The organism is Actinomadura sp. KC345 (genome assembly GCF_004348515.1).
In the GTDB taxonomy this organism is placed as follows: domain Bacteria; phylum Actinomycetota; class Actinomycetes; order Streptosporangiales; family Streptosporangiaceae; genus Spirillospora.
Genome location: NZ_SMKH01000025.1, coordinates 1 through 45,765, shown reverse-complemented (window position 1 = coordinate 45,765; position 45,765 = coordinate 1). Strand labels below are relative to the sequence as shown.

The 45,765-nt window shown below is 72.3% G+C and carries 47 protein-coding genes, 1 pseudogene and 1 riboswitch; of the genes and pseudogenes, 31 read left to right on the top strand and 17 right to left on the bottom strand.

What is annotated here, in order from left to right:
• The 6 genes from E1281_RS06865 to whiA all read left to right on the top strand — a co-directional run.
• Nucleotides 1–298, top strand: a 298-nt coding sequence (locus tag E1281_RS06865; RefSeq protein WP_131876298.1) for a Rieske (2Fe-2S) protein, incomplete at its 5' end; no start/stop codon positions are given.
• Nucleotides 299–402: 104 nt separating this feature from the next.
• Nucleotides 403–897: a Rieske (2Fe-2S) protein gene (locus E1281_RS06860; RefSeq protein ID WP_131876297.1), complete on the top strand. Its 495-nt coding sequence runs from the start codon at nt 403–405 to the stop codon at nt 895–897.
• 148 nt (nt 898–1,045) lie between these two features.
• A complete protein-coding gene (gene uvrC, locus E1281_RS06855) occupies nt 1,046–3,061 on the top strand; it encodes an excinuclease ABC subunit UvrC (RefSeq protein ID WP_131876296.1) in 2,016 nt (671 codons plus the stop codon).
• Complete coding sequence (rapZ, locus tag E1281_RS06850) at nt 3,058–3,936, top strand: RNase adapter RapZ (protein WP_131876295.1); 879 nt, start codon at nt 3,058–3,060, stop codon at nt 3,934–3,936. Before uvrC ends, rapZ begins: the two co-directional genes overlap by 4 nt.
• Nucleotides 3,937–3,963: 27 nt before the next feature.
• Nucleotides 3,964–4,944 carry a uridine diphosphate-N-acetylglucosamine-binding protein YvcK gene (yvcK, locus tag E1281_RS06845; protein WP_131876294.1) on the top strand — a complete coding sequence of 327 codons (981 nt, stop codon included), beginning with the start codon at nt 3,964–3,966 and terminating at the stop codon, nt 4,942–4,944.
• Between the two features lie 62 nt (nt 4,945–5,006).
• Nucleotides 5,007–5,987, top strand: a complete 981-nt coding sequence (whiA, locus tag E1281_RS06840) for a DNA-binding protein WhiA (protein ID WP_131876293.1) — start codon at nt 5,007–5,009, stop codon at nt 5,985–5,987.
• A gap of 4 nt (nt 5,988–5,991) precedes the next feature.
• Here whiA and E1281_RS06835 read toward each other — a convergent pair whose 3' ends face one another.
• From E1281_RS06835 to E1281_RS06825, 3 genes are read right to left on the bottom strand one after another with little or no spacing between them, the layout of a single operon-like run.
• Nucleotides 5,992–7,200, bottom strand: coding sequence for a hypothetical protein (locus E1281_RS06835; protein WP_131876292.1), 1,209 nt, complete (start codon nt 7,198–7,200; stop codon nt 5,992–5,994).
• On the bottom strand, nt 7,190–8,479 hold the full coding sequence (locus tag E1281_RS06830) for a hypothetical protein (RefSeq protein ID WP_131876291.1): 1,290 nt from the start codon (nt 8,477–8,479) through the stop codon (nt 7,190–7,192). Before E1281_RS06830 ends, E1281_RS06835 begins: the two co-directional genes overlap by 11 nt.
• Nucleotides 8,476–9,288, bottom strand: a complete 813-nt coding sequence (locus tag E1281_RS06825) for a hypothetical protein (protein ID WP_131876290.1) — start codon at nt 9,286–9,288, stop codon at nt 8,476–8,478. Before E1281_RS06825 ends, E1281_RS06830 begins: the two co-directional genes overlap by 4 nt.
• 226 nt (nt 9,289–9,514) lie before the next feature.
• On the opposite strand from E1281_RS06825, the gene gap reads away from it, so the two are divergent.
• The 6 genes from gap to E1281_RS06795 all read left to right on the top strand — a co-directional run bounded on the left by gap (nt 9,515) and on the right by E1281_RS06795 (nt 14,259).
• A complete protein-coding gene (gene gap / locus E1281_RS06820; RefSeq protein ID WP_131876289.1) occupies nt 9,515–10,519 on the top strand; it encodes a type I glyceraldehyde-3-phosphate dehydrogenase in 1,005 nt (334 codons plus the stop codon).
• Between the two features lie 136 nt (nt 10,520–10,655).
• Complete coding sequence (locus E1281_RS06815; protein ID WP_131876288.1) at nt 10,656–11,843, top strand: phosphoglycerate kinase; 1,188 nt, start codon at nt 10,656–10,658, stop codon at nt 11,841–11,843.
• A 3-nt stretch (nt 11,844–11,846) separates the two neighbouring features.
• Nucleotides 11,847–12,656 (top strand): triose-phosphate isomerase, encoded by an 810-nt coding sequence (gene tpiA, locus E1281_RS06810; RefSeq protein WP_131876287.1) that lies wholly within the window; start codon nt 11,847–11,849, stop codon nt 12,654–12,656.
• A gap of 138 nt (nt 12,657–12,794) precedes the next feature.
• Nucleotides 12,795–13,037 (top strand): preprotein translocase subunit SecG, encoded by a 243-nt coding sequence (secG, locus tag E1281_RS06805; RefSeq protein ID WP_131876286.1) that lies wholly within the window; start codon nt 12,795–12,797, stop codon nt 13,035–13,037.
• Between the two features lie 81 nt (nt 13,038–13,118).
• A complete protein-coding gene (locus E1281_RS06800; protein ID WP_131876285.1) occupies nt 13,119–13,490 on the top strand; it encodes an RNA polymerase-binding protein RbpA in 372 nt (123 codons plus the stop codon).
• A 277-nt stretch (nt 13,491–13,767) separates the two neighbouring features.
• Nucleotides 13,768–14,259, top strand: coding sequence for an Lrp/AsnC family transcriptional regulator (locus E1281_RS06795; RefSeq protein ID WP_131876284.1), 492 nt, complete (start codon nt 13,768–13,770; stop codon nt 14,257–14,259).
• A 612-nt stretch (nt 14,260–14,871) separates the two neighbouring features.
• Here the strand turns inward: E1281_RS06795 and E1281_RS41725 are convergent.
• Nucleotides 14,872–15,171, bottom strand: a complete 300-nt coding sequence (locus E1281_RS41725; protein ID WP_243716667.1) for a hypothetical protein — start codon at nt 15,169–15,171, stop codon at nt 14,872–14,874.
• A gap of 102 nt (nt 15,172–15,273) precedes the next feature.
• A riboswitch (ZMP/ZTP riboswitch) is annotated at nt 15,274–15,360 on the top strand.
• A 53-nt stretch (nt 15,361–15,413) separates the two neighbouring features.
• On the opposite strand from E1281_RS41725, the gene glyA reads away from it, so the two are divergent.
• Nucleotides 15,414–16,685 carry a serine hydroxymethyltransferase gene (gene glyA / locus E1281_RS06785; RefSeq protein ID WP_131876282.1) on the top strand — a complete coding sequence of 424 codons (1,272 nt, stop codon included), beginning with the start codon at nt 15,414–15,416 and terminating at the stop codon, nt 16,683–16,685.
• On the opposite strand, the gene E1281_RS06780 is transcribed toward glyA, so the two are convergent.
• Nucleotides 16,682–17,470, bottom strand: a complete 789-nt coding sequence (locus E1281_RS06780; protein WP_131876281.1) for a class I SAM-dependent methyltransferase — start codon at nt 17,468–17,470, stop codon at nt 16,682–16,684. The genes glyA and E1281_RS06780 overlap by 4 nt on opposite strands.
• Nucleotides 17,471–17,593: 123 nt before the next feature.
• Between E1281_RS06780 and E1281_RS06775 the strand changes: the two genes are divergently transcribed.
• The gene (locus tag E1281_RS06775) at nt 17,594–18,265 is read left to right on the top strand and encodes a carboxymuconolactone decarboxylase family protein (RefSeq protein WP_131876280.1); all 672 of its coding nucleotides are present in this window, start codon (nt 17,594–17,596) and stop codon (nt 18,263–18,265) included.
• On the top strand, nt 18,258–18,845 hold the full coding sequence (locus E1281_RS06770) for a GNAT family protein (protein ID WP_131876279.1): 588 nt from the start codon (nt 18,258–18,260) through the stop codon (nt 18,843–18,845). Before E1281_RS06775 ends, E1281_RS06770 begins: the two co-directional genes overlap by 8 nt.
• Nucleotides 18,846–18,896: 51 nt before the next feature.
• Here E1281_RS06770 and E1281_RS06765 read toward each other — a convergent pair whose 3' ends face one another.
• From E1281_RS06765 to E1281_RS06755, 3 genes are all read right to left on the bottom strand, one after another.
• A complete protein-coding gene (locus tag E1281_RS06765; protein WP_243716665.1) occupies nt 18,897–19,661 on the bottom strand; it encodes an amino acid racemase in 765 nt (254 codons plus the stop codon).
• Nucleotides 19,662–19,757: 96 nt separating this feature from the next.
• Entirely contained in the window at nt 19,758–21,182 is a 1,425-nt protein-coding gene (locus E1281_RS06760) for an MmgE/PrpD family protein (protein WP_243716663.1), read from the bottom strand.
• Nucleotides 21,179–21,997 (bottom strand): cyclase family protein, encoded by an 819-nt coding sequence (locus E1281_RS06755; RefSeq protein WP_131876278.1) that lies wholly within the window; start codon nt 21,995–21,997, stop codon nt 21,179–21,181. Before E1281_RS06755 ends, E1281_RS06760 begins: the two co-directional genes overlap by 4 nt.
• A 161-nt stretch (nt 21,998–22,158) precedes the next feature.
• Between E1281_RS06755 and E1281_RS06750 the strand changes: the two genes are divergently transcribed.
• The gene (locus tag E1281_RS06750; protein ID WP_131876277.1) at nt 22,159–23,400 is read left to right on the top strand and encodes an RNA-guided endonuclease TnpB family protein; all 1,242 of its coding nucleotides are present in this window, start codon (nt 22,159–22,161) and stop codon (nt 23,398–23,400) included.
• Here the strand turns inward: E1281_RS06750 and E1281_RS06745 are convergent.
• Nucleotides 23,381–24,277, bottom strand: coding sequence for a CoA ester lyase (locus E1281_RS06745; RefSeq protein ID WP_131876276.1), 897 nt, complete (start codon nt 24,275–24,277; stop codon nt 23,381–23,383). The genes E1281_RS06750 and E1281_RS06745 overlap by 20 nt on opposite strands.
• Nucleotides 24,274–25,461 (bottom strand): CoA transferase, encoded by a 1,188-nt coding sequence (locus E1281_RS06740; protein ID WP_131876275.1) that lies wholly within the window; start codon nt 25,459–25,461, stop codon nt 24,274–24,276. The genes E1281_RS06745 and E1281_RS06740 overlap by 4 nt, the downstream gene beginning before the upstream one ends.
• Nucleotides 25,462–25,724: 263 nt before the next feature.
• On the opposite strand from E1281_RS06740, the gene E1281_RS06735 reads away from it, so the two are divergent.
• The 9 genes from E1281_RS06735 to E1281_RS06695 all read left to right on the top strand — a co-directional run bounded on the left by E1281_RS06735 (nt 25,725) and on the right by E1281_RS06695 (nt 34,915).
• Nucleotides 25,725–26,975, top strand: a complete 1,251-nt coding sequence (locus E1281_RS06735; RefSeq protein WP_131876274.1) for an ABC transporter substrate-binding protein — start codon at nt 25,725–25,727, stop codon at nt 26,973–26,975.
• A gap of 14 nt (nt 26,976–26,989) precedes the next feature.
• Nucleotides 26,990–28,012, top strand: a complete 1,023-nt coding sequence (locus E1281_RS06730; RefSeq protein ID WP_131876302.1) for a branched-chain amino acid ABC transporter permease — start codon at nt 26,990–26,992, stop codon at nt 28,010–28,012.
• On the top strand, nt 28,009–29,064 hold the full coding sequence (locus tag E1281_RS06725) for a branched-chain amino acid ABC transporter permease (RefSeq protein ID WP_131876273.1): 1,056 nt from the start codon (nt 28,009–28,011) through the stop codon (nt 29,062–29,064). Before E1281_RS06730 ends, E1281_RS06725 begins: the two co-directional genes overlap by 4 nt.
• Nucleotides 29,061–29,795 carry an ABC transporter ATP-binding protein gene (locus E1281_RS06720; protein WP_207943148.1) on the top strand — a complete coding sequence of 245 codons (735 nt, stop codon included), beginning with the start codon at nt 29,061–29,063 and terminating at the stop codon, nt 29,793–29,795. Before E1281_RS06725 ends, E1281_RS06720 begins: the two co-directional genes overlap by 4 nt.
• Before the next feature lie 16 nt (nt 29,796–29,811).
• Complete coding sequence (locus tag E1281_RS06715) at nt 29,812–30,513, top strand: ABC transporter ATP-binding protein (RefSeq protein WP_131876301.1); 702 nt, start codon at nt 29,812–29,814, stop codon at nt 30,511–30,513.
• Entirely contained in the window at nt 30,510–31,910 is a 1,401-nt protein-coding gene (locus tag E1281_RS06710; RefSeq protein ID WP_207943147.1) for an MmgE/PrpD family protein, read from the top strand. The genes E1281_RS06715 and E1281_RS06710 overlap by 4 nt, the downstream gene beginning before the upstream one ends.
• On the top strand, nt 31,910–32,545 hold the full coding sequence (locus tag E1281_RS06705; protein ID WP_131876271.1) for an aspartate/glutamate racemase family protein: 636 nt from the start codon (nt 31,910–31,912) through the stop codon (nt 32,543–32,545). The genes E1281_RS06710 and E1281_RS06705 overlap by 1 nt, the downstream gene beginning before the upstream one ends.
• Before the next feature lie 77 nt (nt 32,546–32,622).
• Nucleotides 32,623–34,092, top strand: coding sequence for a dihydroorotase family protein (locus E1281_RS06700; RefSeq protein WP_131876270.1), 1,470 nt, complete (start codon nt 32,623–32,625; stop codon nt 34,090–34,092).
• Between the two features lie 16 nt (nt 34,093–34,108).
• Nucleotides 34,109–34,915: an IclR family transcriptional regulator gene (locus tag E1281_RS06695; RefSeq protein WP_207943146.1), complete on the top strand. Its 807-nt coding sequence runs from the start codon at nt 34,109–34,111 to the stop codon at nt 34,913–34,915.
• Between the two features lie 40 nt (nt 34,916–34,955).
• On the opposite strand, the gene E1281_RS06690 is transcribed toward E1281_RS06695, so the two are convergent.
• The 5 genes from E1281_RS06690 to E1281_RS06670 form a co-directional block, all read right to left on the bottom strand.
• Nucleotides 34,956–37,079 carry an MMPL family transporter gene (locus E1281_RS06690; protein ID WP_131876269.1) on the bottom strand — a complete coding sequence of 708 codons (2,124 nt, stop codon included), beginning with the start codon at nt 37,077–37,079 and terminating at the stop codon, nt 34,956–34,958.
• A 5-nt stretch (nt 37,080–37,084) separates the two neighbouring features.
• Nucleotides 37,085–37,318, bottom strand: coding sequence for a hypothetical protein (locus tag E1281_RS06685; RefSeq protein ID WP_131876268.1), 234 nt, complete (start codon nt 37,316–37,318; stop codon nt 37,085–37,087).
• Nucleotides 37,319–37,407: 89 nt separating this feature from the next.
• Nucleotides 37,408–38,094 carry a response regulator transcription factor gene (locus tag E1281_RS06680; protein WP_131876267.1) on the bottom strand — a complete coding sequence of 229 codons (687 nt, stop codon included), beginning with the start codon at nt 38,092–38,094 and terminating at the stop codon, nt 37,408–37,410.
• Nucleotides 38,091–39,206, bottom strand: coding sequence for a sensor histidine kinase (locus tag E1281_RS06675; RefSeq protein ID WP_131876266.1), 1,116 nt, complete (start codon nt 39,204–39,206; stop codon nt 38,091–38,093). The genes E1281_RS06680 and E1281_RS06675 overlap by 4 nt, the downstream gene beginning before the upstream one ends.
• 122 nt (nt 39,207–39,328) lie before the next feature.
• Nucleotides 39,329–39,760 (bottom strand): ATP-binding protein, encoded by a 432-nt coding sequence (locus E1281_RS06670; RefSeq protein WP_165958809.1) that lies wholly within the window; start codon nt 39,758–39,760, stop codon nt 39,329–39,331.
• A 186-nt stretch (nt 39,761–39,946) separates the two neighbouring features.
• Here E1281_RS06670 and E1281_RS06665 point away from each other — a divergent pair, with 186 nt between their 5' ends.
• From E1281_RS06665 to E1281_RS06655, 3 genes are all read left to right on the top strand, one after another.
• Nucleotides 39,947–40,807 carry a helix-turn-helix transcriptional regulator gene (locus E1281_RS06665; protein ID WP_131876264.1) on the top strand — a complete coding sequence of 287 codons (861 nt, stop codon included), beginning with the start codon at nt 39,947–39,949 and terminating at the stop codon, nt 40,805–40,807.
• A complete protein-coding gene (locus E1281_RS06660; RefSeq protein ID WP_131876263.1) occupies nt 40,804–41,013 on the top strand; it encodes a DUF397 domain-containing protein in 210 nt (69 codons plus the stop codon). The genes E1281_RS06665 and E1281_RS06660 overlap by 4 nt, the downstream gene beginning before the upstream one ends.
• A 70-nt stretch (nt 41,014–41,083) precedes the next feature.
• Nucleotides 41,084–41,455: a VOC family protein gene (locus tag E1281_RS06655; RefSeq protein ID WP_131876262.1), complete on the top strand. Its 372-nt coding sequence runs from the start codon at nt 41,084–41,086 to the stop codon at nt 41,453–41,455.
• A gap of 20 nt (nt 41,456–41,475) precedes the next feature.
• Here the strand turns inward: E1281_RS06655 and E1281_RS06650 are convergent, their stop codons facing one another.
• The gene (locus E1281_RS06650; protein ID WP_131876261.1) at nt 41,476–41,877 is read right to left on the bottom strand and encodes a DUF3592 domain-containing protein; all 402 of its coding nucleotides are present in this window, start codon (nt 41,875–41,877) and stop codon (nt 41,476–41,478) included.
• Between the two features lie 107 nt (nt 41,878–41,984).
• Between E1281_RS06650 and E1281_RS06645 the strand changes: the two genes are divergently transcribed.
• The 3 genes from E1281_RS06645 to E1281_RS06635 all read left to right on the top strand — a co-directional run bounded on the left by E1281_RS06645 (nt 41,985) and on the right by E1281_RS06635 (nt 45,491).
• Nucleotides 41,985–42,449 (top strand): Rrf2 family transcriptional regulator, encoded by a 465-nt coding sequence (locus tag E1281_RS06645; RefSeq protein ID WP_347813271.1) that lies wholly within the window; start codon nt 41,985–41,987, stop codon nt 42,447–42,449.
• 98 nt (nt 42,450–42,547) lie between these two features.
• Nucleotides 42,548–44,023, top strand: coding sequence for an MFS transporter (locus tag E1281_RS06640; RefSeq protein WP_131876259.1), 1,476 nt, complete (start codon nt 42,548–42,550; stop codon nt 44,021–44,023).
• A gap of 106 nt (nt 44,024–44,129) precedes the next feature.
• Nucleotides 44,130–45,491, top strand: coding sequence for a VWA domain-containing protein (locus E1281_RS06635; RefSeq protein WP_131876258.1), 1,362 nt, complete (start codon nt 44,130–44,132; stop codon nt 45,489–45,491).
• Between the two features lie 78 nt (nt 45,492–45,569).
• On the opposite strand, the pseudogene E1281_RS40010 reads toward E1281_RS06635, so the two are convergent.
• Nucleotides 45,570–45,765, bottom strand: a pseudogene (locus E1281_RS40010) (hypothetical protein); the annotation flags it as partial.

Genomic DNA, 45,765 nt, shown 5'->3' with positions numbered 1-45,765 from the left:
GGATCTCAAGGGGCAGGAGATCGCGAAGGCCGCCGACATCCCCGTCGGCGGCGGGAAGGTGTACGGCGACGACAAGGTCGTGGTGACCCAGCCGAGCGAGGGCGTGTTCAAGGCGTTCACGGCGGTCTGCCCGCATCAGGGCTGCACGGTCGGCAGCGTGCGGAACGGGCTGATCAACTGCGCCTGCCACGGCAGCGAGTTCAAGGTCGCGGACGGCTCGGTGCAGAAGGGCCCCGCGGAGGAGCCGCTGCGGGAGTACCCCGTCCAGGTCCGCAACGGCGGCATCGTCGTCACCTGAGCACGGTCACCCGGCGAATTGGTTCTGGTTTGAACCATCGCGGTCGCGCATCCGTGCTCCCTGGTGACACACAGGAACCGAATGAGGTCACCGGAGGGGTGCACATGCCACAGGAGTCCGAGACGCGGGTGGACGAAGCGGAGCAGGCGCCGGGGGACACGCCGGCCGGGGGCAACACCCGCCGGGGCGTCCTCCTCGGTGCGGGGCTCGCGGGCATCGCCGGGCTGGCGGCGGCGTGCGGCGGGTCCGACGACGGCGGTGACACCGGCGGCTCCGGCGGCGGGGACTCCGGCGGCGGAGGCGCCGGCGCAGGCGGGGCCCTCGCGTCCGCCAGTGAGATCCCGGTCGGCGGCGGCAGGGTCTTCGAGGACGCGAAGGTCGTGGTGTGCCAGCCGGCGCAGGGCGAGTTCAAGGCGTACTCCGCGGCGTGCACGCACAAGGGGTGCAGCGTCGACTCGGTGTCGGGAGGCATGATCAACTGCCCCTGCCACGGCAGCAAGTTCAAGATCGCCGACGGGTCGGTGGCGAGCCCGCCGGCGGACAAGCCCCTGGAGGAGAGGCAGATCACCGTCCAGGGCGACCAGATCATGCTCGCCTGAGCGTCCCGGTGCACGGCGGGCCGTCCCGGTCCGGGGCGGCCCGCCGGTCCGGGCGGGAACGGTGCTCGCGGACGTGGAGATCTCCGTCACCCCGGGACGGGACGCGCGGGCGCGCGGCGTGTCGGTACGGCCCACTAGGCTTCTGAGCGTGGCAGATCCGGCGACCTACCGACCCGCACCGGGCTCCATACCGGAGTCCCCCGGGGTGTACCGATTCCGCGACGAGCACGGCCGGGTCATCTACGTTGGCAAGGCCAAGAGCCTGCGCCAGCGCCTGAACTCCTACTTCGCCGACTTCGCCGCCCTGCACCCCCGCACGCAGACGATGGTGCAGACCGCCGCCCGGGTCGACTGGACCGTCGTCGGCACCGAGGTCGAGGCGCTCCAGCTCGAATACTCCTGGATCAAGGAGTTCGACCCGCGGTTCAACGTCCGCTACCGCGACGACAAGTCCTATCCGTATCTGGCCGTCACCCTGAACGAGGAGTTCCCGAGGGTGATGGTGATGCGCGGTGCCAAGCGCAAGGGCGTGCGCTACTTCGGGCCGTACTCCCACGCGTGGGCGATCCGGGAGACGGTCGACCAGCTGCTGCGCGTGTTCCCGGTCCGGACGTGCAGCGCCGGCGTGTTCAAGCGGCAGCACCAGCTCGACCGGCCCTGCCTGCTCGGCTACATCGGCAAGTGCTCGGCGCCGTGCGTCGGCCGCGTCTCCCCGGAGGAGCACCGCCTCCTCGCCGAGGACTTCTGCGACTTCATGGCGGGCCACACCACCCGCTTCACCAGGCGCCTCGAACGCGACATGCGCGAGGCCGCCGCGTCCCAGGAGTACGAGCGCGCCGCCCGGCTCCGCGACGACATCCGCGCCCTGGAACGCGCCCTGGAGAAGCAGACGGTCGTCCTCGCCGACTCCACCGACTGCGACATGATCGCCTTCGCCGAGGACGAGCTGGAGGCGGCCGTCCAGGTCTTCTACGTGCGCGGCGGGCGCATCCGCGGGCAGCGCGGCTGGGTGGTCGACAAGGTGGAGGACGTCACCACCTCCGACCTGGTCGAGCACTTCCTCATCCAGATCTACAGCGAGAGCGAGTCGGTGCCGCGCGAGGTGCTCGTCCCCGCGCTGCCGCCGGACGAGGACGCCATGGCCGAGCTGCTGTCCGAGCAGCGCGGCGGGCCCGTCCGGGTGCGCGTCCCGCAGCGCGGCGACAAGAAGTCCCTGCTGGAGACCGTCGCCCGCAACGCGCACGAGGCGCTCAAGCAGCACAAGACGCGCCGCGCGTCCGACCTGACCACCCGCAGCCGGGCGCTGCAGGAGATCCAGGAATCGCTGGAACTGGACGACGCGCCCCTGCGCATCGAGTGCTACGACGTCTCCAACCTGCAGGGCACGAACGTGGTCGCGTCCATGGTCGTGTTCGAGGACGGCCTCGCCCGCAAGAGCGAGTACCGCCGGTTCACGATCAAGGCCGTCGAGGGGCAGGACGACGTCCGCTCCATCCACGAGGTCATCACCCGCAGGTTCAAGCGCTACCTCGCCGAGAGCGAGAAGATGGGCGAGCTCGATCACTTGGGCGACCCCGACGAGGATGGCGCCCACCAGCCGATCGACCCGGAGACCGGCAGGCCGCGCAAGTTCGCCTACCCGCCCAACCTGGTGATCGTCGACGGCGGGCCGCCGCAGGCGGCCGCCGCGCAGCGGGCGCTGAACGAGCTGGGCGTCGACGACATCGCGGTCTGCGGGATCGCCAAGCGGCTGGAGGAGCTGTGGCTGCCCGGCGAGGACGACCCGGTGATCCTGCCGCGCAACAGCGAGGGCATGTTCCTCGTGCAGCGGGTCCGCGACGAGGCGCACCGCTTCGCCGTCACCTTCCACCGGCAGCGGCGGTCCAGGTCCATGACGGTGAGCGAACTCGATAACGTTCCGGGTCTGGGCCCGGCGCGCCGCGCGGCGCTGCTGAAACACTTCGGCTCGGTGAAGCGGCTGAAGGACGCGACGCCCGAGCAGGTCGCCGAGGTCCCGGGGATCGGCATGCGCAGCGCCGAGGGAATCGTCGCGGCGCTGCACGGCGCCGCCGCCCCGCCCGGGAACTCCGGCGGGGACTCCCGGGACCGGGACGGCGGCGCGGGCACGGGCGGAGACGGGGAGCACAGGGGGAGACGGCCATGACCACTGAGACGAAGATTCCGGACATCGTGATAGTCACCGGCATGTCCGGGGCGGGCCGCAGCACCGCGGCCAAGTCCCTGGAGGACCTCGACTGGTTCGTGGTCGACAACCTGCCGCCCGGGCTGCTGGCGACGATGGCCGACCTCGGCGGCCGGGTGAAGGACGCCGTCCCCCGCATCGCCGTCGTCGTCGACGTCCGCAGCCGCGCCTTCACCGAGGACCTGCACTCCTCGATCGCCGAGCTGGAGGCGCGGGGCGTCCACCCGCGCGTGGTGTTCCTGGAGGCCGGCGACGACGACCTCGTGCGCCGCTTCGAGAGCGTCCGGCGCCCCCACCCGCTGCAGGACGACGGGCGCCTCGTCGACGGCATCGCGCGGGAGCGCGAGCTGGTCCGCGAGGTCCGCGCCGAGGCCGACCTGGTGATCGACACCAGCGGGCTCAACGTGCACGAGCTGCGCAACAAGATCATCGGTTTCTTCGGCAACGACACCGGCGAGTCGAGCCTGCGCGCGACCGTCGTGTCGTTCGGCTACAAGTACGGCCTGCCCGTCGACGCCGACCTCGTCGTCGACTGCCGGTTCCTGCCGAACCCGCACTGGGTGCCCGAGCTGAGGCCGAAGACGGGCCGCGACACCGCGGTCCGCGACTACGTCCTCGGCCAGCCCGGCGCCAAGGAGTTCCTGGACGCCTACGCCGAGGTCCTGCGGCTTCTCGCCGGCGGGTACGAGCGCGAGGGCAAGCACTACGTGACCCTCGCCGTGGGATGTACCGGCGGCAAACACCGTAGTGTGGCCATGGCGGAGCAGATCGCCGCCCGGCTGCGGGACGAGGGCATCGAGGTCCAGGTCGCCCACCGTGACCTCGGCCGCGAGTGATCCCCGGACGAGGAGAGTAACGGCACGGTGAAGCCCCACGGCCCGAAGGTCGTCGCGCTCGGCGGCGGCCACGGCCTCTACGCCTCGCTGTCGGCCCTGCGCCGCGTCACCGACCGGCTGACCGCGATCGTCACCGTCGCCGACGACGGCGGATCGAGCGGGCGGCTCCGCCGTGAGCTGGGCGTGCTCCCGCCCGGCGACCTGCGCATGGCGCTGGCCGCCCTGTGCGGTGACGACGAGTGGGGGCAGACCTGGCGGGACGTGGTGCAGCACCGCTTCGGCAGCGAGGGCGACCTGCGCGGCCACGCCGTCGGCAACCTCCTCATCGTCGCCCTGTGGGAACTGCTCGGCGAGGTGGCGCCGGACGCCGCGGGCGGGCCGGGCTCCACCGTCGCCGGCCTCGACTGGGTCGGCCGGCTCCTCGGCGCGCACGGCCGGGTCCTGCCGATGGCCGCCGTCCCGATGGACATCGTCGCCGAGGTCCGCGGCGCCGACCCGTCCCGCCCCGACGAGGTCACCCACGTCAAAGGGCAGGTCGCGTGCGCCCGGACGCCCGGCAGCGTCCTCGGGGTGTCCCTCGTCCCCGCCGATCCGCCCGCGTGCCCCGAGGCCCTGGCCGCCGTCGAGGACGCCGACTGGATCGTGTTCGGCCCCGGCTCCTGGTTCACGAGCGTCCTGCCCCACCTCAAGGTGCCCGCGCTGGCCCGCGCCCTCACCTCCTCCCGCGCCCGCCGCGTGGTCGCGTTGAACCTCGCGCCGCAGCCCGGCGAGACCGACGACTTCTCCCCCCAGACCCACCTGGAGGTCCTGCGCGCCCACGCGCCCGGCCTCAGCGTGGACGTCGTCCTCGCGGACGGCGGTGTGGTGGACGATCCCGCGGCCCTCGACAAGGCCGTCCAGGAGATCGGCGGGCGCCTCGTCCTCGCCGACGTCGCCGCCGACGACGGCTCGCCGCGTCATGAACCCGCCCGTCTGGCCCAAGCCTTCGTACAGATATTCACCGACTGACGACCCGCGGGGCCGGGATCGGCCAGACTGCTGGGAGTCCGATAGGGGGAGGGGTTCATCAGATGGCGATGACCGGTGTGGTCAAGGACGAGCTGAGCAGGCTCACGGTCATGAAGCCGTGCTGCCGCAAGGCCGAGGTCTCGACGCTGCTGCGCTTCGCGGGGGGTCTGCACCTGGTCAGCGGGCGGATCGTGATCGAGGCCGAAATCGACACCGGCGTCGCGGCACGGCGCCTGATCAAGGACATCGCGGAGGTGTTCGGGCACACCTCCGAGGTCGTCGTGCTCGCCCCGAGCGGCCTGCGCAAGGGCAACCGCTACGTCGTCCGCGTCTTCCGCGACGGCGAGTCGCTCGCCCGGCAGACCGGCCTCATCGACAACAACGGCCGGCCCGTCCGCGGCCTGCCCCGGCACGTCGTCGCGGGCGCGGCATGCGATGCCGAGTCCGCCTGGCGCGGCGCGTTCCTGGCGCACGGCTCGCTCACCGAGCCCGGCCGGTCCATGTCCCTTGAGGTGACCTGCCCCGGCCCCGAGGCGGCGCTCGCCCTGGTCGGCGCCGCCCGGCGCCTCAAGATCCATGCCAAGGCGCGCGAGGTCCGCGGGGTGGACCGCGTCGTCGTCCGCGACGGCGACGCCATCAGCGCGCTGCTCACCCGCCTCGGCGCCCACGACAGCGTCCTCGCCTGGGAGGAGCGCCGCATGCGCCGCGAGGTCCGCGCCACCGCCAACCGGCTGGCCAACTTCGACGACGCCAACCTGCGCCGCTCGGCCCGCGCGGCCGTCGCCGCCGGCGCCCGCGTCGCCCGCGCCCTGGAGATCCTCGGCGAGGACGCGCCCGAGCACCTCGTCAGCGCGGGCCGCCTCCGGCTGGAGCACAAGCAGGCGTCCCTGGAGGAGCTCGGCCAGCTCTCCGACCCGCCGCTCACCAAGGACGCCATCGCCGGCCGCATCCGCCGCCTCCTCGCCATGGCCGACAAGCGCGCCGGGGACCAGGGCATCCCCGGCACCGACGCCAACCTGACCGCCGACATGCTCGCGCCGTAACGGTTCAGTCGGTCCTGTTCAGATCGCCTCTCAGCACCCTGTGGATCAGGTCGTCGCGGAGCTGGCCGTAGCCGGTCTCGGCCCAGACGCTCTCGGACGGGTCGGCCTCGTAGTAGGGGACGTCGCGGCCGTCGCGGTGGTCCAGGAGGACGTCCGGGGTCTGCTTCCGGCGCGTCGTGCGGGCGCAGGCGCGGCACGTCTGGATGTGCAGGCGCTTGCGGGAGCCGATGGGGCGCCAGTCGAGCTTGGTCGTGGCGTCCCCGTGCAGGGGGTTGAAGAAGCACAGGGGCATCGGGGGGATCTCCGGCTTGCCCTTCGCGACCGCCTGGGCCGAGGCGAGGGCGTCGCGGCCCTGGTCCAGCAGGACGAGGACGCCGGCGAGGTCGGGGACGCCGCGGGCCGAGTCCAGGGTCTTGCCCGCGGCCTGGTAGGCGTCCAGGGCCCGGGTCGTCAGGGTGCGGGCCCGCTCGTCCGCGGTGGGGGTGCTGCTCTCGTCGAGGAGTTCACCGAACGCGATGACCTCGCGGGAGGCCTGCTCGCGGAGCTGGTCCTCGCTGGCCCGGCTCGCGGTGGCGAACACCGTCCGGGGCATCAGGAGGCCGTCGCCCTCGCGGCTGACGGCCGCCATGCGGCGGCGCCGCCACAGCACGAGGCCCGCGACACCGGCCGCGGCGACACCGGCGGCGCCCAGGGGGAGAGCGAGGCCGCCGCCGTCGTCGTCCGGCGCGGCCCCGCCGTCCCTCTCACGGATCCGCTCGACCCGCCTGCTCAGCTCTTCGGAGACGCGCTTGTACTCCCGGGTGCCCGTCCCCGAGACGATCAAGTCGGCGATGCGGGACAGGCGGACGGCCAGCGGCGCGCCGTCCATGGCGCGGTCGAACCTGACGGCGCGGGCGGCGTCGGCGGCCTGGTACTCGCCGCCCCACTCGTGGGCGGCCAGGTCCTGGACGTCGTCGTCGAAGGTGATGAAGATGCCGTCGCGGCCCAGCCGGTCGTGGACGACGGTCGCCAGCTGCTCGCCGCCGGTCCAGATGCCGCCCTCGACCAGCGGGACCAGCACGACGAAGACGGGCGCCGGAACCTTCTCGAACTTGGCGATGAGCCTGCGCCGCTCCGCGCGGGGGAGCGCGGACTCCAGCGACGGGTCGACGTGGATCGGGGAGCGGCGGAGCGCGGCGGCCAGCCGCTCGCCGGGGGACGGTTCAGTCAACACCGAGATACCTCATCACACGGGGAAGGAACTTCGTGCCGGCGGCGCCCCACGCCTCGTCCCGCCACACGCCGGGGACCGCGGTGTGGGGGCGGCGGCCGCCCGGCCCGGGGACCCGGAGGAGGTTCGCGACGGTCAGCCCGCCTCGCTTGTCGAGCTCCCCGCAGGCCGCGCAGAGGGGACACGGCCTGGGCAGGCGGCCGTCGACCTTCGGGACGTGCCTGCGCACGGTGGACTCGCCGTGCAGCGGGTTCACCACGCAGGGCGGGGGAGGCGACGCGGTGTCCCGGAACAGGGCGATGCACCCCTGGCGGGCGAGGACGATCGCGCCGACGAGGTCGATGGCGCGGTTCTCGTCGTCCTTGGCGTCGTCGTAGAGGATCTGGGCGGCGTCGTAGGCGGACACGGCGTAGGGGCGTCCGCCCTCGGCGTCGGCCGTGGCGAGCAGGCGGCGAAGCCGCTCCAGTTCCCTGGCGCCCTGGCGGCGCAACCGGCGCATGCCGGGTTTGGTCCCGGTCCAGTTGTGCCTCAGGACCCTCCGCCTGTCCCGGGGGGCGCCGCGGATTCCCAGCAGGGCGAGGACGCCGAGGCCGAGCCAGTACAGCAGCGGGGCGGCGATCGGCCCGGCCAGGAGAAGACCGGTGAAAAAGGGGGCCTGGATCTCGGGGTCGCTCGCGGTGAAGGTGTTCTCCTCCCCGAACGGCTCCGGGGTGGAGTACAGGGTCGGCATGGTGGGGGACGCCGGAGGAGCCGCGGCGTAGGCGTTCAACCGCTCGGTGATCCGTTCCGCGAGCCCCTCGAACGGACGCTTGGTGTCGGCGGGCTTCCAGCTTCCCGGCCCGTTCTCCTCCTCGTCCAGCATGGAGTACCTGTACCGGCGCGGGACACGGAACGCCTCCGATTCCATGTAGCCGCGCGAATCGACCATCACGTACAGCCCGTCGCGCTTGGCGCGCTCCTGGACGGCGAACAGGAACGGCTCGGCGCGCCCCTGCGACTCCGAGTCGGTCGGGTTCGGGATGACGACGACATAGGCGGGGACGCCGAGCCGCCGTGCGGTCACGCCGATGGCCCGCTCGACCCGGTCGCGCTCGGACTCGTCCAGAGCGTTGCCGACATCGGGGTCGACGAACAGGGGACTCTTCCCGAGGGCGGCCGCGACCCTGTTCACGCGGTCGTCGGCGTGCGGGGGGTCGTCCGCGGCCGCGGCGGCGCCCGGCCACACGGCCAGGGCCGTGAGGACGACGACGCAGAGGAGCGCCTGGACGCCGGCCCGCCTCATCGGCGCCCCTTGTTCTTCGACTTCTTGCCCGCCTGCTTGCCGCCCACCTGCTTGCTGCTCGTCTGCTTGCCCTTCGCCGGTTTCTTCTGCGCAGGTCTCTTCTCGGCCTGCTTCCTCTTGGTCTGCTGCGGGCTCGCCCGGCGGGTGCGGCGGCGGATCAGGAGGGCCAGGAAGGGGACGCCGCTGAGCGCGGCGCCCCCGCCGAACACGCCCCACTCCACGTACGTCGCCCGGCGGTCCGCGGCGTCGTCGGCGTCCAGCCTCTTGCGGACCTCCGACTTCGGCCTGGGGCCCTTCGCGTCGGCGCGTTCCTCCGCCTTGCCCGACAGCGCGATGTCGACGAACCGCGCGACCTGTTCGGGCGCGGGCGCGTCGTAGGGCAGTTCCAGCTGAGTGGCCCGCCAGGCCTGCTCGACCGGCAGGCGCCGGGCGCTGCCGAACTGGCGCACGGCCGCGTCGCCTACGGACGGGGAGAACACGAGGTAGATCCCGTCCTCGCGCATCCGGTCGCGCAGGAGCGCGATGAGGTCCGCGGCGGTGGCGCCACCGCGGCCGAGGTCGGTGGTGGGGGTCACCGCGACGAACGCGGGCACGCCGAGCCGGGCGACGGACGCCTTGATCCGCTCGGCGGCGTCGGGCGGCAGCACGCGCGGGGCGTGGTCGGTGACGTAGACGGGGTTCCGGCGCAGTTCCGCCGCGAGGTGGTCGGCGCGGCTCACCGGTTCGGCACGCTCCAACGCGGCGGCCGGGGTGGTGAGCAGGCACGCGAGCGCCCCCGTCATGATCAGGACAAACCGCGCGCGCCACATGGACCGGGATTGTAGTGATGATCCGCGCGTGCCCGTGAGGCGGACGGAGGCGGACGAATCCCCCGGCCGGGGGAAGGTGGACTCCCCCCGGGAATCCCACGCCGCCGGTGGCAAGCTACCCGCCGGTCATTGGATAGGGTCGAGGGGCAGGGGAGATCCCCGGATCGACCGTAGTTGACAGCCCGGACGACGCCGGGCGCTATCGATGTGCGAGGAGAGCCGTTCCGTGACCATCCGAGTAGGCATCAACGGTTTCGGCCGGATCGGCCGCAACTTCTACCGTGCCGTGAAGGCGTCCGGAGCCGACATCGAGATCGTGGCGGTCAACGACCTGACCGACAACGCCACGCTTGCCCACCTGCTCAAGTACGACAGTATCCTCGGCCGCTTCCCCGAGGACGTGCGCGCCACCGCCGACGAGATCGTCGTCGGCGGCAAGAGCGTCAAGGCGTTCGCCGAGCGCGACCCCGCCGCCCTGAAGTGGAGCGACGTCGGCGCCGACATCGTCGTGGAGTCCACCGGGTTCTTCACCGATGCGACCAAGGCCAGGGTGCACGCCGACAACGGCGCGAAGAAGGTGATCATCTCCGCGCCGGCGAAGAACGAGGACGTCACCGTCGTCCTGGGCGTGAACGAGGACAAGTACGACGCGGCCAACCACACGGTGATCTCCAACGCGTCCTGCACCACGAACTGCGTGGCTCCGCTGGCCAAGGTCCTGAACGACGCCTTCGTCATCGAGAAGGGCCTGATGACGACGATCCACGCCTACACGCAGGACCAGAACCTCCAGGACGGGCCGCACAAGGACCTGCGCCGCGCCCGCGCCGCCGCGCTGAACGTCGTGCCGGCCTCCACCGGCGCCGCCAAGGCCATCGGCCTCGTGATGCCGGAGCTGAACGGCAAGCTGGACGGCTACGCGCTGCGCGTCCCGGTGCCGACGGGCTCCGCCACCGACCTCACCGTCACCGTCTCCCGCGAGGTCACGGCCGAGGAGGTCAACGAGGCGTTCAAGTCCGCGGCCGAGGGCCCGCTGAAGGGCTACCTCACCTACACCGAGGACCCGATCGTCTCCGCCGACATCGTCACCGACCCGTCTTCCTGCATCTTCGACTCCGGACTGACGAAGGTCATCGGCGACCAGGTCAAGGTCGTCGGCTGGTACGACAACGAGTGGGGCTACTCCAACCGCCTCGTGGACCTGGTCAAGCTCGTCGGCTCGCAGCTCTGAGCGCTTCCGGGCGGAGCCCCGGGGGCCTGGGGGTCCGCCCCCGGAGACGACACTGACCTCTGGCTACCGGCGCCGTGGCCGCGCGTGAGGCGCGCGGCCACGGCGCGGCCGTGTACGGAAGGACACCGGACAACCGATGCGCACCATTGACGATCTCGACGTCGCCGGGAAGCGCGTGCTCGTCCGCGCGGACCTGAACGTCCCGCTCCAGGACGGCGCCATCACCGACGACGGGCGGATCCGGGCGAGCCTGCCGACGATCGAGGCGCTGCGGGCCCGGGGCGCCAAGGTCATCGTCTGCGCCCACCTCGGCCGCCCCAAGGGGGAGGTCAAGCCCGAGTTCTCGCTGGCCCCGGTCGCCGAACGGCTCGGTGAGCTGCTCGGCGCGGACGTGGCGGCCGCCCGGGACGTGGTCGGCGACTCGGCCCGCGCCGCCGTGGACGGCCTCGCGGACGGCGGCGTCGCCCTGCTGGAGAACCTGCGCTTCGAGCCGGGCGAGACCAGCAAGGACGACGCCGAGCGCGGCGCGTTCGCCGACCGGCTCGCCGCGCTGGCCGAGTGCTACGTGGGGGACGGGTTCGGCGCCGTCCACCGCGGGCACGCCTCCGTCTACGACGTGCCGGAGCGGCTGCCGCACGCCGCCGGCGGGCTGATCGCCGCCGAGGTCGAGGTGCTGAAGCGGCTCACCCAGGACGTCGAACGCCCCTACGCCGTCGCGCTCGGCGGCTCCAAGGTGTCCGACAAGCTCGGGGTGATCGACAACCTGCTCGGCAAGGCCGACCGCATCCTGATCGGCGGCGGCATGGTGTTCACCTTCCTCAAGGCCCAGGGGCACGAGGTCGGCAAGAGCCTCCTGGAGGAGGACCAGCTCGACACCGTCCGCGAGTACCTGCGGCGGGCCGAAGAGGCCGGTGTGGAGTTCGTGCTCCCCGTCGACATCGTCGCCGCCACCGCATTCGCCGCCGACGCGGAGCACGGCGTGGTCGCCGCCGACGCGATCCCGTCCGACCGGCTCGGCCTGGACATCGGCCCCGAGTCCGGCAAGCTGTTCGCCGCGCGCCTCGCCGACGCCCGCACGGTGTTCTGGAACGGCCCGATGGGCGTGTTCGAGATGGAGCCCTACTCGCACGGCACCCGCGCCGTCGCGCAGGGGCTCCTCGACTCCGGCGCGTTCACCGTCGTCGGCGGCGGCGACTCCGCCGCGGCGGTGCGGCGGCTCGGCTTCGACGAGGCCGCCTTCTCCCACATCTCGACCGGCGGCGGCGCGAGCCTCGAATACCTCGAAGGCAAGACGCTGCCCGGCCTGCAGGCCCTGGAGGACTGACCGATGGCGCCCAAGAACCCTTCCGGCTCGCAGAGCGGACGCAAGCCGCTCATGGCGGGCAACTGGAAGATGAACAACAACCACTTCGACGCGATCAAGCTCGTGCAGAAGATGGCGTTCGCGCTCAAGGACGCCGACCACGACGCCGTCGACATCGCCGTGCTCCCGCCGTTCACCGCGATCCGCTCGGTGCAGACGCTCGTCGACGCCGACAAGCTCGGCATCCAGTACGGCGCGCAGGACGTCTCCGAGCACGCCTCCGGCGCCTACACCGGCGAGATCTCCGCCGCGATGCTCGCCAAGCTGGGATGCGCCTACGCCGCCGTGGGGCACTCCGAGCGCCGCCAGTACCACGCCGAGGACGACGCGGTCGTCAACGCCAAGGCCAAGGCCGCGCTCGCCGCCGACATCACGCCGATCCTGTGCGTGGGCGAGGGCCTGGAGGTCCGCAAGTCCGGCGGACATGTCGCACACGTCCTGGAGCAGGTGGACGGCGGGCTGGAGAAGATCCCCGCGGACCAGGTGCGGCGCACCGTGATCGCCTACGAGCCCGTCTGGGCCATCGGCACCGGCGAGGTCGCCACCCCGCAGGACGCGCAGGAGGTCTGCGCCGCCATCAGGACGCGGCTCGCCGACCTGTACGACGGCGGACTGGCCGACCAGGTGCGTATCCTGTACGGCGGTTCGGTCAAGGGCGACAACGTCGCCAAGCTCATGGCGCAGGACGATGTGGACGGCGCCTTGGTCGGTGGTGCCAGCCTGGACCCGGGAGAGTTCGTCAAAATCTGCCGGTACCGGGATCTCCCCGTCTGATCAAAACTGATCAATTCTGTTTCAACTGGGGGTTCTTGCCGAACCAGCCGATGGTTCGTCGTACCCTTCGTACCTGACGGGTAAACCGCCCGGCCCGACCCGCCGTCCTGAACTACGAAGACAAGGCGCTGAAGAATCGTGATCATCGCAACGTCCATCGTGCTCATCACCTCGAGCTTGCTGATGGTGGTCCTCGTCCTCATGCACAAGGGCAAGGGCGGCGGACTGTCGGACATGTTCGGCGGCGGCATCTCGACGTCCCTGGGCGGATCGTCGGTGGTGGAGCGCAACCTCGACCGCCTGACCGTCGGCGTCGGCGTGATCTGGTTCGCCTCCGTCGTCGTCCTCGGGCTGCTGCTCAAGGGCGACGCCTCGGGCTGAACCGCCCGTCCGGCACATGCGAGCGACGCGCCGTCCCGGCAGGACACGGGAGCGGCGGAAACACTGAGCGAGGAGTACTCCGTGGGTAGTGGCAACGCGATTCGGGGCAGCCGCGTCGGGGCCGGTCCGATGGGAGAGGCAGAGCGCGGCGACGCGGCCCCCCGCGTCTGGGTGACGTTCTACTGCGCCAACCGGCACGAGACCCGCCCCAGCTTCGCGACCGACGTCGCGGTCCCCGAGACCTGGGACTGTCCGCGCTGCGGCTTCCCGGCCGGGCAGGACTCGGAGAACCCTCCGGCCCCGCCGAGGACCGAGCCGTACAAGACGCACCTGGCCTACGTGAAGGAGCGCCGCAGCGACGAGGACGGCGAGGCGATCCTCGAAGAGGCGCTCGCCAAGCTCCGCGAGAAGCGGGCCGCCGTCAAGCAGGCCCTGGAGGCCGCCGGCCGCTGAAGCCGCCGTGTTCGTTTGCAGTTCCCTTGGCGTCGGGCCCTGGGGGCCCTCCTTCGGCGGAAACCACGGTGCGATCGCTGCATCGCTCCGGCTCGCTGCGCGATCAGGTTTCTCGCTTCGCTCGCAACCTGCCTTCGGCGAGTGCTCAGGTTGGTGCCGACTGGGGCGATGGCCGATGTCTCCGCGTCCTTCGAATATTCTTCGGGGTGAGGCACGTCCGGGCGCGCTTTTGCGTGTGGGGTTCGGGGTGTGCCGGTGATCTCGGGGAGGGTGCTCCATGGACGCGGTCGACCAGGCGATCCTGCGGCGGTTGCAGCGGGACGGGCGGCAGACGAACCGGGAACTGGCGGAGGCGGTGGGGATCGCGCCGTCCACCGCGCTGGAGCGGACGCGCGCGTTGCGGGCTCGGGGCGTCATCACCGGGTTCCATGCCGCCGTCGACTTCGAGCGGCTCGAACGCGGGGTGCAGGCGCTGATCTCGATCCGCATCCGGCCGCAGTCGCGGGAGGCGATCGAGTCCGCGCGGGACGGCATGGCCGCCATGCCCGAGGCCGTCGGGGTGTTCGTGGTGACGGGAAACGAGGACCTGCTCGTTCATGTGGCCGTTCCGAGCACCGCTTACCTGCGTGACTTCGTGCTCGACCGGCTGGCGCGGCGCAAAGAGTTCGTGGACGTCCGGACAACGGTCGTCTACGACTACGTCCAGCCGGTGGAGCAGGCCGAACTTCCGGTGCCGGGAAGGCGTGAAGGGCGAACGTCCTACACCTGATCTCGCGTGTGCGTGCCTGTCGGCGAAGGTGTGACGGCATCCCTCTGGCAGTCCGAAGGAACTGCGCTCCGACGCGTTGATCGTCGTATGTTCTCCTAGCTTCGGGCGCATGGATCGACGAAACAACTCGTCCGGCGTCCTGCTGGTGCTCACGGCGGGCGTGCTCTGGGGGACGGTCGGGCCGGCGCAGGTGATGGCCGGGTCGTCCGCGGGACCGGTGGCGATCGGCGGCGCCCGGATCCTCTCCGGCGGGCTCGTCCTCGCCGCGCTGGTGCTCGTGACGAGGCGGCGGGCGTTCCGGACCCTGTCGCGGCGGACGTGGGCGCCGCTCGCGGCCGCCTCCGCGGCGACCGGCACGTTCCAGGCGGCGTTCTTCAGCTCGGTGAACCTCACGGGCGCGGCCGTCGCGACCGCCGTGGTGTTCGGGCTCGCGCCGGTCTCGGCGGGGCTCTGCGAACGGATCGCGCTGGGGTCCCGGCTGACCCGCCGCTGGTGGGCGGGGACGGTGTGCGCGGTCGGCGGCGTCGCGCTGATGACGGTCCCCGGCTCCGCCGTCCACGCCGACCCGGCCGGGATCGCGCTGAGCCTCGCCGGCGGGGCGTGCTTCGGCGTCTACACCGTGTCGGCCAAGATCCTCACCGGTCGCGACGCGGGGATGGCCGCCGGCGTGTCGGTGACCCTGCTCGCCGGGGGAGCGGCGCTGCTGCCGTGGACGCTGGCCGAGCTGCCCGCCCTCGCGCAGCACCGCTCCGCGGCGCTGGTGGCGTGGCTCGGGATCGCCGCCACGGCCGCCGCGTACATGTGCTTCGTCACCGGGCTGGGCCGGGTGACCGCGGCCGCCGCCGGGACGCTCAGCCTCGTCGAGCCGCTCGTGGCCGCCGGACTCGCGATCCTCCTCCTCGGTGAGCGCATGTCGGGTCCGGTCGCGGCCGGGTCGCTGCTCCTGCTGGGCGGCCTGTTCGTCGTCTCGTTCCCCGCGCGGCCGCCCCACGGGCGGCGGAGGGCTCGCTATGATGGCGGCTACGCGACTGGCGCAGTCAAGGTGGAGACGACCACCGGGGAGCGAGAGTAGTCCGCACGCCGCGCGCCTGGGTGTACGGGTCCCCTTCGCCGGGGCGCCCGAAGTCCCGGCGCGAACAGCGCGGAGGCTCACGATGCACGAACCGGCCGTACCCCGTCTGCAGGCCCAGGACCCCGAGATCGCCGGACTGGTGGAGGCCGAGGCGCGCCGCCAGTACGAGAAGCTCCGGCTGATCGCCTCGGAGAACTACGTGTCGCCGGCCGTCCTGGAGGCCACCGGCTCCGTCCTGACCAACAAGTACTCCGAGGGCTACGCGGGCAAGCGGTACTACGAGGGGCAGCAGAACGTCGACCCGATCGAGTTGCTGGCCATCGACCGGGCGAAGGAGCTGTTCGGCGTCGAGCACGCCAACGTCCAGCCCTACTCGGGGTCGCCCGCGAACCTCGCCGTCTACACGGCGTTCCTCGACCCCGGCGACACGGTGATGGGCCTGTCGCTGCCGATGGGCGGGCACCTCACGCACGGCTGGTCGGTGTCGGTCACCGGCAAGTGGTTCACGCCCGTCCGGTACGACGTGCGCGCCGACACCGGCCGCGTCGACATGGACGAGGTCCGCGACCTTGCCCTCAGGGAGCGGCCGAAGCTCATCTGGTGCGGCGGCACCGCGATCCCGCGGACGATCGACTTCCCGGCGTTCGCGGAGATCGCCCGCGAGACCGGCGCGGTGCTGGCCGCCGACATCGCGCACATCGCGGGCCTGGTCGCGGGCGGCGCGCACCCGTCCCCGGCCGGCCACGCCGACGTGATCACCACCACCACCCACAAGACGCTCCGCGGCCCGCGCGGCGCGATGATCATGTCGACGGCCGAGCACGCGAAGGCGATCGACAAGGCGGTCTTCCCCGGCCTGCAGGGCGGTCCGCACGACCACACCACCGCCGCGATCGCCGTCGCGCTCAAGGAGGCCGCGCGGCGGGACTTCTCCGGGTACGCGCGGCGGATCGTCGCGAACGCCGGGGCGCTGGCCGCCGCGCTGCTGGAGCGCGGCTACGACCTGATCTCCGGCGGCACCGACAACCACCTGATCCTGATCGACCTGACGAACAAGGGCGTTGCGGGCAAGCCCGCCGCGAAGGCCCTCGACCGCGCCGGCATCGAGCTGAACCACAACGCGGTCCCGTTCGACCCGCGCAAGCCCTTCGACCCGTCCGGGCTGCGGCTCGGCACCGCCGCGATCACCACCCGCGGGCTGGAGGAGGCGCAGATGCCGCAGGTCGCGGCGTGGATCGACGAGGTCGTCCAAGCCGCCGCCAAGCAGGACGAGACGGTCGTCGAGCGGGTCGCCGGCCAGATCCGCGAGATGCTCGCCGCGTACCCGATGCCGGGCTGGTCGACCACGCCCTAACGGCCGCGCAGGAGGGTGATCATGCGCCAGGCTCCGGGGTCGGTGAGGGCCACCGCGTCCTCGCCGGCCCCGAAGTCGCCGTACTGCGCGACGACCTCCAGCCCGCCGGCCAGGCGGATGACGGCGTCGAGCTCGGTGGCCGTCCAGAACCGGTAGGGGACGACGTCGCGCAGCACCCGCGCGGCGCCGTCCCCGGTGATCGTCATGGTGACGTGGTCGTCGGCGATCTGCGTCACCGGGTCGAGCCGGTCGGTCGGCTCGCCCCAGCGCACGCTGGCGTGGACGCCGTCGCGCTCGACCGTCCAGCCGGTACTGACGGTCGGGTCGTCGCTCAGCCGGTCCCGGGGGTGCGACATCTCGACGACGTACAGGCCGTCCGGGGACAGATGCGCGGCGGCCCGGCGCAGGTGCGCGACGAACGCGTCCACCGTCATCAGATGGGACGTGGAGTCGAGCATGGTCACGATGAGGTCGAAGCGGCGGCCCAGGTCGAACCGGGTCATGTCGTCCTGGACGACCTCCAGCCCCACCCCGTCGCGCCGCGCCTCGCGGGCCGCGTGGGCGCACATCTCCGGATTCAGGTCGAGCGCGGTCGCGGCCGGCCCGCGGCGGGCGAACTCGCGGGCGTGCTCGGCGGGACCGGCGGCCAGCTCCAGCACCGTCCCGGGGCGCCCCGCCGCGCGGTGGGCGGCGCACCAGGCGAGCAGGACGTCCACCTCGGCGGGCACGTCGCGGAACGAGCACGCCAGCTCGTACGCCCAGGGGTCGTCGTAGATGCCGGTCACCCGGCCATCCTGCCAGCGCGCCCGGCCCGCGTGTCACGCGGCGGCCACGTCACCGTGTGCCCGGGGTTCCACATACCGGACGGGGACTTGAGCACTCCCCGCCGACCGCCTAGCGTGCGGTGGGTGATCGACCCCGTGAGCGGTGAGCACGCCGACGACCGGTCCCCGCGCGGTCCGTCCACGACCCGCCTCCCCCTGCTGCCCCCCGGCTCGCTCAGCGACGAGCAGCGGACCGTCTACGAGGCGCTGACCGGCGGCCCGCGCACCGCCGGCCGCACCCCGCCGGTCAACCTGGCCGACGAGTCCGGGCGCCTCCACGGACCGTTCAACGCCATGCTCTACAGCCCGTCCGTGGGCCTGCCGCTGCAGGATCTCGGCGCCGCGCTGCGCTTCCGCACCGCGTTCACCAAGCGCGAGCGGGAGATCGCGACGCTGGTCGTCGCCGCGCACGTCCGGTCCGACTACGAGTGGTACGCGCACGAGCGGATCGGGCGCCGCGCCGGGCTCGGCGATGACGAGATGGACGCGCTGCGCGAGGGCCGCGCCCCGATGCTCGCCGACGTCCGCGAACGCGTCGTCTACGAGGCGACGCGGCAGCTCGTCACCGAGGACGACCTCGGCGACGCCGTGTTCACCGAGGCCGCGGCCACGCTGGGCCGCACCGCCCTCGTCGAGCTGGTCACGCTCGTCGGGTACTACAAGGCGCTGGCGCTCCAGCTGCGCGTGTTCCGGGTGGGCGTCCCGGACGGGGAGGCCCCGCCGCGCTGGCCCGCCGCGGAGGACGGGGATGACTGAGGTCCTGCGCACGGTCCGCCTCGTCCTGCATCCGGTGACCATGCGCGACCACGGCGCGCTGCTGACCCACTGGACGGGACCGCTCGTCCGCCGCCACCTGTTCGCCGACCGGACGATCTCCGCCGGTCAGGTCACCGAGATCATCGGCGCCAGCGAGCGGGACTTCGCCACCGAGGGCTTCGGGCTGTGGGCGCTGCGCCCCGCCCGCTGGACCGCCGGGATCGACGGCGCCGCGCCGGGAGAGCCGCTGATCGGCGTGGCCGGACTCAGCCATCACGACGGGCCGCTCGGGCACGGCGCGGACGTGGAGATCCTCTACAGCCTGGAGCCCGACCGCTGGGGCCAGGGCCTCGCCGCAGAGGCGTCCCGCGCGGTGCTCGACTACGCCTTCGGGGTGGTCGGCGTGCACCGGGTCACCGCGGAGATCGACACGGCGAACCCGGCGTCGGCGGAGCTCGCCCTGCAACTCGGCATGCGCCGCCGGCGCGAGGGACCGGCGGGCCCGGACGGCGCCGCCTGCTACTCGGCGGACCGCTCCCGGTGGATCGGATCCCGCCGCATCGTCGACGCCGTCCTGTAGGCGCGGTCCCGGAGGCGGCCGGGGCCCGGCCCAGGCCAGGGGCCGCTCGTCTCAGCGCCGGTCGAGAGGTCCGCCGCGCCAGGTGGGGGCGGCGGCGCGTCGGGCGGCCACGTCGAAGGCGGCGCGGGCCAGCAGGCGCGTGGAGTCGAGCGTGGGCAGCGGCGAGACGTCCGGCGTCACCAGGAGCGGGATCTCGGTGCACACGAGCGCGACGGCGTCGCAGCCGCGCCCGGCGAGGCGTTCGATGATCCGCACGTACTCCCGGCGCGAGTCCTCGGTGACGATCCCGTTGACCAGCTCGTCGAAGATGATCCTGTGGACGGTCTCCCGGTCCGCCTCGTCCGGGACCTCGGCGGCGATGCCGCGCGCCGCCAGCTCCCTCGGGTAGACCGGCCCGTCCATCGTGTAGCGGGTGCCGAGGACGCCGACCCGCGTCCTCCCGTCGCGGGCGGCTCGGCCGGCGACGACCTGCGCGATGTGCAGGCCGGGCAGCGCCAGGTCGGCGCCGGGCCGTTCGAGCGCCATGTGCGCGGTGTTGTCCGGGCACACGAAGAAGTCCGCGCCCGCCGCCGCGAGCCGCCGGACGCTCTCGGCGAGGGTCCCCCTGATCGGGGCGTGGTCCCCGGCGTCCCACGCGGGCATGCTCCGCGCGAGCGCGATGAGGTCGAGCGTCACGTCCGGGTGGTCGTCGGGGCCCAGTTCGCGGAAGCCCTCCTGGCAGAAGGTCCGGAAGCACAGCGCGGCGCCTTCCGCGCTGTGGGCGAGGATTCCGAGGTGCTGCATGTCTGGCCGCTCCAGGTCCGGTGCAATGATCACCCGTCCAGTATCCGGGTTCGTCGACTTGCGGCGTGTTGTTGTTATGGGATGCCGGATAACAACAACTCGCCGCAAGTCAACGGGTTGCCGGACCGGCTAGGAGAGGAGGGACGTCAGTTCCGACAGGTCGCCGGCCTCGGCCAGGTCGTAGGTGAGGCCGGTGATCCGCTCGGCCTGGGACTCGGTGACGCGGCGGGTGGCGTTCAGGCGGAACTTCGTCGCCAGCTCCTCCGACGACAGCGGGTTCCCGGGGCCGCCCCGGTTGTGGTCCACCCGTTCCTCCAGTTCGGTGCCGTCGCGCATCCGGACGCGCAGGACGGCCGGGAACTGGTGCGGGAAGATCTCGTCGCAGCGGGCGTCGGGCACGCAGCGCACCTTCGCGGCCAGCGCGAGCCGGCCGGGGTCCGCGGCGGCCTCGTCGGTGAAGTCCTCGTGGAAGACGCCGAGGCCGCCGCCGCCCAGGAGCGCCGCCGCGACCGTGTAGGGGCCGGAGAACGCGGCGTGGTAGCCCGACTGGGGACGGATCTTGTCCTCGTGGGGTTCGCCGATCGTGCGCAGGACGGGCGTCGGGGCGCCGAGCTCGATGCTCTCGATGCCGGCCGTGTCCAGCCCGCGTTCGCGCAGCCGGCGCGCGGCGTCGATGCCGGCGTGCGTGAAGTGGTTGCACGGGTACGGCTTGAAGAAGATCCCGGGCAGTTCCCAGTGCTCGCCCAGCCCGGACGTCAGCGCGTCCAGGTCGACCTGGTCGCCGCAGAACGCCTGGAGGAACCCGAAGCGGCCTTCGAGGACGGTGGGCGGGCCGGTGATGCCGGTCCGGGCGAGGCCGGCGGCCGTGACGGCGGCGTGGGCGGCCCAGCCGCAGTGGATGCGCTTGACGGTGCCGCCGGTCCGGTTGGCCTCCAAAATGCCCGAGCCCATGCTGGCGGCGATGCCCATCGCGTCCGCGATGCCGGCGGCGTCCAGGCCGGACAGCAGCGCGGCGGACGCGGCGGCGCCGACCGCTCCGCAGATCGCGGTGGCGTGCTGCCCGCGTTCGAAGAACACCGAGTTGCCGAGCTCGCGGTCGTAGCCCGCCATGCCCAGCCGGACGGTGATCTCGATGCCGACCCCGACCGCGTCGAGCAGCAGGGCTCCGGTGGTGCCGCGGGCCTCCGCCACGGCCAGCGCGGCGGGCACCACGGAGGCCGACGGGTGCAGGACGGACGGCAAATGCGTGTCGTCGAAGTCGAGGGAGTGCGCGAGCGTGCCGTTCAGCAGCGCGGCGCTCGGCTCGGGAAGGCGGGCGCCGGTGCCGATCGCGGTGGCGCGCCCCGCGCCGCCCCACTCGGCGACGAGCTCGCCCACCGCGCGGGCCGGCGGCTCGGCCGTGGCGGCCAGGCTGTTGCCCAGGGCGTCCAGGACCCGGCGGGCGGCGTCGGTGCGCAGCTCGGCGGGCAGCCCGCGCTTCCCGGCGTCCGCGGCCAGGGCCGCGAGGCGCTGAACCGGGGTCATATTGGCGCCGGTCACACTGGCGCCGGTCACGCGGTCACCGCCGCGAGGGGACGGACGGGGGAGCCGGTGCCGCCCTTGATCCGCAGCGGGGCCAGCATGAACACGAACTCGCGGAGCCCGGACTCGGCGAGCGCCTCCAGGTCGAGGTGCTCCAGGATGAAGATCCCCGACTCGACCAGCAGGATCCGGTGGACGGGCAGCACGGCGTGACCGGCGCCCTCCGGGATCTGCTCGTAGGCGGTGGTGTCCGAGCCGGTCGCGACGATCCCCCGGTCGGCGAGCCAGCGCGCGGCGTCCGGGGTGGCGCCCGGCACGCCGGTCTCCTTCCCGAGGTAGGCGGTGGTGTCGCCGAAGTTGCGCGCCCACCCGGTGCGGATCAGCGCGACATCGCCCTCACCCGGTTCGACCCCGGCGCGCTTGGCGGCGAGGTCCAGGTCCTCGGCCGTGACGCCGTAGCCGGGCGGCAGCGTCGCCACGTCGCGCAGGGCCGCCACGTCCAGCAGGACGCCCCGGCAGAGCAGCCCGGGGAGGTTCTCGGCGCCGTGCGCGGTGAACGCGCCGCCGCGCTGCGCGTCGGCGGCGGAGACGCCGCCGTGCAGCTCGCCGTCGTGGCTGACGTGGGACAGCGCGTCGATGTGCGTCCCGACGTGCCCGCCGGTCACGATGATCTCGTTGGCGGCGGAGCCGCCGTCCGGGCGCTCCATGTCGCCGTGCCGCCGGATCAGCGTCATCCGGAACCCGGGATGGTTGGGGGAGCAGGGCATGCCGGTGAAGAACGGCTGTCCCAGCTCGATCAGCCGGACCCCGCCGGCGACGGCCGCGAGCAGCGGGTCTTGGGAGTTCATTGGGATTCCTCCGTGGAAGCCCCCGCCTTCGGGCGGAGGAGGGAACGGGCTCTTGCGGAGCAGGACAGAGAAAGGCGAGCCGTCGCCAGCGCGGATCGCCGTGCGTCACCCTTGTTTCGAAACGCCTGCAGTCTCACCTCCCGGCCGTTAGCTTGTGGGGCATGGCGCGGCAGGTGAAGCGGGCTTTCCGGTACCGCTTCTATCCCACAGGCGAGCAGGCGGCCGAACTGGCCCGGACGTTCGGCTGTGTCCGCCTGGTGTACAACAAGGCGCTGGAGGAACGCACCCGGGCTTGGTATGCCGAGCGGCGCCGGATGTCCTATGTGCAGACCTCGGCCGCACTGACGGCGTGGAAGCAGACCCCGGAGCTGGGGTTTCTGGGTGAGGTGTCGTCGGTGCCGTTGCAGCAGGCGCTGCGGCACCTGCAGACCGCGTTCACCAACTTCTTCGCCCGGCGCGCGAAGTACCCGCGGTTCAAGGCCAGGAAGAAGTCGCGGGAGTCGGCGGAGTACACCGGTTCGGCGTTCCGGTGGCGTGATGGTGAGCTGATGCTGGCCAAGATGTCCGAACCGTTGGCGATCGTGTGGTCTCGGCCGTTGCCCGACGGGGCCGAGCCGTCCACGGTGACCGTCTCCCGGGACGCGGCCGGGCGCTGGTTCTGCTCGATCCTGTGCATTGACACCGTCACCCGCCTGGACCCGGTGGAGCAGGCGGTGGGAGTCGCCGCCGGGTTGAGTTCGCTGGTGACATTGTCGACGGGGGAGAAGATCGCCAATCCCCGGCACGAGCGCCGGGACCGCGAGCGGCTGGCCAGGGCGCAGCGGGGGTTGGCGCGTAAGGTCCCGGGGTCGGCGAACCGGGACAAGGCCAAGGCCCGGGTGGCGCGGATCCATGCCCGCATCGCCGACCGGCGGCGGGACTTCCTGCACAAGTTGTCGACTCGGCTCGTCCACGAGAACCAAGTGGTCGTGATCGAGGACCTGAACGTCCGCAACCTGGTGAAGAACCACAGTCTGGCGCGTGCGGTCTCGGACGCCGCCTGGCGGCAGTTGCGGATGATGCTGGAGTACAAGGCTGGCTGGTACGGCCGTGAACTCGTGGTGATCGACCGGTGGTTCCCCTCCTCCAAGACGTGCTCGGGCTGCGGGACCATCACCGAGAAGTTGCCCCTCTACGTGAGGGTGTGGGAGTGCGGGTGCGGCGCCCGGCACGACCGGGACGTCAACGCCGCTAAGAATGTTCTGGCCGCCGGGCTGGCGGTGTCGGCCTGTGGAGCCGGTGTCAGACCTCAACGGGAGTCCTCCCGGACGGGGCAGTCGGTGTCGAAGCAGGAAACCCACGGGGTGACCCGTGGACTCCCCCGGCCTCGGGCGGGGGAGGAGGTCAAGGGTGGCCTTTTTTGATGTCGTCGCGGTTGGGATGGGCGGTGGCGCCGGTTTCGGCGGCGGCGAGCAGCCAGGCGGCGCGCTCGACGACCGCCTTGTCCACGAACCGGCCGGAGGAGTCGATCCACGCGGCACTGCTCCCTGCTGCGCTGCCGCGTTCGGTCAGCTGGCTCATCAGGTCGCGCGCCCACGCGACGTCCGCCGGATCGGGGACGCACGCCTCGTGGACGACGGGGATCTGCGCGGGGTGGATCACCGAGCGGCCGAAGAATCCGGCCCGCTGCCCCGCGAGGGTGTCGGCGCGCAGGCCGTCCAGGTCGCGGACGGCCGTCCACACGCTCTGCGGCGGCGACGGCAGCCCGGCGGCGCGGGCGGCGACGACGACCCGGGAGCGCGGCCACGCCAGCGCGTCGCCCCCGCGGACGCGCAGGTCGGCGGCCAGGTCGGCCTCGCCGAGCGAGATCCCGGCGACCAGGGGGTGCGCGGTGGCGAGGGCGAGGGCGTTCTCCACGCCGAGCGCCGACTCCACGATGGGCAGCACGGGGACGCCGAGCGCCTCGGCGACGCGGCGCAGCTCGTCCGGGTCCTCGGCCTTGGGGACGCGGACCCCGGCGAGCGTGCCGGGCGCGGAGGCGAGGAGCGCGAGGTCGTCGGCGCCGTCCGGGGTGGCGGGCGCGTTGATCCTGACGTACGCGGTGTGCCCGGCGGCCAGGGTGTTCAGGACGGTCCGCCGGGCATCCTGCTTGCCGGCCGGGGCGACGGCGTCCTCCAGGTCGAGGACCACCCTGTCGGCGCCGGAGGCCAGGGCCTTGCCGATGCGGTCCGGACGGTCGCCGGGTACGTACAGCCACGTCCGCGGGACGGGATCCGGTGGGACGCCGCCGGCCGGGGTCACTTGATCACCTTTTTGGCGCGCAGCTCGGCCAGTTCGGCCTCGCCCACCCCGTACCGGCCGAGGATCTCGGCGGTGTGCGCGCCGAGCGGCGGGCCCGCCGACTCGATCCGGCCCGGCGTCTGCGACAGCCGGAACAGGACGTTCTGCATCTTCACCGGACCCAGCTCGTCGTCCGGGACGGTCGCGACGGAGCCGAGCGCCTCGAACTGCGGGTCGGCCATGACGTCGGCGGCGTCGTAGATGGGGGCGACGGCGGCCTGTGCCTCCTCGAACGCCCTGACGACCTCGTCGCGGTCGCGCTCGGCGATCCAGGAGCCGACGGCCTCGTCCAGCACGTCGGCGTGCCGGGCCCGCTCGGCGCCGGTCGCGAACCACGGCTCGTCGATCAGCTCCGGGCGCCCGACCAGCCGCATGACCCGCTCGGCGATCGACTGGGCGCTGGTGGAGATCGCGACCCAGCTGCCGTCGCGGGTCCGGTAGGTGTTGCGCGGCGCGTTGTTGTGCGAGCGGTTGCCGGTGCGGGCCTGCAGCTCGCCGAGCTGGTCGTAGGTGATGATCTGCGGCCCGAGCAGGGTGAGGATCGGCTCGATGATGGCGAGGTCGATCACCTGGCCCTCGCCGGTGGCCTCCCGGGCGCGCAGCGCCGTCATCACCGCGAACGCGGTGGTCAGCGCGGCGATCCCGTCGGCGAGCCCGAACGGCGGCAGGGTCGGCGGGCCGTCCGGCTCCCCGGTGATCGCGGCGAACCCGCTCATCGCCTCGGCGAGCGTCCCGAAGCCGGGGCGCTTGGAGTAGGGGCCGAACTGCCCGAACCCGGTGACCCGCGCCGTGACCAGCCCCGGGTTGGTCTTCCTCAGCTCGTCCGGGCCGAGGCCCCAGCGCTCCAGCGTGCCCGGACGGAAGTTCTCGATCAGCACGTCGGCGTCGTCGGCGAGCCGGCGGAACAGCTCCTGTCCCTCGGGGGAGCCGAGGTAGAGCGTCATCGCCTTCTTGCCCCGGCCGAGCATCTTCCACCAGAGCCCGACGCCGTCGCGCTGCGCGCCGTGGCTGCGCACCGGATCGCCGTTCGGATGCTCGATCTTGATGACCTCGGCGCCGTAGTCGGCGAGCAGCGTGGCGGCGAGCGGCCCGGCGAAGAGCGTGGCCGCGTCGAGGACGCGGACTCCGGACAGGGCGTCGGTCATGGGCGATACCGCCTTCAGGATGGATGTTCCGCTTAGAGAAACGATAGGAGAAGTCAGGTCCGGGTCGCGCCCGCGTCCCGGACTTTCCAAATTGGCACTGTTTAACGAGTTCCGTCAAGTTTTCGGCCCACCGATTGACGCGTGCCCGGACGGGTGCCACGATGACGACTCAACCTCCAACGTTCCTCTAAGCGGAACGATTGACCGGGGGTGGACGTGGCAGCAGCCGGCGCATCGCCGCCGGCGTAAGGCGGAGGAGACGGATGTCGGCTCGAAGGCTCACCGCCGGGCTCGCCGCCTGCGCGGTCCTGCTGGCCGGGGCGGGCTGCGGCGGCTCGGCGCCGTCCGGCGCGGCCGGGGTGGCGGCCGGACGCGACGAGGGACCGCTCAAGATCGGCGCACTGCATCCGGTCAGCGGCGCCAACGCGGTCGACGGCCAGCAGATGCGCCGCGGCGCCCAGATGGCGGTCGAGGCGATCAACGCCGCGGGAGGCATCAGGTCGCTCGGCGGACGGAAGGTCGAGCTGGCGACCGGGGACACCCAGGGCAAGGCGGAGGTCGGCCAGAGCGAGGCCCAGCGCCTCATCTCCGAGGGGGCCGTGGGCCTCGTCGGCACCTACCAGAGCGCCGTCAGCACCAACGTCGCGGTCGTCGCCGAACGCAACGAGGTGCCGTTCGTGATGGACGTCACCGCGACCGACGCGATCTTCGCGAACGGCTACCGGTACTCCTTCCGGGTCCAGCCGGGCAGCGCCGCCATCTCCGAGGCCGCCGCCCGCTACCTCAAGCAGGTGTCCCAGGAGGCCGGCAAGCCGGTGGCGAAGGTGGCGTTCCTGCACGAGCAGACCGACTTCGGCAGCGGCGCCGCCGAGGCGTTCACCGAGGCGGCGGAGAGGCTCGGGATCGAGGTCGGCCCGAACATCAGCTACGACGCGCTCACCGTGTCCGACCTCACCGCGCAGGTCACCCAGGTGAAGGCGTCCGGCGCGAACGTGCTCGCGGTCGCGGGCTACTACCGCGACAGCCTGCTCGCGGCCAAGGCCGTCAACGCGGTGAAACCCGACCTGGACGCCGTGTGGGGCGTGTCGAACGGCGCCTTCGACCAGCCGAAGTTCGTCGCCGAGGCCGGCGACATCGGCGAGCGGTACTTCAGCACCAACTACCACTACGACGCCCAGAAGCCGGAGACGGCCAAGCTGCGGGCGGAGTACCGGCGGCGCTACGGCGACCCGATGCGCACGGGCGCGGTCCTGTCCTACGACGCGGTCCAAGTGATCGCCCAGGGCGTGGAGCGCGCGGGCTCGACCGACCTGGAGGAGGTGCGCGAGGCGATCGCGTCCTCCCGGGTCGAGCCGCTGACGGTCGGCGCCGGGCCGATCGCCTTCGCCCCCAACGGCGACAACGAGAACGCCCTGCCGATCCTGATGCAGATCCAGGGGAGGCAGGTCAAGCAGGTCTATCCGCCGGATAAGGCCGAATCCAAGCCCAACTACTCGGTGACGTGGCGGCAATGAGCGACATCGGAACCATGACAGATCCCCCCACCCCGCCGCCCGCCGGGCGTCTCGCGCCGCTGCGCGGCGGCGCGGGCGGGACGGTCCTCAAGCGCGCCGCCGTCATCGGCGGCGCGGTGGCGGTCGCGATCGCGGTCGCCCTGGTCCAGTCCGGCAGCGGCCTGGTCGTCTGGCAGTCGGTGGTCACCGGCCTGCTGATGGGCGGGCTGTACGGGCTCGTCGCGATGGGCCTCACGCTGATCTTCGGTGTGCTGGACATCGTCAACTTCGCGCACGGGGCGCTGCTGGCCATCGCGATGTTCATCGCGTTCGGCGTCGTGCAGGCCACCGGGCTGCACCCCTATCTCACGCTGCTCATCGCGGTGCCCGCGCTGTTCCTCATCGGCGCGGTGGTGCACCGGGGCCTGCTGTCCGGATCGGGCGGGGCGTCGCTGGAGAACCAGCTGCTGATCACGCTCGGCCTGGCGCTGCTGCTGGAGAACGGGCTGCTGATGTTCTTCGGCGCCGAGCCCAAGAACGTCGCGCTTCCCGGCGACTTCCAGTTCGACCTGTTCGGCGCGGTCGTGGCGGGCGGGCGGCTGTACGCCTTCGCCGGCGCGCTGCTGATCGGCGCCGCGCTGTTCTGGCTGCTGCGCCGCACCCGGTTCGGGACGGCGATCCGCGCGGTCGCCGCCCACGGGCAGGGCGCCGAACTGGTCGGCGTGAACGTCCGGCGGGTGCACACCGTCACGTTCGGGATCGGGACGGCCTGCGCCGGGGCCGCCGCGGTCCTGGCCGCGCCGCTGGTCACGGTGACGCCGACGCTCGGCGAGCAGTTCAACATCACCGCGTTCGTCGTGGTCGTGCTCGGCGGCATGGGCAACGTCGCCGGCGCGCTCGTCGGCGGGCTCCTCATCGGGCTGGTCGAGCAGCTCACCACCATCTACATGGACGGCCAGAGCTCGCTGCTCGGCGTGTTCATCGTCTTCGTGCTCGTGCTGTTCCTGCGGCCGCAGGGCCTGTTCGGCAGGGCGGCGGGAGAGGGAGGCGGCGCATGACCGGGCTCACCATCACCGGCCGGCAGGGCGCGGGCGCGTCGCGCCGGGCGAAGGCGCCGCCGCTGCGCCCGCAGAACCGGCAGTTCGCGATACTCGCGGTGCTGCTCCTCCTCGCGATCCCGCTGCCGCTGCTCCTGCCGCCCGCGCAGGGCGCGGTCGCGGTCCGCATCCTGATCTTCGCGATGATGGCCATCGGCTGGAACGTGATGAGCGGGTTCGGCGGCATGTTCAGCTTCGGGCACGCCGCGTTCTTCGGCCTCGGCGCGTACACCAGCGCGTACCTGCTGGTGGAGCACGGCGTCTCCCCGTGGATCGGGATGCTCGCCGGGATGGCGGTCGCCGCGGCGGTCGCGGTCGTCATCGGCTACTTCTCGTTCCGCTACAAGCTCAAGGGCGCCTACTTCGCGCTCGCGACGTTCGCCTTCGCGGAGATGCTCCGGCTGATCGTCACGACGACGGAGTTCACCAACAAGGCCGTCGGGTTCACGGTCCCGCTGATCCAGGGCTCGTCGCTCTGGAAGATCCAGTTCGCGGCGGACTCGCCGATGTACTTCTGGATCGCGCTCGGCCTCGCCGGGCTCGCCGCCCTGGTCAGCATCGTGTTCCTGCACTCGCGGACGGGACGCTACGTCACCGCGATCCGCGACGACGAACTCGCCGCGGCCTCGCTCGGCACGCCCGTCATGCGCTACAAGCTGCTCACCGTCGCTCTGTCGGCGGCGATCACCGCGGTCGCCGGGGCCTTCTACACGCAGTACTACCTGTTCGTGAACCCGGACCTGGCGTTCGGGTCGTCGGTATCGATCCAGGCGATCGCGACCGTGGTCATCGGCGGCATCGGCACCATCTGGGGCCCGATCGTCGGCGCGGTCATCCTCGGCGCGCTGTCGGACGTGACCGCCACGCTTCTGCGCACGCCGCCGGACTTCCTGAACTTCCTGCAGGGCCGCAGCGGCCTGGACGTCGCGGTCTACGCGGTCCTGCTCATCCTGATCGTCCGGCTCCTGCCTAAGGGGATCGTCGGCACGATCACCGAGAGGTGGCGCAGATGAGTCTCCTGAGCGTCTCCGGCGTCGGCAAGGGCTTCCGCGGCCTGCGGGCGCTGTCGGACGTCGACTTCCAGGTCGGGCAGGGCGAGATCCTCGGCATCATCGGCCCGAACGGCGCCGGCAAGACCACCCTGTTCAACGTGGTCTCCGGCGCCCTCACCCCCGACACCGGGCGGGTCGTGTTCGGCGACCGGGACGTCACCGGCTCCCCGCCCGACCGGATCGCCCGCGCCGGCATGGTCCGGACGTTCCAGCTCATGCGGCCGTTCGGGAGCATGACCGTCCTGGAGAACGCCGTCCTCGCCGCCCAGCATCGCCGCCGGTCGCCGCGCGACCTCCGCAAGGACTCGATGGACGTGCTGGAGCGCGTCGGGCTCGGCGACTGGGCGTACCACAACGCCACGGAGCTGCCCACGGCCGGGCTGAAGCGCCTGGAACTCGCGCGGGCGCTGGCGATGCGGCCGAAGGTCCTGCTGCTGGACGAGGTGCTCGCCGGCCTCGTGCCCGCCGAACGCGAACCCGTCCTCGACCTTCTCGCCGCCCTGCGCGAGGAGGACGGGACGACGCTGCTGTTCATCGAGCACATCATGGCCGCCGTCATGCGGCTGTCGGACCGGGTCCTCGTCCTGGACCAGGGCAGGGTCCTGGCCTCCGGGTCCGCGGAGGAGGTCACCTCCGACCCGCGGGTGATCGAGGCGTACCTCGGAGAGGAGCCGGCCGATGCCGAAGACTGAGGCGCGGACCGCCGACATGCTGAGGATCGAGAAGCTGTGCTGCGGCTACGGCCGCATGCAGATCCTCCACGACATCGACCTGCGCCTGGGCGAAGGGGAGATCGTCGCGCTCGTCGGCGCGAACGGCGCGGGCAAGACCACGACGCTGCGCGCCGTCTGCGGCCAGCTCCGCCCGATGTCCGGGACCATCACGTTCGCGGGCGCGTCCACGGCCGGGCGCCGCCCGGACCAGCTCGTCCGGGACGGGCTGGTGCACGTCCCCGAGGACCGTGCCCTGTTCGGCACCCTCACCGTCGAGGAGAACCTGCGGATGGGCGCGTGGACCCGCGCCCCCGGCGAGGCCGCGGCGAGCATGCGCGAGGTGTTCGAGCTGTTCCCCGTCCTCGGCGAGCGCCGCGCGCAGGTCGCGCAGACGTTCAGCGGCGGCCAGCAGCAGATGCTCGCGATCGGCCGCGCGCTGATGGCCCGCCCCCGGCTGCTCCTGCTGGACGAGCCGTCCACCGGGCTCGCGCCCAAGCTGACCTGGTCGGTGCTCGACGCGGTCAAGCGGATCCGCGACACCGGCGTCTCGGTGCTGCTCGTCGAGCAGAACGCCAAGCAGGCGCTCGGCATCGCCGACCGCGCCTACGTGCTGGAGAGCGGCTCGACCGTGCTGCACGGGACGGGCGCCGAACTGGCGGGCTCCGCCGAGGTGAGGAAGGCGTACCTGGGGCTGTGACGAACACGGAACGGGAACCGGACGCGGAGTCCGCGCGGCGCGCGGCGACGGCCACCGCCGGTCTGGGGGAGTGGGTCTCCGGCCTGGACGCGGCCGCCGTGCCGCGCGGGGTGCTCGACCGGCTGTCGCTGGTCCTGCTCAACGTCGCCGGCGTCACCGCCGTCGGCGCCGCGCTGGACGAGCAGGCGGCACTGCGGTCGTCCTGGCGGGCTCCGGACGGGCCCGCGCCACTCATCGGCGCCGGCCGCCGCGCCCCGGCGGACGCCGCCGCGTGGCTGAACGCGGCGGCCCTGGTCTGCCTGGAGCTGGACGAGGGCAACAAGTACGCGAAGGGGCACCCGGCGGCGCACGGGTTCCCGGCCGTCCTGGCGCTGGCCGCGGAGCTGGACGCCACCGGCGCCGACACGGCCGCCGCCCTGCTCGCGGCCTACGAGACCGCGTCCAGGTTCGGGCGCGCGTCCCGGCTGCGGCCCGGCGCCCATCCGCACGGGAACTGGGGCGTGGCCGGCGCCGCCGCGGGGTGCGCCCGGCTGCTCGGCCTCGGCCCGCAGGCGACCGCCGCGGCGATCGACACCGGGGCGGGGCTGCCGGTCGCCGGCCACTTCGCCTCCGCCACGGACGGGAACCCGGTGCGGGACGCCTGGATGGGCGCGTCCAACGTCTCCGGCCTGGTGGCCGCCCGGATGGCCGCCGCCGGAGCCGCCCGCAACACCGGGACCGCGGCGCTGTCCCTCGGCGGCCTGCTCGGCGGGTTCGACCCGTCCGAGCTGACCGGCGCCCTCGGCACCCGCTGGGACGTCACCCGCGGATACTTCAAGCGGCACGCCTCCTGCTCGTTCACCCATCCCGCGGCCGACGCGGTGCTCGGCCTCCGCGATGGGCTCGACCCGTCCCGGATCAGCGGGATCGTCGTGGAGACCCACGCGCTCGGCGGCGGGCTGGCCTCGGCGGAGTGGGACGGGCGGCTGTCGGCGATGTTCTCGCAGCCTTTCGTCGTCGCCGCCGCCCTGCTGGAGGGCGAGGTCGGCCCCCGCGTCCTGGAACGCAGGGACGACCCGGCCCTGCGGAGCCTCGCCCGGCGCGTCCGGCTCGTCGTGGCGGACGACCTGACCGCGCGCCTCCCCGACGAGCGCGCCGCCCGGGTGGCCGTCGAGCTGGACGACGGGACCGTCCGCACCCGCGAGGTGCCCAACCCGGTCGGCGACGCCGACCACCACCCCCTGGACGAGCGGGACGTCCTGACCCTGCTGGAGGGATGGCTGCCAGGGCGGGAGGAACTGATCGGCCTGGTCGCCGCCTTCGCTCGCGACCTGCCCGGCCTGGACCGCGTCGGCGAGCGGCTGCGCGGACTCGCCGGTCCCGGCGGTGAGCCGTCCCGGAGAGAGGAGCCGAACTGATGCGCGCCCTGGCGATGACGCCGATCCACCTGCCGCCGGAGGAGATCCGGCGGCGGCAGGCCCGCTACGACCGGCTCGCCCCGCCCGGCCTGGCGGTCGAGCTGCGCGACGTCGGCCCGGCCGCGCCCGGGGCCCTGGACGACGAGCCGTCCATCCGCGCGTCCGAGCGCGAGGTCGCCGCCGCGCTGGACCGGGCGGGCGGCGGCTGGGACGTCGCGTTCCCCGACTGCGTCCTCGACCCGGCCGTCCCCGACGGCCCTGGCCCCGCGGGCGTCCCGGTGAACGGCCTGCTCAAGCTGAGTAGTATGCACCTTGCCGCGAAGAACATCCCGTTCGGTGCGGTGGTGCGGAACGAGGCGATCGGCGCGGAGCTGGGCCGCCGCCTCCGGGCCTACGGGCTGGACGCCTGGGTGGCGGGGGTCGCGGTCATGGACCTGCCCTTCGACGCGATCGCCGACACCGGCGCCTGGAACGCCGCCCTCGGCGAGGCCGTGGACGCGCTCGCCGCCGCCGGAGCCGCCGCCGTGATCAACGGATGCTCCGCCGTGGACGTCGAGGAGTCCCGCCTCAAGGCCCGGGTGGTCGACCCGACCGCCCTCGCCCTGCGGCTGATGCCCATCGGGACGAGCACATGACCGCGGACCGGACCCCATCCTCCCCGGCGCCCCCGCGCGCCGGTGGACCGACCGAACGTGAGATCTGAGGAGACACCATGGCCACGACCGAACTGCTGCTGAAGAACGTGCGGGTGGTCCGCCCCGACGCGCCCGAGGGCAGCGAGCCGGAACTCCTCGACATCGCCGTCGACGACGGCACGATCACCCGTGTCGCCCCCGGCCTCCCCGGGGACGACGCGGCCACGGTGATCGACGGCGGCGGGCGGCTCGCGTTCCCCGGCGTCGTGGACGTCCACCAGCACTGGGGCATCTACAACGAACTCGGCACCGACACCCGCACCGAGAGCCGCGCCGGCGCCCAGGGCGGCGTCACCACGGCGCTGACCTACATGCGCACCGGCCAGTACTACCTGAACAAGGGCGGCCCCTACCGCGAGTTCTTCCCCGAGGTCCTGAGCGCCGCGGAAGGCAAGTCCCACATCGACTACGCGTTCCACCTCGCGCCGATGATGGCCGAGCACATCGACGAGATCCCGTACCTGGTCGAGGAGCACGGCGTCACCTCGTTCAAGATCTTCATGTTCTACGGGAGCCACGGCCTGCACGGGCGCTCGTCGAGCCAGAGCGACTTCCTGATGACGCCGCCCGAGGAGCGCTACGACGTCGCGCACTTCGAGTTCGTCATGCGCGGCGTCCAGCGGGCCCGGGAGCAGCTCGGCGACTACGCGCCGCACATCTCGCTCTCGCTGCACTGCGAGACCGCCGAGATCATGACCGCCTACACCAGGATGGTGGAGCAGGAGGGGACCCTCACCGGCCTGCGCGCCTACAGCGCGTCCCGCCCGCCGCACTCGGAGGGCCTCGCCGTCACCATCGCCTCCTACCTCGCGCACGAGACCGGGCTGCCCAACATCAACCTGCTGCACCTGTCGTCGGAGAAGGCGCTCTCGGCGGCCCTCACCATGGCCGGCGCGTTCCCGCACATCGACTTCCGCCGCGAGGTCACGATCGGCCACCTCCTCGCCGACGTCGACACCGCCCACGGCCTCGGCGGCAAGGTCAACCCGCCGCTGCGCGACCGCGACGACGTCGAGGCGCTCTGGCGGCACGTCCTGGCCGGGGAGGTCGACTGGGTCGTCAGCGACCACGCCTGCTGCCGCGACGAGATGAAGTTCGGCGCCGACCGCGACGACATCTTCCTCGCCAAGTCCGGCTTCGGCGGCGCCGAGTACCTGCTGCCCGGGCTCGTCGGCGAGGGACTCAAGCGGGGGCTGCCGCTCCAGCGCGTCGCCCAGCTCACGTCCTGGAACCCGGCCCGCCGCTACGGCCTGCTCAATAAGGGCACCATCGCCGAGGGCTACGACGCCGACATCGCCCTGGTGGACCCGGACGTCTCGTGGACGGTCCGCGCCGCCGACTCCGAGTCCACCCAGGAGTACACGCCGTTCGAGGGGTTCCCCATGACGGCGCGGGTGACCGACACCTTCGTCCGCGGCCACCGCGTCTTCGCCGACGGCGAGGTCGCCGGGGAGCCGGTCGGCCGGTACCTGCCCCGCGGCCGCTGAACCCTAGGATCGTCCCGTGACCGACCAGCCCGTGATGGACAAGTCCGCCACCGCACAGCCGCCGGCGTCCGCCCAGGGAGGCACCGAGGTCGCCGGGCGGGTCGCGGACGTCCTGCTGCTGTTCGCCGGCGGCCCCGAGTACCTCGGCGTCAGCGCCATCAGCCGCGAACTCGGCATCTCCAAGGCCGTCGTGTACCGGATCCTCCAGTCCCTCGTGTCCCGCGAGGTGCTGGAGGCCGGTCCGGCGGGCTACCGGCTCGGGTCCGCCGCCGTCGCGCTCGGCGTGAGCGCGCTGCGCGGCTTCAACGTCCGCAGCGCCGCCGCGCCCGTCCTGCGCCGCCTGCGGGACGAGACCGGCGAGACGACCACGCTGTCCGGCCTCGTCGGGGACGAGCGCGTCTACCTCGACCAGTTCGAGAGCCCCCACGAGGTCAAGATGACGGTGGAGGTCGGCCGCCGGTTCCCCCTGCACGCGGGCTCGTCGGGCCGGGTGATCCTGGCGTTCCTCCCCGAGGACCGCCGCGAGGCGTTCTTCTCCGGCCCGCTCGCCTCCCTCACCGACCGGACGGTCACCGACACGGGCGAACTCCACGCCCTGCTCGCCGAAACCGCCCGGGAGAGGGTCGCCGTGTCCTTCGGCGAGCGCCAGGCCGACGCCGGTTCGGTCGCCGCGCCCCTGTTCGGCCCGGACGGCGAGGTCCACGGGTCCATCAGCGTCTGCGGACCTCGCCATCGCTTCACCCCCGAGACGGTCGACCGCTACCGCACCCTCGTCCGCGAGGCCGCCGAGGCGATCACCCGCACCTGGGCGACCCACCGCTAGACCACGGCCGCAAGTCGACGAGGTGCCGGCCCGGCCGTCCTCAGCTGGGGCGCTCCAGTTGGACCTTCGGGAGGCGCTTCGCCACGGGTCCGGGGAGCCACCAGGCGTGCCTGCCGAGGAGCTGCATCACCGCGGGGACGATCAGGCAGCGGATCACCACCGCGTCCAGCAGGACCGCGACCGCGAGGCCGAGGCCGAACTGCTGCAGCATCCGGTCGGGGCTCAGGATGAACGCCGCGAACACGACGATCATGATGGCGGCGGCCGCGGTGATGACCTTGCCGGTGGCGGCCAGGCCCTCCCGGACGGCGTGCTCCGGATCCCCGCTGCGCTCCCATTCCTCGTGGATGCGCGAGACGAGGAACACCTCGTAGTCCATCGACAGGCCGAACACGATCGCGAAGATCATCACGGGGATGAACGACTCGATGGGGCCGGGCTGGGCGCCGAAGCGGCCGTCCTGGAAGACCAGCGTGATGGCGCCGAGCGCGGCGGCGATCGACAGCAGGTTGAGCGCCGCGGCCTTGATCGGGATCAGCAGCGAGCGGAACACCACCATCAGCAGCACCGCCGACAGGCCGACGACGACGGCGACGAACAGCGGCATCCGCTCCGAGACCGAGTCGGCGAAGTCCTGGGCCGCGGCCGTGGGCCCGCCGACCAGGTACTCCGTCCCGGTCCGCTCGGACAGGGCCGGAAGGACGTCCTCGCGCAGGTCGTGGACGAGGTCCCCGGTGGCCGCGTCCTGCGGCGCGGTCGCGGGGAACGCGAGGACGGTGGACACCGCGCCGTCCTGCGACCGGAACGGCGGAGTCGTCCCGGCGATGCCCTCCGTCCCTTCCAGGGTCTGCTGGAGCTGCGCGGCCGAGCCCTCGGTGACGACGACCAGGGGGCCGTTGGTGCCGGGGCCGAACCCCTCCGCCATCAGGTCGTAGGCCTGCCGGGAGGTGGACGACGGCGCGTCGTTGCCCGCGTCGGCGAAACCGAGCCGCATGTCGAGCGCCGGCGCGGACAGCGCGAGCAGGGCCGCGACGGCGACGAGCAGCGCGGGAACGGGCCGCCGCTGGACGGCCGCGGCCAGCCGCCGCCAGCCCTCGTCCCTGGAGCGGTCGGCGCGCTTGAGGACCTGCCGCTGGATGCGGCCGCCGAACACCGCGAGGAGCGCGGGCAGCAGCGTCAGGGACGCCGCCATGGTGACCAGCACGGTCAGCGCCACGGCCAGGGCGACCCCCTGGAGCGCCCCCAGGCCGAGGATGATCAGGCCCAGCAGCGCGATGATGACCGTGCAGCCGGCGAAGAAGACCGTCCGGCCGGCCGCGTCCAGCGCGTAGCGGGCCGCGTCCGCGCGGTCCAGGCCGCGCCTGAGCTCGTGCCGGTAGCGGTAGAAGATCAGCAGCGCGTAGTCCACGCCGACGCCCAGCCCGATCAGCATCATGATCGGCGGGGTGAAGTCGGCGACCGTGAACACGTGCGAGGCCAGCGCGATCAGCCCGACCGCGCCGCCGACCGCGAACAGCGCGGTGACCAGCGGGACCGCGGCCGCCACGATCGAGCCGAACAGCAGGATCAGGATGACCAGCGCGGCGAGCATCCCGGCCCCCTCGGCGGCGCCGCCTCCTCCTTCCTGCGCGTTCCGAACGGGGTCACCGCCGAGCTCGACCTGGAGGCTGTCGCCGCCGGCGGCCTGCGCGGTCTCGATGATCCCGGTGACGTGCTCGGAGGGCACGTCCTCGGCCGAGCCGTCGAGCGTGACGGTGGCGTAGCCGATCGTGCCGTCCTCGGAGAGGGACCCCTGGCCGGGCGCCTGGACGTCGGCGACGCTCGGCAGCTCCCTGACCTTGTCCAGCATCCCGTCGACGGCCGCCTGGTCGCCGCTCAGCCCCTGGGCGTCCTTGAGCACGATCTGGACGTTGGCGCCCGCCTGGAGCGAGCCGTGCTCCTCCATCAGGTCGGAGGCGGCCTGGGAATCGGTCCCGGGCAGCGAGAAGTCGTTGTGGTAGGTGGCGCCGACGGCCTGGGAGCCGACCGTGATCCCGGCGACCACCAGCACCCACAGCAGGAGCGCGACCCAGCGGCGGCGCTGCGACCAGCCGGCCAGGCGGCCGAACATGCCCGTGCGGGTGCTTCCCGTGCCCGTGTTCCTGGTGCGCGTGTTCGAGGACATCGCGATCAGCCTCCCTGGCGGTCTGCGCGGCGGGCCCCGATGACGGCGCCGAGCACGGCGCACAGGATCGGCGCGGCGATGAACGCGGCCAGCAGGCCGCCGGTGCCGTCCACGTCGAGGGTGCGGTCGAGGATGAAATGGGAGAAGGCGCCCACCGTCTCGGTGAGGAAGAAGCCCGCGGCTCCCCCCACCAGGAACCCGACGAGGGCGCCGGTGGCCTGCCTGGATGCTCTGCTCATGCGACCAGAGTCGGCGCACGGCCTGCCCCGGGGCATCGGCCTCCGGCCGACACCTGCCGTACGCCCCGGGTTGCGGGACCGCGGCCCGCCTACACCGGGGGTTGCGAGCCGCCGCTCATCCAGGTCGGGTTGACCATGCCGGACTCGTAGGCCAGCACGACCAGCTGCGAGCGGTCCCGGACGTCCAGCTTGGACATGATGCGGCTGACATGGGTCTTGGCCGTGGCCGGGCTGAGGACGAGGCGGGCGGCGATCTCGTCGTTGCTGAGCCCCGCCGCGACCAGCAGCATGACCTCGCGTTCCCGCTCCGTGAGGGCCTTCAGGCGAGGGCCGGGGACCGGCGCGGCGACCCGCCCGGCGAACTCGCCGATCAGGCGGCGGGTGACCGACGGGGTGATCAGCGCGTCCCCCCGCGCCACGACCCGCACCGCGTGGATCAGCTCCTCCGGGTCGGTGTCCTTGAGCAGGAAACCGGAGGCGCCGGCCCGGAGCGCGCCGTAGACGTACTCGTCCAGGTCGAAGGTGGTCAGGATGACGACCCTGACGCCGTCGAGCCGCCGGTCGGCGGTGATCCGCCGGGTCGCCTCCAGCCCGTCCATGCCGGGCATGCGGATGTCCATCAGCGCCACGTCCGGGCGCAGCTCGCGGCACGCGGCGAGGGCCTGCTCGCCGTCCGCGGCCTCGCCCGCCACCGCGATGTCGTCCTCGTCGTCGAGGATGGAGCCGAAGCCCGCGCGCACCAGCCGCTGGTCGTCGGCCAGCAGAACCTTGATCATGAAGCTCCGTTCGGATGGGGGAGGCGGGCCCGGACGAGGAAGCCGCCGTCCGGCCCCGGACCCGCGGTCAGCTCGCCGCCCAGCGCGCGGGCGCGCTCCCGCATCCCGTGGACGCCGGACCCGGCGGCGTCCGGCGCCGCGCCCCGGCCGTCGTCGGAGATTTCGACGACGACCGCCCGCGGCTCCCGCTCGACGCACACGGTGACCGTGGTGGCGGAGGCATGCCGGACGACGTTGGTGAGTGATTCCTGGACGATGCGGTACGTGGCCAGGTCCACGCCGGTGGGCAGCGGCCCGCCGTCGCCCGTGACGCGGGAGCGGACCGTGAGCCCGGCCGCCCGCGCCGACTCGACGAGCTCGCCGATCCGGTCGATACCGGGGGCGGGCGCGGTCGGCGCGCCCTCGTCCTCCTTGCGCAGCACCCCGATCGTCGTGCGCAGGTCGCGCAGCGCGTCCCGGCTTGACTCCTTGATCGCCGCGAGTGCGGCCTCGGCCTGCGCCGGGTCCCGCTTGAACCGGTGCAGCGCCGTCCCGGCCTGGACGTTGATGAGCGAGATGTGGTGCCCGGCCACGTCGTGCAGCTCACGGGCGATGCGCAGCCGCTCCTCACCGGCTGCGCGCTGCTCGGCCTCCTGCAAGAAGACGCGGCGGCTGTGCCGCACCCAGCCCAGCGCCACCATCGCCACGATCCACCCGGTCTGCATGAACAGGGCGACCGAGTTGACGTCCCCGTTGCCCGAGAGCGTCCCGGCTCCCGTCGCGATGACGATCACCGCGGCGACGGCCACGGCGGCCTGGAGCCGCCCCTGGGCCGCGATCATGTACAGCGCGACGATCGGGGCGATCATGAGCGGCCCGTCGAACAGGCTGAGGATGTAGTAGGCGCCCGTCGCCACCACCGCCACGAGCGCCGCCGTGACGGGGAAGCGGCGGCTGAAGTACAGCGCTCCGCACCCGATGACGATCAGCACGGACGTGATGACGGTGGTCGCCCACGGTTCGCTCCCCGGGGCGATCAGCGGCCTGGAGCTGCCGACCGCCACCAGGACCAGGACACCGGTCGCCACGGCCTTGTCCGTCAGCCTGCCGCGCAGCTCCGGCCAACCACCCATGCGATCACCCTAGACGCCGCCCTGGCCTGGCCATACCCGCCTCACGGTGCGACCGGCGCGGGCCTCCCGCAACTTCCGCTGTACCGCCGGACCACCGAGCCGCAACCACGGGTGTAGACGGCTCAGCGCCGCACCCGTCCGGGGAACTCGGCCCACACCGTGGTGCTCGCCCCGTCGGTCCGGTGGCCCCAGCGCGCCGCGAGCGCGTCGACGATCTGCAGGCCGCGCCCGCTCTCGGCGAGCCGCGCGTCCCGCAGCACCGGCCGCGCCCCACCCGCTCCGTCATCGCTGACCTCGGCCCGCAGGACGCCCTCACTCGCCCACAAGGCGATGTGGAACCGCCCGCCCCTACCCGACGCGGTGTGCCTGACGCAGTTGCCGGCGAGTTCGTCCACCACGAGCACCATGTCGTCCAGCAGCTCGTCACCGGGCTCCAGGTGGTTCGGGACGAGCGTGTCCCGGACGAACAGCCGTGCGTGCCGGACCGAACGCTCCACGCCGGGGAGCGTCAGCACGGCGAGAAGCTGCAGCTCACCTGCCTCGCGGGTCGTCATCGTGATTCCTCCTCCGATTGCCACCCGCCAAGGCTGATCGCCCTCCGTCACCACATCAACACCATCCGGAAAGGTGTGAAGTATTCGCTGATCACCCCATCGAGCACCGCGATGGATGGCAGAACGAATATCTCTAACCTTCACCGGATCGAACCGATCAAGTACACAGCGTGACATTCTCGCGGTATGAGATACGAAGACCGGCAGACGTATCGCCGCCGGAAGATCGGGGACGCCCTGAAGAAGTTCCGCGAGGATCTCGGCCTCACCCAGGGCGCCGCGGGCCGTCTCCTCGACCGCTCGCAGGCGTCGCTCAGCGCCTACGAGAACGGTCACCGCGCCATCCGCCCCCGCGACCTCAAGTACATCCTGGACATGTACGAGATCACGGACGAACTCGTCCGCAAGCGACTGCTCTCCCTCGCCGCCCAAGGCCGCCAGGACGGCTGGTGGCACGACTTCTACGAACGCCTGGAACCCGGCGTCGTCGACTTCGCCGCATTAGAAGCCGACGCATCGCATATTCGAATCTTCCAGCCTCTCTTGGTGCACGGCCTCCTTCAGGACGAGGCGTACGCCAGAGCCGTCATCACTGGTTCGGGTAGTGCCCTGCGCAGTCCGAGAGACATCGAAACTGAAGTCAGCTTCCGGCTGCGTCGTCAGTGCCTACATGATCAGGAGAACCCGCCGCGCATTTCCGTCGTGCTCGGTGAGGCGGCACTTCGGCAGCTCACGGGAGGACGGGAGGTCGTCCGGGGCCAATTGCTCAAGCTCCTGGGCATGGCCGACCTACCACACGTATCGCTTCAAGTGCTGTCGTTCTCGGCGGAGAGTCATCCTGGCGGGGACGGCGCCTTCACCATCCTGGGAGTCGGTCCCGATGCATTGTTGGAGGTCGTGACGGTCCACAGCCTCACCCGTAGCTGGTACGTGGACGAGCCATCGGACGTCGACCACTACTGCGAGACGTTCGATCGCTTGCGAGAGATCGCTCTCTCGGAATCAGATTCCCGGAAGCTCATAGAGCGGCTACTGTCCGAGCTATGAGGGAATATGATCTCAACCTCGTCCAGTGGCGGACGAGTAGTTACAGCTCCGGTCAGGGCACCGAGTGCGTCGAGGTCGCGGTGCTGAGGCGCGCGGTCGCCGCACGTGACTCCAAGGACCCGTCAGGGCCGGTGCTGGGGTTCTCGCAGGGGGAGTGGCGCGTGTTCTTGGACGAGGTGAAGAGCGGGGCGCTCGATCTCGGCTGACACGGACGGCCTCCGTCGAGGCGTCGCGGCGTGAGGTTCGCTGGTTGCGTGAGTGTGAAGGGTGAGGGCTGTGGCGTGTCGGATCAGTGAGTTGGTGCTGGACTGCCGTGATGCGGAGCGGCTCGCGGAGTTCTGGTGCGAGGTCCTGGGGTACGTGGTGCTGGTCCGGGAGGACGACGGGATCGAGATCGGTCCCCCGGAAGGGTTCGGCGGGCTCCAGCCGACGCTCGTCCTCAGTCCCAGCGAGGACGCCAGGCCGGACAAGCTTCCTCTGCACATCGACGTCAGCCCCACGGACCGCGACCAGGAAGCCGAACTTGAGCGGCTGCTGGCCGCAGGCGCGCGGCACGCCGACGTCGGGCAGACGGGTGAGGAGAGCTGGTACGTCCTCGCCGACCCGGAGGGCAATGAGTTCTGTCTCCTCCGCAAGCGGCTTACCTGACACCGGCCTCGTGCGGCGCGCTACGCCAGGAACGTGAGGCCGTAGACGACGAGGGCCGTTCCGATGGCGAGCATGACGGGGAGCAGCGCGGCCATCTTGAAGGCGAGGACGCCGGGGCGGTCCGCGGTGCCCGCGGGGTCGGCCGGGTCGTACACGACGGGTATCCGGGTTCCGATCTTCGGGCCGCGCGGCGTGGACAGCGAGCTGCCGGCCCGCACCACCTGGCCGTTCTCGGTCGTGAACTCGAAGACTCCCGACCGCTGCATGGTTCCCGGGGAGCCCGCCGACCGGTGTCCGACGACGGTCCCGACCGTGCGCACGCCGCGGCGCCGACGCCGGGACCAGGCGAGGATCTCCACCCCGCACCCCCACAGCAAGGCCGAGCCGAAAGCGATGAGAGCGACGGCCTTCACGAGATCCATCGGCTCAAGGTAATGCCGTCCTGTTCACATGACCACCCGCGAGGGCGGGACGTCGGGCGTTGACTCCGCTCGGGAACTGCAACTAGACTCGTTCCAGTTGCGGTTCGGTGAGGTGGTGGGGCGTGAAAGTCAGTAGCAGGACGGCGGTGGCCATCCACGCGTTGACCTTTCTCGCGCGATGGGACGGTGACGGGCTTCAGTCGTCGGCCAAGATCGCTGAGAGCCTTGAGAGCAATCCGGTGCTGGTGCGCCGCATTCTCGGGTCGCTGCGTGACACGGGCATGGTCTCTTCGACCGAGGGGAGCGGCGGCGGTTGGCGGCTGGCGCGGCCTGCGGAGGAGATCAGCCTCTACGACGCCTACGCCGCCGTTGAGGGCGGCGATGCGCTGCTGCCGGTGCACACGCATCCGCCGAGCCGGAGCTGTGTGATCGGACGGCACATGCAGTCGCTGCTGGAGGACGAGTTCGCGGCGGCGCAGCGCGCCCTGGAGGAGCGACTGAGCCGGACGAGCATCGCCGAGATGCTCGCCCGCGTCCTCGGCCGCGAAAGCGCGAACGCCGCGCGCGGCTGAGCCGGGCCGCACGGGCGGAGAGCCGTCTCTCCGCCCGTTTTTTTCGACCAGAACTGCAACCACACTTGTATCAGTTCACCCGAGATCGGAGTTTCCCCATGCCATCCGCCCCGGAGCCCCCGGCACCCGCCGTGCCGATGCGTCGACTGCTGCTCGTGCTCGTACCGGCGATGCTGCTGAACATCACCGCCGCCGACATGGTCGCGCTCGTCCTTCCCCGCATCTCCGAGCAGTTCACGGCCTCGACCGCGCAGGTGGCGTGGGTGGTGACCGGCTTCCTGCTGATGTTCGCCGTCGGAGTGCCCTTCTACGGGCGCGTCGCCGACCGCTTCAGCCTCCGCCGTCTCTTCACCGTCGTGCTGGCGGTCTTCGCGGTCGGCAGCCTGATCAGTGCGCTGGCGCCCAGCCTTCCGGTCCTGGTGTTCGGCCGGATCGTCATGGGCATCGGCGGGGCCGCCGTTCCGGTCCTGGCGATCGTGGCCGTGATGCGGCTGCTGCCCGGCGACAAGGCGGCGGTCGGCGTCGGATTCGTCAGCGCCGCCGCGGGCGTGGGCACCGCCGCCGGACCGGCCATGGGCGGGATCGTCGGGGAGTTCCTGGGCTGGCCCGCCCTGTTCTGGATCATGACCGCCGGAGCCCTGATCCTCATCCCGGCGGTGCGCCGCGCCATCGCCGAGGAGCCGCCGGGCGACCCCGGCCCCTTCGACCTCGCGGGCGGCGTCCTGCTGGGACTCGCGGCCGGACTGCTGCTCTTCGGCGTCACCGAGTCCGAGGGAGCCGGGTTCGGCCGTCCGTCGTCGTGGGGACCGCTCCTCGGAGGGGCGGTTCTCGCGGGCCTCTTCGCCTGGCGCAACCGTGTCGCCGCACACCCGTTCGTGCCGCCGTCGCTGTTCGGCAACCGCGCCTACGTCGCCGCGGTCCTCACCGTCTTCCTGGCGATGGTCGTCAACCTCGCCACGCTCGTCCTGGTGCCGGTCCTCATCATCGACGTCAACGGCCTCACCCCAGGTCAGGGGAGCCTGGTCATGATCCCCGGAGGCATCGCCCTGGCCCTGTTGGCGCCCCTGGCCGGACGAATCGGAGCCCGAGGCAGACACGCCACCGGCGTGCTGCTCGCCGGCCTCACGGTCATGGGGCTCTCCACCCTGTTCCTGTCCACCGTCGCGGCCGGGGCGTCGCACGTTCTGGTGGGCTTGGCCGTCCTCGGCCTCGATGCGGGATTCGCCTTCGTCATCACGCTGACCACCGGCGCGGTGAGCGGCGTCCTGCCACCCCGGCATGTCGGCGCCGGGGTCGGCGTCTTCCAGGGAGCGCAGTTCCTGGGCGCAGGGGCGGGCCCCGCCCTGTTCGGAGCCTTGCTCACCGCGCGGGAGTCAGGCGGAGGCGACGCGGTGAACCCCTTGTACGCCAGTGACGCCCCCGCCTACTCCGATGTCTTCCTGGCGCTGACCTTGATCGTCGTCCTCGCCGCGATCCCCGCATTGAAGCTGCGAACCGCGTGGACGACGCGAACCACGACGCCGGCCCGGCAGCCGACGGGACCGGCGAGCCGATCCACGCCAACGTCCCACTGAGGGCTGGATCGACTTGACGTTCCCAAGCCCGTCGCGACTGTCATCTGTGCGGGGACCGTACCCGCGAACATCCGTCAGTGGATGTCACAACGAAAAGGATGAAGCAATGGCAACTCAGAGCATTCCGAAGGGTGGCAACACCCTGATCGCCGCCGCCGCGTTCGATGTGGTGATGGAGTGGAACCGGGGACCGGACGCGGACATCTGCGTCCTCCTGCTCGGGACGGACGGCAAGGTCCGTTCCGACGAGGACTTCGTGTTCTACAACCAGCCGGGGCACCCTTCGGGAGCCGCCTCGTACACCGGGAAGTCGACGGCCGGCACGATCCGCGACACCGTCCGGATCGACCTCGACCGGGTTCCCGCGGACGTCGAACGGCTCGTCGTCGGAGCTTCCGTCGACGGCGCCACGTTCGGTCGGCTCGCGGGGCTCGGCCTCACGATGGCCGGTGCGGGGAACGGCGGAGCGGACCTCGTCTTCGAGGTCCCCGACGCCACCACCGAGACCGCCTTCCTGCTGGGCGAGCTCTACCGCCGCAACGGAGCCTGGAAGGTCCGCGCGGTGGGCCAGGGGTACGACTCCGGGCTGGCCGGCTTCGCCACCGAGTTCGGTGTCGACGTCGGTGAACCGGAGGCCCCGGCCGACGCCCAGCCCTCGGTCAGCAAGAAGGACAAGCTGATCGAGATGGAGAAAGCGGTCAAGGACCTCAGCCCGGCGCTGCTGAGCAAGACCCAGACCGCCGCGGTCAGCCTCCGCAAGCGGGGGCTGTCCGAGCACACGGCGCGAGTGGGCCTGGTCGTCGACGTGTCCTACTCTATGAAGGCGTCCTTCCAGCAGTACCAGTTGCTCGTCGAGCGCGTGCTGGGCCTCGCCCTGCGGTTCGACGACGACGGCGCGATCGACGTGTGGCTGTTCGATGGTCAGACCATCCACGCCGAGCCGGTCACGCTGGCGAACTACGCGACGTACATCCAGGACGCCGCGAACCGGTACCGGAACGACATCTGGGGCGGAACGCAGTACGGCCAGGCCATGCGCCGGGTCCGCGAGCACTACTTCGGCAGCTCGGAGGTGCGCCGCACTCCGCTGGGCGCCTCCGTTCCCGCCTACGTCATGTTCGTGACGGACGGCGGCACGCATGGCGACGTGCCGGAGACGGTCGAGCAGGTGCGCTCCAGCTCCTACGAGCCGCTGTTCTGGCAGATCATGGCGATCGGGAGCAAGGTGGACAGCTCCCGGCCGCAGAAGTTCAGGAAGAGCCGGGGACGTCCCGGCGGGCGTCGTGAGTTCGAGCTCCTGGAGGGGCTGGACGATCTCGGCGACCGGCACGTGGACAACGCCGACTTCTTCGCCGTGAAGGACCCGGGCAAGCTCAAGGATGAGGAGCTCTACGAGCTGCTCATGACCGAGTACCCAGGGTGGCTCACCCAGGCACGCGCCAAGGGGCTCCTCCCCGCCGGCGCGTAGCGGCGACGGTCCTCCGTCGGCGCGAAGTGCGACCCGAAGCCCCCTGCCTGTTCCAGGCGGGGGGCTTCTCTCGGTTGGTCAGGAAGCGAGCCGTCCCACCTTGCGGCAGGCGCGGGCCGAGGCGGCGACCAGGGCGTGGGACGTGGCGGTCAAGGCGCCCGCGAGCAGCATCAGGGGCCAGTTCGCGGCCAGGAGCGACGCGGCGACCAGGGCCAGGGAGGCGACGCCCATGGCGGCACCGGCGGTGGTGCCGGTCCAGGCGACCGCGAGGGGC

Excerpts from the sequence above, each read along its gene's own strand:
- E1281_RS06860 (WP_131876297.1), top strand. The coding sequence starts at position 403 with ATGCCACAGGAGTCCGAGACGCGGGTGGACGAAGCGGAGCAGGCGCCG.
- rapZ (WP_131876295.1), top strand. The coding sequence starts at position 3,058 with ATGACCACTGAGACGAAGATTCCGGACATCGTGATAGTCACCGGCATG.
- whiA (WP_131876293.1), top strand. The coding sequence starts at position 5,007 with ATGGCGATGACCGGTGTGGTCAAGGACGAGCTGAGCAGGCTCACGGTC.
- E1281_RS06830 (WP_131876291.1), bottom strand. The coding sequence starts at position 8,479 with ATGAGGCGGGCCGGCGTCCAGGCGCTCCTCTGCGTCGTCGTCCTCACG.
- E1281_RS06825 (WP_131876290.1), bottom strand. The coding sequence starts at position 9,288 with ATGTGGCGCGCGCGGTTTGTCCTGATCATGACGGGGGCGCTCGCGTGC.
- E1281_RS06815 (WP_131876288.1), top strand. The coding sequence starts at position 10,656 with ATGCGCACCATTGACGATCTCGACGTCGCCGGGAAGCGCGTGCTCGTC.
- tpiA (WP_131876287.1), top strand. The coding sequence starts at position 11,847 with ATGGCGCCCAAGAACCCTTCCGGCTCGCAGAGCGGACGCAAGCCGCTC.
- E1281_RS06795 (WP_131876284.1), top strand. The coding sequence starts at position 13,768 with ATGGACGCGGTCGACCAGGCGATCCTGCGGCGGTTGCAGCGGGACGGG.
- E1281_RS41725 (WP_243716667.1), bottom strand. The coding sequence starts at position 15,171 with ATGCGCTCACCGAGGAGGAGGATCGCGAGTCCGGCGGCCACGAGCGGC.
- glyA (WP_131876282.1), top strand. The coding sequence starts at position 15,414 with ATGCACGAACCGGCCGTACCCCGTCTGCAGGCCCAGGACCCCGAGATC.
- E1281_RS06770 (WP_131876279.1), top strand. The coding sequence starts at position 18,258 with ATGACTGAGGTCCTGCGCACGGTCCGCCTCGTCCTGCATCCGGTGACC.
- E1281_RS06755 (WP_131876278.1), bottom strand. The coding sequence starts at position 21,997 with ATGAACTCCCAAGACCCGCTGCTCGCGGCCGTCGCCGGCGGGGTCCGG.
- E1281_RS06750 (WP_131876277.1), top strand. The coding sequence starts at position 22,159 with ATGGCGCGGCAGGTGAAGCGGGCTTTCCGGTACCGCTTCTATCCCACA.
- E1281_RS06740 (WP_131876275.1), bottom strand. The coding sequence starts at position 25,461 with ATGACCGACGCCCTGTCCGGAGTCCGCGTCCTCGACGCGGCCACGCTC.
- E1281_RS06735 (WP_131876274.1), top strand. The coding sequence starts at position 25,725 with ATGTCGGCTCGAAGGCTCACCGCCGGGCTCGCCGCCTGCGCGGTCCTG.
- E1281_RS06730 (WP_131876302.1), top strand. The coding sequence starts at position 26,990 with ATGACAGATCCCCCCACCCCGCCGCCCGCCGGGCGTCTCGCGCCGCTG.
- E1281_RS06725 (WP_131876273.1), top strand. The coding sequence starts at position 28,009 with ATGACCGGGCTCACCATCACCGGCCGGCAGGGCGCGGGCGCGTCGCGC.
- E1281_RS06720 (WP_207943148.1), top strand. The coding sequence starts at position 29,061 with ATGAGTCTCCTGAGCGTCTCCGGCGTCGGCAAGGGCTTCCGCGGCCTG.
- E1281_RS06715 (WP_131876301.1), top strand. The coding sequence starts at position 29,812 with ATGCTGAGGATCGAGAAGCTGTGCTGCGGCTACGGCCGCATGCAGATC.
- E1281_RS06705 (WP_131876271.1), top strand. The coding sequence starts at position 31,910 with ATGCGCGCCCTGGCGATGACGCCGATCCACCTGCCGCCGGAGGAGATC.
- E1281_RS06700 (WP_131876270.1), top strand. The coding sequence starts at position 32,623 with ATGGCCACGACCGAACTGCTGCTGAAGAACGTGCGGGTGGTCCGCCCC.
- E1281_RS06690 (WP_131876269.1), bottom strand. The coding sequence starts at position 37,079 with ATGTCCTCGAACACGCGCACCAGGAACACGGGCACGGGAAGCACCCGC.
- E1281_RS06685 (WP_131876268.1), bottom strand. The coding sequence starts at position 37,318 with ATGAGCAGAGCATCCAGGCAGGCCACCGGCGCCCTCGTCGGGTTCCTG.
- E1281_RS06680 (WP_131876267.1), bottom strand. The coding sequence starts at position 38,094 with ATGATCAAGGTTCTGCTGGCCGACGACCAGCGGCTGGTGCGCGCGGGC.
- E1281_RS06675 (WP_131876266.1), bottom strand. The coding sequence starts at position 39,206 with ATGGGTGGTTGGCCGGAGCTGCGCGGCAGGCTGACGGACAAGGCCGTG.
- E1281_RS06670 (WP_165958809.1), bottom strand. The coding sequence starts at position 39,760 with ATGACGACCCGCGAGGCAGGTGAGCTGCAGCTTCTCGCCGTGCTGACG.
- E1281_RS06665 (WP_131876264.1), top strand. The coding sequence starts at position 39,947 with ATGAGATACGAAGACCGGCAGACGTATCGCCGCCGGAAGATCGGGGAC.
- E1281_RS06660 (WP_131876263.1), top strand. The coding sequence starts at position 40,804 with ATGAGGGAATATGATCTCAACCTCGTCCAGTGGCGGACGAGTAGTTAC.
- E1281_RS06650 (WP_131876261.1), bottom strand. The coding sequence starts at position 41,877 with ATGGATCTCGTGAAGGCCGTCGCTCTCATCGCTTTCGGCTCGGCCTTG.
- E1281_RS06640 (WP_131876259.1), top strand. The coding sequence starts at position 42,548 with ATGCCATCCGCCCCGGAGCCCCCGGCACCCGCCGTGCCGATGCGTCGA.
- E1281_RS06635 (WP_131876258.1), top strand. The coding sequence starts at position 44,130 with ATGGCAACTCAGAGCATTCCGAAGGGTGGCAACACCCTGATCGCCGCC.